This window comes from Streptomyces sp. NPDC054956, assembly GCF_053609185.1.
Genome location: NZ_JBSGXB010000028.1, coordinates 1 through 41,939 on the forward strand (window position 1 = coordinate 1; position 41,939 = coordinate 41,939).

Genomic DNA, 41,939 nt, shown 5'->3' on the forward strand with positions numbered 1-41,939 from the left:
GATCCCCGGATCCCCGGATCCCCGGGACCCCGAGACCCCGCGCCCCGGCCGGTGGCCGCCCGGCGGGCGGTCAGTTGCCCGCCACGTCCTTGACCGCCACCGGGACCGGGGTCGAGCCGGAGATCAGCTCCAGGGTGAGGCCGGCCGTCGCGGGCGTCTCGATCAGCTCGGCGAGCACCGCCGCCACGTCGTCGCGCGGGACCGGCCCGCGGCCCGTCCGGGCCTCCAGCCGGACCAGGCCCGTCCCCGCGTCGTCGAGGAGCGAGCCGGGGCGCAGCACCGTCCACTCCAGGCCCAGGCGGGTGCGGACGTGCTCGTCGGCCTCGCCCTTGGCGCGGAGGTAGGCGTCGAAGACCTCGTCGCCCTCGTGGCGCGGGTCCGCGCCCATCGAAGAGACCATCAGGAAGCGGCGTACGCGGGCCCGTTCCGCCGCGTCCGCGAAGAGCACCGCCGCGCCCCGGTCCACCGTGTCCTTGCGCCCGGCGCCGCTGCCGGGACCCGCGCCCGCCGCGAACACCGCGACGTCCGCGCCCTGCAGGATGCCCGCCACGTGCTCGACCGAAGCCGACTCCAGGTCGCACAGCACCGGTTCGGCGCCCGACTCCCTGAGGTCGTCGCCCTGTGCCGGATCGCGGATGATGCCCGCGACCTCGTACCCGCGCGCGGCGAGCAGGCGCTCCAGCCGCAGCGCGATCTGACCGTGTCCACCCGCGATGACGATGCGCATGTCCCGACCGTACGACGACCCGGGCGCCCGCGCCCGCGAACGCACGGCGAACTCTCAGGTGCCGGGCTCCGTACGGCCCTGCCGGGGCAGGTCCAGGGCCACGGCGACGGCGGAGTCGCAGTACTCCCGTACGGCACTCGTACGGGCTACCACCCGCCCGCGGTGGATCACGATCCGGCTGTACGCCAGGGACAGCACGCTCGCGATCCGGTCCCCGCGCACGGCGAGGAGCTCCGCCGGGAAGCCGGCCTCCACCCGCACCTCCGGCAGCCCCATCGCCTCGCGGGCGGCGGCGCTGACCGAGTGGTAGGCCTCGGTGGCGCGGAGCCCGCCCTGGGAGGCCAGGAGGTACGCGGCTTCGAGCGGGTCGCCGCGTCCGACGGGATTGCCCGCGTCCCGCAGGGCCCCGCTGCCGGCGGCGACGCGGACCCCGGCGGCGCGCAGCAGCCGTACGGGGGCGGTGCGCAGTCCGCGGCGCTCCAGGGCGGCGCAGTCGCCCTGGGGGAGGCAGGTCACCCGTACGCCCGCCGCCGCCAGCTGGTCGGCGGCCCGGTGGGCCGCGTCCAGCGGGAGCCGGGACAGTCCGCCGCAGGGGCCGATGGAGACGCCCGGGCGCAGTCCGCCGGCCATGGCCGCGAGCCGGGACAGGCGGGCGGGGTCGTCGCCGTCGGTGTGCAGGTCGACGGGGCAGCCGTGCTCGGCGGCGAGTTCCAGTACGGCTTCGAGGAAGCCCGTCGGGTCGGGGTCGAGGTCGGGGCAGCCGCCGATGACGGAGGCGCCCATCTTCACGGCGTCGCGCAGCATGGCGAGCCCGTCCGCGCCGGCCACCCCGGTCAGCAGCCGGGGGACGGCGACGGTGGTCAGGTCGGTGAGCCCGCGCAGGGAGCGGCGGGCCTGGAGCACGGCCTCCAGGGGGCCGAGGCCGTGCACGTCGCCGATCCGCACGTGGGACCGGACGGCGGTGGCGCCGTGGCCGAGCTGGAGCAGGGCGGCCTCGGTGGCCCGGCGCTGCACCTCGTCGGGGGTGTAGGAGACGGGCCCCTCGCTGTCGGCGGTCAGTGCGGTGTCCCCGTGGGAGTGGGGCTCGGCGGGGGCGGGGAGCAGGAGGTAGCCGCCGAGGTCGACGCGCGAGGCCGCGGGGGCGGGCAGGCTGCCGGCCGTGCCGACGGCCTGGATCCGACCGCTGCCGAGGCGGACGTCGACGGTGCGGCCGTCGGTGAGGCGGGCGCCGGTCAGGAGGAGGGTGGCGGACTCGGCCGCCGCCGGGCCGGGGTTCCCGGGGGCCCCGCCGGGGGTGCTCCCGGGGCCGTGGGAGCGGCCGTGGGGGTGGCCGTGGCCCTGTGACTGCCCGTCGCCGGCCGGGCGGTTGCGCGGGGAGTGGGACGGCGGCTGCGGCTGGCTGTCGGACATCGCGCTCCTGCGGTGGCTCGGGCGGTTCCTGGGCCGTGGCCGCGGCCCGCGGCCCAAGATCACGCAGCGTGCTCAGAGCCTAGGGGGCAGGGATGCTCGCTTCGGGGAAGAGGGCAATAGTCGTACCGGTGCGTCTGGAGGGACCGGGGTGTGACACCGGACACCTTCCGGGGTGAAAACCGCCCCGAGAGCCGTTCCGGGATGATCGGGAAAGGCGGCGGCCTCGCTCCGAGCCCAGGCCCCGCAAAGGATTTGGGCGATCGGCGGACGACCGTGTAATGTCTTCCTCGCTCGCCCCAATAGCTCAGTCGGTAGAGCGTCTCCATGGTAAGGAGAAGGTCTGCGGTTCGATTCCGCATTGGGGCTCTGGTGAGAGAGGTTCCCCACCCTCGGGTGGGGAACGGATCTCATCAAAGCGGCGTAGCTCAGTCGGTAGAGCAAGCGGCTCATAATCGCTGTGTCACCGGTTCAAGTCCGGTCGCCGCTACACACAGTAGCCGATTGCGGGGTCGGTCTCCCGGTCGGCTACTCTTGTATGCGTTCATCCGTCCCAATTTCCGTCAAGGAGCACTCACGTGGCTGCCACCGACGTCCGCCCGAAGATCACGCTGGCCTGCGTGGAGTGCAAGGAGCGGAACTACATCACCAAGAAGAACCGGCGTAACAACCCGGACCGTCTTGAGATGAAGAAGCACTGCCCGCGTTGCAACTCGCACACCGCGCACCGCGAGACCCGCTAACAACTGGCGAAGTCTCGTACAACAGGCACCGTCATGAGGTCGTCCCCGTCATTGGGGGGCGGCCTTGTGTCGTTTCATCAGATCGTTTCAACAGGGAGGTAGGGAGTCATGGCGCTCGACCAGTCCTTCGTGGGGCGGAGCTACCCGCCCACCGATCCGTACGAGGTCGGCCGGGAGAAGATCCGCGAATTCGCGGTAGCGGTGGGTGACGCCAATCCCGTCTACACCGACCCGGACGTCGCCAAGGCTTTCGGTCACCTCGATGTGATCGCCCCGCCGACCTTCGTGTTCGCCATCACTTTCGCGGCGGCCGGCCAGGTCGTCGAGGACCCGCAGCTGGGGCTGGACTACAGCCGCGTCGTCCACGGCGATCAGAAGTTCGCCTACTCGCGCCCCGTGCGGGCCGGTGACCGGCTGACGGTGACCTCGACCATCGAGGCCGTGAAGTCGCTCGCGGGCAACGACATCATCGACATCCGCGGCGAGGTCCACGACGAGACCGGCGAGCACGTGGTGACGGCGTGGACGAAGCTCGTCTCGCGGGCGCCGGAGCCGGCGGCCGAGCCCGTTGCCGCCGCCGAGCCCGCGTCCGCTGCCGCTCCCGCACCCGAGGAGGCCTGAGATGGCTGCCCAGATTCAGTACGACGCGGTCGAGGTCGGCACCGAGCTGCCGGCGGCGTCCTTCCCCGTGACGCGGGCGACGCTGGTCCGGTACGCGGGTGCGTCGGGCGACTTCAACCCGATCCACTGGAACGAGAAGTTCGCCACCGAGGTCGGGCTGCCGGACGTGATCGCGCACGGCATGTTCACCATGGCCGAGGCGGTCCGCGTGGTCACCGACTGGGTCGGCGACCCGGGTGCCGTCGTGGAGTACGGCGTGCGGTTCACGAAGCCGGTCGTCGTCCCCAACGACGACACGGGCGCGCTGATCGAGGTCACGGCGAAGGTCGCGGCGAAGCTCGACGACAACCGCGTACGGGTCGACCTGACGGCGATGAGCGCCGGGCAGAAGGTGCTGGGGATGTCGCGCGCGGTGGTCGTCCTCGCGTAGTACGTGCCTGTGGTCCTGCGGTCCTGCGGTCCTGCGGTCCTGTGGTCCCGTGGCCCGCGGTGCGTGGAGCGTACGGCGTGGGACGCGGCCGCAGTGCGTGATCCGCGACCCGCAGTGCGCGCTCCCGTTGCTGCCGAAGGCTCTGGCCGGTGGATGAATCCGCTGGTCAGAGCCTTTTTGGTGTCCGTGTCCACCAAACGGTTGCGAAGTTAGTGATTGAGCACTAACTTTGAGGGCATGGCAAGGATGAGTGCGGAAGAGCGGCGCGAGAGCGTCATTCGGGCGGCGATGAGCGAGTTCGCCCGGGGCGGGTACTACGGGACCTCCACCGAGGCGATCGCCAAGCGCGTCGGGGTGTCGCAGCCGTACCTGTTCCGGCTCTTCCCGAACAAGCAGGCGATCTTCCTCGCCGCCGCCGCCCGCTGCATGGAGGACATCCGGCTCGTCTTCGAGGAGGCCGTCAAGGGCCACCACGGCGAGGATGCCGTCCAGGTGATGGGGGTGGCGTACATGCAGCTGATCGCCGAGCAGCCCGACAAACTGCAGATGCAGCTCCAGACGTACGTGACCGTCGCCGCCGCCGAAGCCGCCGGGGAACCGGAATTCGGGGAGATGGTGCGGGCCGCGTGGATGGAGCTGTGGGACACCGTCCACGTGCCGCTCGGTGCGGACGTGGGCGAGACGACCACGTTCCTCGCCTACGGAATGCTGATCAACACCCTGTCCGCCATGGGTTTCCCGGCCGGGCACCGGGTCTGGGAGGGGTGCTACCCCTCCGTCCACCCGAAGCCGCAGCCCAAGTCCGAGGTCGAGCCCAAGGTGGCGCCCAGGGCGGAGTCCGAGGCGGAGTCCGGGGCCGAGCCCAAGGCCTAGCCCGCGCTCGGCGCGAGTCGCACTCCGGGCCCCGGCCCGGGTGGCGAGCGGAGTACCCGGCACCGCCCGGGAAGCGCCGGCCCCGACAGGGGCCCGGCGGGTCCGGGGGGTCGAGTGGTCGGCAGGCCCGGTGCTTGCGCACGATCCGATCAGGGCCGAGTTCTGTCCGTGAAAGTTAGTGATCAATAACTAGTTTTGGGGGAGCAGTGCAAGACACCAAGCTTCGCGGGCCCGCGATCTGGGCCCTGGTCATCACCGGGGCCGCCAGCTTCATGGCCGCGCTCGACAACCTCGTCGTCACCACCGCGCTCCCCTCCATCCGGGAGGACCTCGGAGGGAAGCTCGAGGACCTGGAATGGACGGTGAACGCGTACACGCTCACCTTCGCCGTCCTGCTCATGTTCGGCGCGGCCCTCGGCGACCGGTTCGGACGCCGGCGGCTCTTCATCGCGGGGCTCGGCGTCTTCACCGCCGCCTCGGCTGCGGCGGCCCTGTCGCCCGGCATCGAGGCGCTCATCGCGGCCCGGGCCGTCCAGGGAGTCGGCGCGGCGATCATGATGCCGCTCTCGCTCACCCTGCTGACCGTCGCCGTTCCCGCCGCCCGCCGCGGCATGGCCCTCGGCATCTACGGAGCCCTCACCGGCCTCGCCGTCGCCAGTGGACCGCTCATCGGCGGCAGCCTGACCGAGCACATCTCCTGGCAGTGGATCTTCTGGCTGAACGTGCCCATCGGGCTCGCCCTGATCCCGCTCGCCCGGCTGCGCCTCGCCGAGTCCACCGCCCCGAAGTCCAAGCTCGACGTCCGGGGAACGCTGCTCATCAGCGGCGGGCTCTTCGGGATCGTCTACGGCCTGGTCAACGCCAATGCCGACGGCTGGACCAGCACCCCCGTCCTGACGGCGCTGATCGCCGGAGTCGTGCTGGTGGGCGGCTTCATCCACCACGGGTTCCGCAACGACAATCCCGTACTGCCCATGCGGCTCTTCCGTGACCGGGGCTTCTTCGGCATCAACATGGCCAGCCTGCTGATGTTCGCCGGGATGTTCGGCTCGATCTTCCTGCTGAGCCAGTTCTTCCAGGGCGTCCTCGGCTACTCGCCCACCGAAGCCGGGCTGCGGATGCTCCCCTGGACCGGCATGCCCATGATCGCCGCGCCGATCGCCGGCATCCTCTCCGACCGGATCGGCAGCCGCCCCGTCGTCGTCGCCGGGCTGGCGCTCCAGGCCCTCGGCCTCGCCTGGTTCGCCACGATCCTGGGTACGGACGTGGCCTACGCGGACCAGCTGCCCCCGCTGATCATCAGCGGCATCGGCATGGGGCTCTTCTTCGCCCCCGCCTCCAACGCCCTCATGTCCACCGTCGCCCGTGCCGACCAGGGCAAGGCCTCCGGTGCCAACAGCGCCCTGCGCGAAGTCGGCGGAGCCCTCGGCATCGCCGTCCTCGCCTCCGTCTTCTCCTCCCGTGGCGGCTACGAGTCCGCGCAGTCCTTCACCGACGGCACCATCCCCGCCACCTGGATCGGAGCCGTGGTCGTCGCCGTCGCGGCCGCCCTGGCCCTGCTCCTCCCCGGCCGGGCGAAGGAGAAGGCCCAGGCCGCCGAGGCCTCGGAGTACGGGCAGGACCCGGCGCGGGAGCAGGCGGACCCGGCGGTGGCCCTGACCGTCGCCCCCGTCCCCGCCCTGGAGAAGACGGCCGCCACCCGCTAGGGTCCGGCCGGCCTGCCGGGGGCCGCGCGGGGCGCGGCCCCCGGAACCGCAGCGGGAGAACAGCACGAAGATCCGTACGACTCGTCGCCGAGGAGCAGCCCGTCATGCCCGACATCCCCTGGTCCACGCCCACGCAGGCCGGCCCCGACGCCGAGGTCTACGTCATGGCCTCCCGGTTCGAGACCGAGAGCCTCGCCGGAGCCCTGAAGTTCTTCCTGAAGGCCCCGGGCATCGTCCGCCAGATCCGCAAGGCCCCCGGCGCGCACGGGGTCGCCCTGCGGGCCCGGGTCTTCAGCCGGACCTTCCTGACCCTGTCCGCCTGGGAGGACCGGGACGCGCTCTACCGCTTCGCGCGCAGCGAGCCGCACCGCTCCAGCTCGCGGGCCGCCGCCGGGTACATGAAGGAGTCCGGGTTCACCTTCTGGACCGTCCCGGCGAGCGAGCTCCCCATCGGCTGGGCCGAGGCGGAGCGCCGCCTGGCCGAGCAGAAGACGGGTTACTGAGCACCGGCGCACATGCTCACGGCACGACCACGGTCCGTGGCCCCGCCTGGTTGGGGGGACACGGACCGTACTCTTGTCCACGTGCAGGAACTCCACGACGCCCCCCTCGCCCCGCTGACCACCTTCCGGCTCGGCGGGCCCGCCGCCCGCCTGGTCACCGCGACCACCGACGCCGAGGTGATCGCCACCGTGCGCGCCGCGGACGAGAGCGGCACCCCGCTCCTGGTCATCGGCGGCGGCAGCAACCTGGTCATCGGCGACCAGGGCTTCGACGGCACCGCACTGCGCATCGCGACCACCGGATTCACCCTCGACGGGACCCGCCTGGAGCTCGCCGCCGGGGAGAACTGGAGCGACGCCGTGGCCCGCGCGGTCGATGCCGGGCTCGCCGGCATCGAATGCCTCGCCGGGATCCCGGGGTCGGCCGGCGCCACGCCGATCCAGAACGTCGGGGCGTACGGCCAGGAGGTCTGCGACACGATCACCGAGGTCGTCGCCTACGACCGCACGCGCGGCGAGACGGTCACCCTGTCGGCCGCCGAGTGCGCGTTCTCGTACCGCGACAGCCTCTTCAAGCACCAGCCCGAGCGGTACGTCGTCCTGCGCGTCCGCTTCGCCCTGGAGGACGCCGGCGGCCTGTCCGCGCCGGTCAAGTACCCCGAGACGGCCCGCGCCCTCGGCGTGGAGGCCGGCGACCGGGTCCCGGCGGCCCAGGCCCGCGAGACCGTCCTGCGGCTGCGCGCCGGCAAGGGCATGGTCCTCGACCCCGCCGACCACGACACCTGGTCGGCCGGCTCCTTCTTCCACAACCCGATCCTGAGCGACGAGGCCTACGCCGCCTTCCTCGCCCGCGCCCAGGACCGCCTCGGCCCCGACGCCACCCCGCCCGCCTACCCCGCCGGCGAGGGCCGTACGAAGACCAGCGCGGCCTGGCTGATCGACAAGGCCGGCTTCGCCAAGGGCTACGGCGACGGCCCCGCCCGCATCTCCACCAAGCACACGCTCGCCCTCACCAACCGCGGCGAGGCCACCACCGAAGACCTCCTCGCCCTCGCCCGCGAGGTCGTCGCGGGGGTCCACGCGGCCTTCGGCGTCACCCTCGTCAACGAGCCGGTGACGGTCGGCGTCAGCATCTGAGGAGTCCCGGCCCGCCCATGCTCTGTCCCCTGCACGGGGCCGGTACGGATCCCACCCGGCTGGTGGGACGCACGATCAGGAGGGTCGTCGCGTCCTGGCACATCAGCGACGGCGAACGATCCGAGGCGCCCCTCGACGTCTGGCTCCTCGACAGCGACGGGGAGTCCACCCGGATCACCACCGGGTCCGACGCCTGCCTCATCGTGGAATCCGTCTCGCCGCACGAGCCCTACGACATGGGGGAGTGGGGCCGCATCGAGGTCGGCGAGGACCTCGGGGACCACCCCTTCCTGCGCCACCTCGGCGAGACCGTCGAATCGGTCGCCGAGTACGCGCTGCCCGCGCAGGGCCGCACCCACCTGGAGATCGGCTTCCCGGACGGCGCGCGGGTGCGCGCCGACTGCCACGAGGGCGACCTGCGGCTCACGCGCTGACGGGCAGACCCGTCACCGGGCCCCTACGAGGCGATCCAGTGGTCGATCCCGGCCAGCAGCTTGTCCTGTACGTCGCCGGGCGCAGCGCTGCCCCGCACCGACTGGCGGGCCAGCTCGGCGAGCTCCTGGTCCGTGAAGCCGTGGTCGCGGCGGGCGATCTCGTACTGGGCCGCGAGCCGGGACCCGAACAGCAGCGGGTCGTCCGCGCCGAGGGCCATGGGGACCCCGGCCTCGAAGAGGGTGCGCAGCGGGACGTCCTCGGGGCGCTCGTAGACCCCGAGGGCGACGTTGGAAGCCGGGCAGACCTCGCAGGTGATCTGCCGGTCGGCGAGCCGCTGGAGCAGCCGGGGATCCTCGGCTGCCCGTACGCCGTGCCCGATCCGGGCGGCGTGCAGATCGTCGAGGCAGTCGCGGACGGAGGAGGGGCCGGTGAGCTCGCCGCCGTGCGGGGCCGCGAGCAGGCCGCCCTCGCGGGCGATGGCGAAGGCCCGGTCGAAGTCGCGGGCCATGCCGCGGCGCTCGTCGTTGGAGAGGCCGAAGCCGACGACCCCGCGGTCGGCGTAGCGGACGGCGAGCCGGGCCAGGGTGCGGGCGTCGAGGGGATGCTTCATGCGGTTGGCGGCGATGAGGACGCGCATGCCGAGGCCGGTCTCGCGGGAGGCGGCGTCGACCGCGTCGAGGATGATCTCGACGGCCGGGATCATCCCGCCGAGGAGGGGGGCGTAGGAGGTGGGATCCACCTGGATCTCCAGCCAGCCGCTGCCGTCCCGTACGTCCTCCTCCGCGGCCTCGCGGACCAGGCGCTGGATGTCCTCGGGCTCGCGCAGGCAGGAGCGGGCGGCGTCGTAGAGCCGCTGGAAGCGGAACCAGCCGCGCTCGTCGGTGGCACGGAGCTTCGGCGGCTCGCCGGCGGTCAGCGCGTCCGGCAGCCGGACGCCGTACTTGTCGGCCAGCTCCAGCAGGGTCGACGGCCGCATCGAGCCGGTGAAGTGCAGGTGGAGGTGGGCTTTCGGCAGAAGCGTGAGATCGCGTACGTGCTCCATCCGGTGATCCTGCCGCACTTGTCCCCCGATCGGCAGCCCGATTCCCTGAACGGGAGCTTGCCCGAACAGAAATTCTGGGTACCGGGCGCCTGGGCTGTGGGTGTGCCGGGAACGGCCGAGCGGCGGCTCCCCCGTGGGGAACCGCCGCTCGGACCGGGCTGCGAACCGCCGGAGGCCTAGGCCTTGGCCTCCGCCAGGAGCTTCTGGATGCGGGAGACGCCCTCGACCAGGTCCTCGTCGCCCAGGGCGTAGGAGAGGCGCAGGTAGCCGGGGGTGCCGAAGGCCTCGCCGGGCACGACCGCGACCTCGGCCTCGTCCAGGATCAGGGCCGCGAGCTCGACGGAGGTCTGCGGACGCTTGCCGCGGATCTCCTTGCCGAGGACGTCCTTGACCGCCGGGTACACGTAGAACGCACCCTCGGGGGTCGGGCAGAACACGCCGTCGATCTCGTTCAGCATCCGCACCATCGTCTGGCGGCGGCGGTCGAAGGCGGTGCGCATCTCGTGCACGGCCTCCAGGTTGCCGGAGACGGCGGCCAGCGCCGCGACCTGGGCCACGTTGGAGACGTTGGAGGTGGCGTGCGACTGCAGGTTGGTCGCGGCCTTGACGACGTCCTTCGGGCCGACGATCCAGCCCACCCGCCAGCCGGTCATCGCGTACGTCTTGGCGACGCCGTTGACGATGATGCACTTGTCGGCCAGCTCGGGAACGATCGCCGGGAGCGAGACGAACTTCGCGTCGCCGTAGACCAGGTGCTCGTAGATCTCGTCGGTCAGGACCCACAGGCCCTTCTCGACGGCCCAGCGGCCGATCGCCTCGGCGTCGGCCTCGGAGTAGACGGCGCCGGTCGGGTTCGACGGGGAGACGAAGAGGACGACCTTCGTGCGCTCGGTGCGGGCCGCTTCGAGCTGCTCGACGGAGACGCGGTAACCGGTGGTCTCGTCGGCGACGACCTCGACCGGGACGCCGCCCGCGAGACGGATCGACTCCGGGTAGGTGGTCCAGTACGGAGCCGGGACGATGACCTCGTCACCCGGGTCCAGGATCGCCGCGAACGCCTCGTAGATCGCCTGCTTGCCGCCGTTGGTCACCAGCACCTGGGACGCGTCGACCTCGTAGCCGGAGTCGCGCAGCGTCTTCGCGGCGATGGCGGCCTTCAGCTCGGGCAGACCGCCGGCCGGGGTGTAGCGGTGGTACTTCGGGTTGCGGCAGGCCTCGACCGCGGCGTCGACGATGTAGTCCGGGGTCGGGAAGTCGGGCTCACCGGCTCCGAAACCGATCACCGGACGCCCGGCGGCCTTGAGGGCCTTGGCCTTGGCGTCGACGGCGAGGGTGGCGGACTCGGAGATGGCACCGATGCGGGCGGACACGCGACGCTCGGCGGAAGGCGTTTCAGAGGTCATGCGGCCAATCGTCCCAGACGCCAAAGAAGCGCCGCACGCCGTTTCAATTACCGGACGCGGCGTCTCCGGATGGCGCTGTTCGACGTCAGGGCCCGGACCACGTACACTCAACCGTCGTTGGCCCTCGTCGGCCGCTGCAGAACGTGAGCACACCGTGCACCCGTCTGTATGCGGTAGGTTGGGGCACGCAAAGGGTCGTAGCTCAATTGGTAGAGCACTGGTCTCCAAAACCAGCGGTTGGGGGTTCGAGTCCCTCCGGCCCTGCTCCACACTCCTTCTTCGGACGTGTGTGCGCAGGTACGTACTTAGATGCAGTGCCGTGCGGCGCAACCGGGCGCGGCTACGGCCACGACCCGGATTCAGGTGAGAGACGTGACGGACGCCCTGGGCTCCATCGACATGCCTGACGCCGAGGACGACACTCGCGAGAAGAAGGCCCGCAAGGGCGGCAAGCGCGGCAAGAAGGGCCCTCTGGGCCGGCTCGCGCTGTTCTACCGCCAGATCGTCGCGGAACTCCGCAAGGTTGTATGGCCCACTCGCAACCAGCTCACGACGTACACCACTGTGGTGATTGTCTTCGTCGTCATCATGATCGGTCTGGTGACCGTGATTGACTATGGGTTCCAGGAAGCCATCAAGTTCGTCTTCGGCTGATCCCCGCGGAGGGCGGCGCCTTGATGGGTGCCGCCCGTTTTCGCATGTTCGACCACCTTTTGTATCCAGGAAGAAGCAGCCACCGTGTCTGACCCGAACCTGAACGCGAGCCCCGACTCCGTCGAGTCCGTCGAGGACGCGCTCGACATCGTCGAGGCTGCAGACGCTGTGGAGCCCGACGAAGCCGAGCTCGCCGACGCCGAGGCGGGCATCGCCGCCGAGGAGGCAGCGCTGCACGTCGAGGGCGAGGTCGACGCCGAGGCCGAGGACGACGCCGAGGTCGAGCCCGCGGACGACTCCGACGAGGACGTCGACGTGGAGGCCGAAGAGGCTTCCGACGAGGACGAGACCGACGAGGACGAGGACGACGCCGCCCTGGCCGAGGCCGACGCGGAGGCCGTCGACGCCGCCGACGCCGAGCCCGCCGAGCCGGTCGACCCCATCCAGGCCCTGCGCGACGAGCTGCGCCTCCTGCCCGGCGAGTGGTACGTCATCCACACCTACGCCGGCTACGAGAAGCGCGTGAAGGCCAACCTGGAGCAGCGCGCCGTCTCGCTGAACGTCGAGGACTTCATCTACCAGGCCGAGGTGCCCGAGGAAGAGATCGTCCAGATCAAGAACGGCGAGCGCAAGAACGTCCGGCAGAACAAGCTGCCCGGTTACGTTCTCGTCCGCATGGATCTGACGAACGAGTCCTGGGGCGTCGTCCGCAACACGCCTGGTGTCACCGGCTTCGTGGGCAACGCGTACGACCCGTACCCGCTGACCCTGGACGAGATCGTCAAGATGCTCGCCCCGGAGGCTCAGGAGAAGGCCGCCAAGCTTGCCGCGGAAGAGGCCGGCCTGCCCGCGCCCTCCGTCAAGCGCACCATCGAGGTCCTGGACTTCGAGGTCGGCGACTCGGTCACCGTCACCGACGGCCCGTTCGCGACGCTGCAGGCGACCATCAACGAGATCAACCCGGACTCGAAGAAGGTCAAGGGTCTCGTCGAGATCTTCGGCCGCGAGACCCCGGTCGAGCTGAGCTTCGACCAGATCCAGAAGAACTGATCCACAGCCTTCTGGCACACGCTTCCGGACAGGTCAGATTGCCCGCTTGCGGGCGGTCTGACCTGCTCGGTTTTTAGCCCCGCGCCGATACCCGTTATCGTGGTGCGGTATGCCTCCATCCGGATGACCGGATTGGCGGCGCGAAACTCTCACTAGGACCCGGAGAGAGCAATGCCTCCCAAGAAGAAGAAGGTCACGGGGCTTATCAAGCTCCAGATCAAGGCCGGTGCGGCCAACCCGGCTCCGCCGGTCGGCCCCGCGCTCGGTCAGCACGGCGTCAACATCATGGAGTTCTGCAAGGCCTACAACGCCGCGACCGAGTCGCAGCGTGGCATGGTCGTGCCGGTGGAGATCACGGTCTACGAAGACCGCTCCTTCACCTTCATCACCAAGACGCCGCCGGCCGCGCGCCTCATCCTGAAGAGCGCGGGCGTGGAGAAGGGCTCTGGCGAGCCGCACAAGACCAAGGTCGCGAAGCTTACGCGTGACCAGGTCCGCGAGATCGCCACGATCAAGCTCCCCGACCTGAACGCCAACGACCTGGACGCGGCCGAGCAGATCATCCGCGGCACCGCCCGTTCCATGGGCATCACGGTCGAAGGCTGATTCAGCCACCCCCAGCACCATCAGTGGTAGGGCCAAGCGCTGGTCCGCACCACGACTCCACGCCTGATCACAACACAGGAGCAGAAGTGAAGCGCAGCAAGACTCTCCGCGCTGCGGACGCCAAGGTCGACCGGGAGAAGCTGTACGCCCCGCTCGAGGCCGTCCGTCTCGCCAAGGAGACCTCCGCGACCAAGTTCGACGGCACCGTCGAGGTCGCCTTCCGCCTGGGTGTAGACCCGCGCAAGGCCGACCAGATGGTCCGTGGCACCGTGAACCTCCCGCACGGCACCGGCAAGACCGCCCGGGTCCTGGTCTTCGCGACCGGTGACCGTGCTGCGGCCGCGGAAGCCGCCGGCGCCGACATTGTCGGCGACGACGAGCTCATCAACGAGATCGCCAAGGGCAACCGCCTCAACGAGTTCGACGCCGTTGTCGCCACGCCGGACCTCATGGGCAAGGTCGGCCGCCTCGGCCGCGTGCTCGGTCCCCGTGGCCTGATGCCGAACCCGAAGACCGGCACCGTCACCATGGACGTCGCGAAGGCTGTCACCGAGATCAAGGGTGGCAAGATCGAGTTCCGTGTCGACAAGCACTCGAACCTGCACTTCATCATCGGCAAGGTCTCCTTCTCCGATGACAAGCTGGTCGAGAACTACGGCGCGGCCCTCGACGAGATCCTTCGTCTGAAGCCGTCCGCCGCGAAGGGCCGCTACATCAAGAAGGCCGCCCTGAGCACCACCATGGGCCCCGGCATCCAGCTGGACCCGAACCGCACCCGCAACCTCCTCGTCGAGGAAGACCCGGCCGCGGTCTGATCGGACTGAGCCTCCGGGCTCCGGCCCCCAGGGCCCGCCGTAACGGTCTGAACGGGCCCTCCGCCCCCCTCAGGGGAGCGGAGGGCCCGTTTCCGTATCCGGGGCCACCGGATCCGCCCCGGGCCTCCAGGGGCCCGTGGAGCGGATTTGCTTGACATCGGGTGGTTCGCGTACGCTTCCGGAGAAGCCAAAGACCGCTGGTCGTTGCCGTGCCTGCAAGGGTGCGGTGGCCGAAGGATCCGCTAGCTGCGGACGTCCTGCGCAGGTGACCTTGGAAAGTTCCCGGAATTCGTTCCGGTTGAGCTACGCCCTGGCGCCTGCGCCGGGGCGTTTCGTATTTATGCCCCTTCTGAGCGGTCCTCATCACCCGGAAGGAGGCCGACGCACTATGCCGACGCCCAACAAGGCTGCCGCGGTAGCCGAGCTCAAGGACGCGTTCCAGAGCTCGAACGCCGCCGTGCTGACCGAGTACCGGGGTCTCACCGTCGCGCAGCTCAAGACGCTGCGTCGTTCCCTCGGTGAGAACGCCCAGTACGCCGTGGTGAAGAACACGCTGACCAAGATTGCGGCCAACCAGGCCGGGATCACCGCGCTGGACGAGCACTTCGCTGGTCCGACCGCGGTCGCCTTCATCACCGGTGACCCGGTGGAGTCGGCGAAGAGCCTGCGTGACTTCGCCAAGGAAAACCCCAACCTGATCATCAAGGCGGGTGTCCTTGATGGTAAGGCGCTCTCCGCCGATGACATCAAGAAGCTTGCGGACCTCGAGTCCCGCGAGGTTCTGCTCAGCAAGCTGGCCGGCGCGTTCAAGGGCAAGCAGTCTCAGGCTGCCTCGCTCTTCCAGGCGCTGCCGTCGAAGTTCGTCCGCACTGCGGAAGCGCTTCGCGTCAAGCTCGCCGAGCAGGGCGGTGCCGAGTAATTCGGCTCGCGCATTGATCCGCGCCGCCTAGTGCGCGGGTCGCAGCGGGCCGTTACGCCCGCCTCTCTATACATCCGGCACCTGCCGAATTAGTGGAAGGATCGCCCATCATGGCGAAGCTCTCTCAGGACGACCTCCTCGCCCAGTTCGAGGAGATGACCCTCATCGAGCTCTCCGAGTTCGTGAAGGCGTTCGAGGACAAGTTCGACGTCACCGCCGCCGCGGCCGTCGCCGTTGCCGGCCCCGCCGCCGGTGGCCCGGTTGCCGACGTCGCCGAGGAGCAGGACGAGTTCGACGTCATCCTCGATGGCGCCGGTGACAAGAAGATCCAGGTCATCAAGGTCGTGCGCGAGCTCACCTCCCTGGGCCTCAAGGAGGCCAAGGACCTCGTCGACGGCGCTCCGAAGCCGATCCTCGAGAAGGTCGCCAAGGAGGCCGCTGACAAGGCTGCCGAGTCCCTCAAGGCTGCCGGCGCGTCTGTGACCGTCAAGTAACACCTCTGGGGCCTCTCTGAGGCCTCAACCAAGGGCGATCACCCGTAAGGGTGGTCGCCCTTTGGCGTACCCAGAGTGCCTGACTTGCCCCTGTCTCGTTGGGGAGTAGGGTGATCTTCGTTGCTCCGCAGCGGGGTCCCAGGGTGATCCGCACGGAGCAGGGGGCCTTGACGAACGGGACGCGGCGCGCAATTCTCAGATCCGTCGTGAGATCGGCCGTTCGATCCGGGATCCGAGGCATGGATCGGGTCGGTATCGGGCATGGATCGACTACGAAGAGGGCAGTACTGTTACGCGCTCTGTGTGCGGAGCCGAAGCGTTGGACGCAGTGTTCAAACGACATGGGGAAGGCCTGTTGCCGGTTTCCGGAAACCTGGTCTGGACATCAGTGAGCCAAGTGGCTACACTGACCCTTTGCGCTGCCTGTTAGCTGCCCCCTGCCCGTCGCCAGGGGCATGCCCACGCATGAGCACACTTGATTGATCGTCCTGACCTGGTCTTTTTGGCCGGATCGGGGTCGCTTGTCTTCTGTGTCAGCTGGGACCGGTACGCGCGTAGTGAGTCCGAGCCCTCGGAAGGACCCCCTCTTGGCCGCCTCGCGCAACGCCTCGACCAATACGAACAACGGTGCCAGCACCGCCCCGCTGCGCATCTCCTTTGCAAAGATCAAGGAGCCCCTCGAGGTTCCGAACCTCCTGGCGCTGCAGACCGAGAGCTTTGACTGGCTGCTCGGCAACGCCGCCTGGAAGTCTCGCGTCGAGTCGGCGCTTGAGAGCGGACAGGACGTTCCCACCAAGTCCGGTCTGGAAGAGATCTTCGAGGAGATCTCGCCGATCGAGGACTTCTCCGGGTCGATGTCGCTGACGTTCCGCGACCACCGTTTCGAGCCGGCGAAGAACTCGGTCGACGAGTGCAAGGAGCGCGACTTCACGTTCGCGGCGCCGCTCTTCGTCACCGCCGAGTTCACGAACAACGAGACCGGAGAGATCAAGTCTCAGACGGTCTTCATGGGCGACTTCCCGCTCATGACCAACAAGGGCACCTTCGTCATCAACGGCACCGAGCGTGTCGTCGTGTCGCAGCTGGTCCGTTCCCCTGGTGTCTACTTCGACTCCTCGATCGACAAGACGTCCGACAAGGACATCTTCTCCGCCAAGATCATCCCGTCCCGGGGTGCCTGGCTGGAGATGGAGATCGACAAGCGCGACATGGTCGGTGTCCGCATCGACCGCAAGCGCAAGCAGTCCGTCACCGTCCTCCTGAAGGCTCTCGGCTGGACCACCGAGCAGATCCTCGAGGAGTTCGGCGAGTACGAGTCCATGCGCGCCACCCTGGAGAAGGACCACACACAGGGCCAGGACGACGCGCTGCTCGACATCTACCGCAAGCTGCGTCCGGGCGAACCGCCGACCCGCGAGGCCGCTCAGACGCTGCTCGAGAACCTCTACTTCAACCCGAAGCGCTACGACCTCGCGAAGGTCGGCCGCTACAAGGTGAACAAGAAGCTCGGCGCGGACGAGCCGCTGGACGCCGGCGTGCTCACCACCGACGACGTCATCGCGACCATCAAGTACCTGGTCAAGCTGCACGCCGGTGAGACCGAGACGACCGGCGAGTCCGGTCGTTCGATCGTCGTCGAGACCGACGACATCGACCACTTCGGCAACCGTCGTCTGCGCAACGTCGGCGAGCTCATCCAGAACCAGGTCCGCACGGGTCTGGCTCGTATGGAGCGCGTCGTCCGCGAGCGGATGACGACCCAGGACGTCGAGGCGATCACGCCGCAGACCCTGATCAACATCCGGCCGGTCGTCGCCTCCATCAAGGAGTTCTTCGGCACCAGCCAGCTGTCGCAGTTCATGGACCAGAACAACCCGCTGTCGGGTCTCACCCACAAGCGCCGTCTGTCGGCGCTTGGTCCCGGTGGTCTGTCCCGTGAGCGGGCCGGCTTCGAGGTCCGAGACGTTCACCCGTCGCACTACGGCCGCATGTGCCCGATCGAGACCCCTGAAGGCCCGAACATCGGTCTGATCGGCTCGCTCGCGTCCTACGGTCGCGTCAACGCGTTCGGTTTCGTCGAGACCCCGTACCGCAAGGTCATCGACGGTGTCGTCACCGACGACGTCGACTACCTGACGGCCGACGAGGAAGACCGCTTCGTCATCGCCCAGGCCAACGCCGGCCTGAACGACGAGATGCGCTTCACCGAGAACCGCGTGCTGGTCCGCCGTCGTGGCGGCGAGATCGACTACATCGCCGGCGACGACGTCGACTACATGGACGTCTCCCCGCGCCAGATGGTGTCCGTCGCGACCGCGATGATCCCCTTCCTCGAGCACGACGACGCCAACCGTGCCCTCATGGGCGCGAACATGATGCGCCAGGCCGTTCCGCTCATCAAGGCGGAGGCGCCGCTCGTCGGCACCGGCATGGAGTACCGCTGTGCGGTCGACGCCGGTGACTCGATCAAGGCGGAGAAGGACGGTGTCGTCCAGGAGGTCTCGGCCGACTACATCACCGTCGCCAACGACGACGGCACGTACACCACGTACCGCGTCGCCAAGTTCTCCCGCTCGAACCAGGGCACCTCGGTCAACCAGAAGGTCATCGTCAACGAGGGTGACCGCATCATCGAGGCGCAGGTGCTCGCCGACGGTCCGGCGACCGAAGAGGGCGAAATGGCCCTCGGCAAGAACCTGCTCGTCGCGTTCATGCCCTGGGAAGGCCACAACTACGAGGACGCGATCATCCTGTCGCAGCGCCTCGTGCAGGACGACGTCCTCTCCTCGATCCACATCGAGGAGCACGAGGTCGACGCCCGTGACACCAAGCTGGGCCCCGAGGAGATCACCCGGGACATCCCGAACGTCTCCGAGGAGGTCCTGGCGGACCTCGACGAGCGCGGCATCATCCGCATCGGTGCGGACGTCGTCGCCGGCGACATCCTGGTCGGCAAGGTCACGCCCAAGGGTGAGACCGAGCTGACCCCGGAGGAGCGCCTGCTCCGCGCGATCTTCGGTGAGAAGGCCCGCGAGGTGCGTGACACCTCGCTCAAGGTCCCTCACGGTGAGATCGGCAAGGTCATCGGTGTCCGCGTCTTCGACCGCGAGGAGGGCGACGAGCTTCCTCCGGGCGTGAACCAGCTGGTCCGCGTCTACGTCGCCCAGAAGCGCAAGATCACCGACGGTGACAAGCTCGCCGGCCGCCACGGCAACAAGGGTGTCATCTCCAAGATCCTTCCGATCGAGGACATGCCCTTCCTTGAGGACGGCACGCCGGTCGACATCATCCTGAACCCGCTGGGTGTCCCGTCCCGAATGAACCCGGGACAGGTCCTGGAGATCCACCTCGGCTGGCTCGCCAGCCGCGGCTGGGACGTCTCCGGCCTCGCGGAGGAGTGGGCCGAGCGACTGAAGGCCATCGGCGCCGACCGCGTCGAGCCCGGCACCAACGTCGCCACCCCCGTGTTCGACGGTGCCCGCGAGGACGAACTCGCTGGCCTGTTCGAGCACACCATCCCGAACCGCGACGGTGACCGCCTGGTCCTCCCGTCCGGCAAGGCGCGTCTGTTCGACGGCCGCTCCGGCGAGCCGTTCCCGGAGCCGGTCTCGGTCGGCTACATGTACATCCTCAAGCTCCACCACCTGGTCGACGACAAGCTCCACGCTCGGTCGACCGGTCCGTACTCGATGATCACGCAGCAGCCGCTGGGTGGTAAGGCGCAGTTCGGTGGCCAGCGCTTCGGTGAGATGGAGGTGTGGGCGCTCGAGGCTTATGGCGCCGCTTACGCCCTCCAGGAGCTCCTGACCATCAAGTCCGATGACGTCACCGGTCGCGTGAAGGTCTACGAGGCCATCGTCAAGGGCGAGAACATCCCCGAGCCGGGCATTCCCGAGTCCTTCAAGGTGCTCATCAAGGAAATGCAGTCGCTCTGCCTCAACGTGGAGGTGCTGTCCTCGGACGGCATGTCCATCGAGATGCGCGACACCGACGAGGACGTCTTCCGCGCGGCGGAGGAGCTCGGTATCGACCTGTCCCGGCGTGAGCCGAGCAGCGTCGAAGAGGTCTGACGGGCCTGACGGGGGGCTCGCTCAAGAGCCCCCCGTCATCCCCGGGACCGTTCAGACCATGATTGAGACTCGACCCCGAAAGAGGGATTGACGCACAGTGCTCGACGTCAACTTCTTCGACGAGCTGCGGATCGGCCTTGCCACCGCGGACGACATCCGAACCTGGTCGCACGGCGAGGTCAAGAAGCCGGAGACCATCAACTACCGCACCCTCAAGCCCGAGAAGGACGGACTCTTCTGCGAGAAGATCTTCGGTCCTACCCGGGACTGGGAGTGCTACTGCGGCAAGTACAAGCGTGTCCGCTTCAAGGGCATCATCTGTGAGCGTTGTGGCGTCGAAGTCACGCGCGCCAAGGTGCGCCGCGAGCGGATGGGCCACATCGAGCTTGCCGCTCCCGTCACCCACATCTGGTACTTCAAGGGCGTCCCGTCGCGACTGGGCTACCTGCTGGACCTCGCGCCGAAGGACCTCGAGAAGGTCATCTACTTCGCCGCGTACATGATCACGTTCGTGGACGACGAGCGCCGCACCCGCGACCTCCCGTCCCTGGAGGCGCACGTCTCCGTCGAGCGCCAGCAGATCGAGAACCGCCGCGACGCGGACCTCGAAGGCCGTGCCAAGAAGCTCGAGACCGACCTGGCCGAGCTCGAGGCCGAGGGCGCGAAGGCCGACGTACGCCGCAAGGTGCGCGAAGGTGCCGAGCGCGAGATGAAGCAGCTCCGTGACCGCGCCCAGCGCGAGATCGACCGCCTCGACGAGGTGTGGGCCCGCTTCAAGAACCTCAAGGTCCAGGACCTCGAGGGCGACGAGCTGCTCTACCGCGAGCTGCGCGACCGCTTCGGTACGTACTTCGACGGCTGCATGGGCGCCGCGGCGCTCCAGAAGCGTCTGGAGTCCTTCGACCTCGACGAGGAGGCCGAGCGCCTCCGCGAGATCATCCGTACCGGCAAGGGCCAGAAGAAGACCCGTGCGCTCAAGCGCCTCAAGGTCGTCTCCGCGTTCCTGCAGACCAGCAACAAGCCCAAGGGCATGGTTCTGGACTGCGTGCCGGTGATCCCGCCGGACCTTCGTCCGATGGTGCAGCTGGACGGTGGCCGCTTCGCGACCTCCGACCTGAACGACCTGTACCGCCGCGTGATCAACCGCAACAACCGTCTGAAGCGCCTTCTCGACCTCGGTGCCCCCGAGATCATCGTGAACAACGAGAAGCGCATGCTCCAGGAGGCCGTCGACGCCCTCTTCGACAACGGTCGTCGTGGTCGTCCGGTGACCGGTCCCGGTAACCGTCCGCTGAAGTCCCTGAGCGACATGCTCAAGGGCAAGCAGGGTCGATTCCGTCAGAACCTCCTCGGCAAGCGCGTGGACTACTCCGCGCGTTCCGTGATCGTCGTCGGTCCGCAGCTGAAGCTGCACCAGTGTGGTCTGCCCAAGGCCATGGCGCTGGAGCTCTTCAAGCCGTTCGTGATGAAGCGCCTGGTCGACCTGAACCACGCGCAGAACATCAAGTCGGCGAAGCGCATGGTCGAGCGCGGCCGCACGGTCGTCTACGACGTGCTCGAAGAGGTCATCGCCGAGCACCCGGTTCTCCTGAACCGTGCGCCCACGCTGCACCGCCTCGGCATCCAGGCCTTCGAGCCCCAGCTGGTCGAAGGCAAGGCCATCCAGATCCACCCGCTCGTCTGCACCGCGTTCAACGCGGACTTCGACGGTGACCAGATGGCCGTGCACCTGCCGCTTTCGGCAGAGGCGCAGGCCGAGGCCCGCATCCTGATGCTGTCCTCGAACAACATCCTGAAGCCGGCAGACGGTCGTCCCGTCACCATGCCGACCCAGGACATGGTGCTGGGTCTGTTCTTCCTCACCACCGACGGCGAGCTCCGTGACGTCAAGGGCGAGGGCCGCGCGTTCGGCTCGACCGCCGAGGCGACCATGGCGTTCGACAACGGTGAGCTGGCTCTCCAGTCGGCCGTCGACATCCGCTTCCCGGTGGGCACCATCCCGCCGCGCGGCTGGGTGGCCCCGGTCGCCGAAGAGGGCGAGCAGGAGTTCCAGCCGGGCGACAGCTTCCGTCTGCGCACCACCCTGGGCCGCGCGCTCTTCAACGAGCTGCTGCCCGAGGACTACCCGTTCGTCGACTACTCGGTGGGCAAGAAGCAGCTCTCCGAGATCGTCAACGACCTGGCGGAGCGCTACCCCAAGGTCATCGTGGCGGCGACGCTCGACAACCTGAAGGCGGCCGGCTTCCACTGGGCGACCCGTTCGGGCGTCACCGTGGCCATCTCCGACGTCGTCGTGCCCGAGGCCAAGAAGGCCATCGTCGCGGGCTACGAGGCGATGGACGAGAAAGTCCAGAAGCAGTACGAGCGCGGTCTGATCACCAAGGACGAGCGCACGCAGGAGCTCATCGCGATCTGGACCAAGGCGACCAACGAGGTTGCCGAGGCGATGAACGCGAACTTCCCCAAGACGAACCCCATCTTCATGATGGTTGACTCGGGTGCCCGAGGAAACATGATGCAGATGCGACAGATCGCCGGTATGCGTGGTCTGGTGTCGAACGCGAAGAACGAGACCATCCCGCGTCCGATCAAGGCGTCCTTCCGTGAGGGCCTCACCGTTCTGGAGTACTTCATCTCCACGCACGGTGCCCGTAAGGGTCTGGCGGACACCGCCCTGCGTACCGCCGACTCGGGTTACCTCACCCGTCGTCTGGTGGACGTCTCGCAGGACGTCATCATCCGCGAGGAGGACTGCGGCACCGAGCGCGGTCTGAAGCTGAAGATCGCCGTTCGCGGCGAGGACGGCGCGCTGCGCAAGGCCGACGACGTCGAGACCTCGATCTACGCCCGCATGCTGGCCGAGGACGTCGTCATCGACGGCAAGGTCATCGCGCCGGCCAACGTCGACCTCGGTGACGTCCTGATCGACGCCCTGGTCGCCAACGGCGTCGAGGAGGTCAAGACCCGCTCGGTCCTGACCTGTGAGTCCGCGGTCGGCACCTGTGCCTTCTGCTACGGACGCTCGCTCGCCACCGGCAAGCTGGTCGACATCGGTGAGGCGGTCGGCATCATCGCCGCCCAGTCCATCGGTGAGCCCGGTACCCAGCTGACGATGCGTACCTTCCACACCGGTGGTGTGGCCGGTGACGACATCACGCAGGGTCTGCCGCGTGTCGTCGAGCTCTTCGAGGCCCGTACCCCGAAGGGTGTCGCCCCGATCTCCGAGGCCGCCGGTCGCGTGCGGATCGAGGAGACCGAGAAGACGAAGAAGATCGTCATCACGCCCGACGACGGCAGCGAGGAGACGGCCTTCCCGATCTCCAAGCGCGCCAAGGTCATCGTCGGCGAGGGCGACCACGTCGAGGTTGGCCAGAAGCTGACCATGGGTGCCACCAACCCGCACGACGTGCTGCGCATCCTCGGCCAGCGTGCGGTCCAGGTCCACCTGGTCGGCGAAGTCCAGAAGGTCTACAACTCGCAGGGCGTGTCGATCCACGACAAGCACATCGAGATCATCATCCGGCAGATGCTGCGCCGCGTGACGATCATCGAGTCCGGCGACGCGGAGCTCCTGCCGGGCGAGCTGGTCGAGCGGTCGAAGTTCGAGACCGAGAACCGTCGTGTGGTCACCGAGGGCGGTCACCCCGCCTCCGGCCGTCCGCAGCTGATGGGTATCACCAAGGCCTCGCTCGCGACCGAGTCCTGGCTGTCGGCGGCGTCCTTCCAGGAGACGACCAGGGTTCTGACGGACGCGGCGATCAACGCCAAGTCCGACTCCCTGATCGGCCTCAAGGAGAACGTCATCATCGGTAAGCTCATCCCGGCCGGTACGGGCCTCGCCCGCTACCGCAACATCCGGGTCGAGCCGACCGAGGAAGCCAAGGCCGCGATGTACTCGGCCGTCGGCTACGACGACATCGACTACTCGCCCTTCGGCACCGGCTCCGGCCAGGCTGTCCCGCTGGAGGACTACGACTACGGCCCGTACAACGGCTGAGTCCAGTAGGTAGTACGAAGAAGCCCCCCGCCGCTCCGAGAGGAGAGGCGGGGGGCTTCTTCGTTCCCACTGGGGACGCGGGGTTCGGCCGCGGCCCGGTGCGGGGGAGGTCAGGTGCGGCGGCGGCGCACCCCGGCCACCGTGCCCGCGGCCAGGAGCATCAGGCCGAGTGCGCCGGCCGACAGACCCGCGTGGAAACCCCTGGGCGTGAAGGTGCAGGAGACCTTCGTGGTGCCCGGCTTCAGGGCCACCGATACGAGACCGTGGAAGTCCTGCACGGGAGCCGTGCACTGCCAGCCGGGGACGTTCGTCATGGCGAAGACCGCGGTGCCGGTGGAGCCCTTCGGGAGGGTGGCCGCGATGGTGTGGCCGCCCGCGGCGACGTCCGTGGCGCCCGTGGCGGTGAGGCGGGCGACGGCCTTGGTGAGCGCGGCCCGGTCCAGGCAGCCGAAGGGGTGCTCGCCGGCGGTGGCGTTCTGCGTACTGGTCCTCACGGTCACGTCGAGCCGGCCGGAGGCGGGGACCTCGCCGATGCCCTGGACGCCCGTCATGCGGTCGTACAGGGGCCTGTCGGTGCCGCCGGAGGAGAGGGTGCCGTAGAGGGCGGGGGAGTACCAGAAGGCCGTGGAGCCGGGGGTGCAGCGAGCGGAGTAGGTCTGCTCCTCGGCGCTGCCGCCGCGGGTGACCTGCGGGACCTCGTAGACGGTGGCGCCGAGTACGTCCTCCTGGTGGGCGTAGACGCTGTCGGCCGGGTTGGGGGAGGTGTGGTCGCCGGTGCGGACGGTGACCAGCGGCGGGGCCGGGAACTTCGAGCCGGTCCAGGTGTCCGGGGCGGACCCGGGCCCGACCCGCGCGCCGATCGCGAAGATCGCGTCGAGGACGGGGTTGTCGACGCCGAAGATGGTCCGGCCGTCGTTCTTGTAGCCGTAGCCGAGCGGTTCGAGTGCCTTGAAGGTGACCTCGGGCAGGTAGCTGCTGTAGTACTGCGGGCCCTCCGCGCGGAGGGCGAGCGCGTCGTTGTACGTCTGCGGCGAACCCGAGTCCGTCCGGTATGCGGGCCAGCCGTCCACGGAGCGGACCGCCTCGAAGTGGCGGGTGATCGAATCGCTGGAGGTGACGGCCGGCGTCGCCCAGCGCTCGCGCGAGCGGCGGGCGTCGGCGTTGGCCGCGGCGGCCGTGGACTCGGCGAAGACGACCCCGACCATCAGGACGGCGGCCACGGGGACCAGTACGCGGCGCTTCTCGCCGAGCGCCAGCAGGACCAGGGCGAGAAGTGACACCGAGCCGCCGCCGAGCACCGCGGCCCAGGTCGTGCCGCCGAAGTCGTCGGTGTGCCGGAGCACGAAGGTGGCGGCGACCAGCAGGCCGGCGGTCAGCGCCAGGTGCAGCGGGCGCGGCCGGTTGGCCAGCGACAGCCAGGCGATCACCACGACCATCCCGCTGAAGACGAAGGCCTCGCGGTAGGGGTTGCCGTTGGGCACCGCCAGCCCGTGCCACACGTACTGGGTGGGCGGGAACTGGAAGGAGAGGACGACGAGGAGCGTCGCGGCCGCCCACACCAGGCGGGTCCTGCGCGCGACGGCCGTGTTGAGGAGGAAGGACCCGGCCAGGATCAGGCCGAGGGAGGCCACGTACAGCCGGGGACGGCCGCCCCACAGGTAGGTGCCGGGGAGCATGCCCGTCAGGAAGAGCTCGATCCGCACCGGATCGAACGCGGCCGCCCTGGTGGGCTGCGCGGCCCCGCTGGAGAGGAACGACGGCAGGAGGAGCGGGAGCGTGAGCAGGATGCCCGTCGCGGCGGCCGTCCCGGCCCGCCACACGGCGCGCAGCCGCTGCGCGCCGGTCATGTCGAGGACGACCAGGCGGACGGCGAGCAGGACGCAGGCGGCCATCGTCGCCATCATCGCGGTGTAGAAGTTCCCGAACCAGGCGAGCGCGACGAGCAGCGCCACCCCGGGCCAGCGGCGCTGCTCCAGGCACCACTCGACGGCGATGCCGAGGAGCGGGAGGGCCACCAGGCCCCACAGCCACATGGGGATGTACGAGGCGTCGCTGAGGGCCCAGCCGCAGAGGCCGTACACGGCTCCGAGCACGCCCCGCTGCCACCACGGGCCGGGGTGCAGCTTGCCGAGGTACACGGTCATCACGGCGGCGGCGGCGCCCATCGTGACCGGGGTGACGGCGAAGACCGCGAGGTCCACGTTGGCGCGGGGGACGAGGACGGCCAGCCAGGAGAAGGGGTTGCCGAGGTACGTGTAGTAGTCCGACAGGAACTGCTGGCCGAAGCCGCCGCGCCAGGTGAACAGGACGTCACCGGCCGCCTGACCGTGCACCAGGTCCCACAACGCCCGGTGGAAGGGCACGTACTGGTTGGCCTGGTCGTTGATGGCGCGGCCGGTGTCGCCGAAGGGGAAGGTGCCCCGGGCGACCCAAGAGGCGCAGAAGGCACCGGAGGTGAGGAGGAAGGCGAGGAGCGGGCCGTACGCGCGGGCGGCGCGGTGGGGGACCGGGCGGTCCTGACCGGGGGGCGGACTGCTTCGCTTCGCGGGCTCCACGGCCACGGTCCCCAATGCCTTGCTCCCCTGCTGGTCTGCCGCTGTTGCTGTTGTCGCGCACGGAGGTTGGTCGGTCCCCGGATCGTCAGTCTAGGTCGGTGAGGAGGGGGGATGCCCGGGGGCCGGGGGTGGGTTGGGCCCGTCGGGCACGGGGCGGTGCCGGGTGGTGACCTGGCGGGCCGTCATGGCGGTGGCGGGGGTGGCGGGTGGGTGGGTGGTCCGCTCAAGGGTGTTCAGATGGAATTCGGGGTCCGGGAGTTGACGGGTTCTCCGGTCGGGCCGGTCGGTCCGGTCGGTCCGGTCGGTCCGGTCGTCGGGCAGGGGCTGCCATCGAGGTTGACGCTCTCGAGCCGTGGAAGTGGGCGTTGCCGTCGGTGTCGTTGAGCGGACCGGGCGACGGCCGCGGGGGCGGGATGTCGGCGTCGTCGTCGGCGTCGCCGGGACCGGCGGGGAGATGTGGCCCTGGCCTGCCAGGTGTGATGTGCCGGTCTGTCCGGTCTTGTCGATGACGGTGTGGCAGGGCTGGCCGGGTGGCTTGGCGCAGCCGTCGCGGTCGGCGCGACGCGCTGTGCGTACCGCTGCTGACGGTGTGGCGGATCGCTGTGCCGTTCGGCGGGTACCGGGCGCGGTGTGGTGCTCGGGCTACGGGTCGGGTGCACCGCCGCTGCTGGGGCTCCGCCCCAGGCCCCGCGCCTCAAACGCCGGCGGGGCTGGATGGGGCGGGCTGGATGGGCCGGGCTGGATGGGCCGGGCCGGGCTCGCGGTGAGGACGCCGGCACGTCGACTCCGCCGACCGCGCGTCCCTACCAGCTCCGCCAGTTCCGCCGGCCGCGCGTCCCCGCCAGCCGCGTGGGCCTGTGGGTCTGTGGGCCGCGTGGCACTGTTTGCCCCACGGCCCTGTCGACCCCACGGCCAGGCAGGCCCGCCGCCCCCGCGGCCTCGCCGCCCCCGCGGCCCCGTTGGCCCATGGGGGTGTCGGTACAGCCCCGCCAGTCCGGGTGGATGTGCCGCCGTGGTCATGTGGGTACTGGGGTGGCGTCGGGCTGGGCCCCACGGTGCCGGGGCAGCGTCGCCGGGGCTCTGTGGACGGCGGGCGGTGGCGTTGCCAGGGCTCTGCGGGCCCTCGGGTCGTGGCGCAGCCGTGGGGGAACGGGGTAAGGGGGGCGCGGGGCCGGGCCCGCCCGGTCCGTGATGCCTGTGTGCGTGCGCCGGCGGTCCGGGGAGGAGTCGGACGTCTTCGCCTGGCTGCCGAGTGACCGGGCCTCGGCTGCTGCTCCTCCGGGTTCTGTCCGGACGGGTCCGCCCCACCACGGGTCGGCGCGCTCCGGGTGGGTGGCGGTACGGATCAGAGCGACCAGGGGTGAGGGCGGCGCCGGGGGTCCGGTCGGTCCCGTACGACGTAGAGGACCGCGCGGTGCGGGGTGTGCGCGCTTTGGGGCCGTCCTGCGTGGGGCGCTACTAGCGGGTGTCGGGCCCGTCCGCCAGGTCCCGCGGACTGGCGGCGTCCGCAATCTCGACGGATAGGGGAGCGGGGCGGCCCACCACGGCGGCGGGCTCCTCGTGGACCAACAGGGCGGGAGGTCCGCTGCCGGGCCGGCCGCAGGAGCGGCGCGTCCTTTGTGGGCAGGCGGCTGTGGCGCGCCCCCTCCACGGCGGGCTTGGTTGTGGTGCCGCGCTGTGGGGACGTGCGTCGCCGTTGCGCGGGGTCTGGGGCGGAGCCGGGGGCTCGGTACCTCCCAGCGGTCCCTGCGCGGAGCCGGGTCCTCGCAGGCCCGGGGCGTTGGCGGGCTCCTCCGCCGAGCCCGGTCCTCGCAGGCCTGCGGTGCATGCGGGCTCTTCCGCCGAGCCGGGCCACGCAGGTCGGCGGGGCGGTGTTGGTTCCGGGGGCTGTGAAGGCGGTCGCCGGGGGTGGGGGTGGGCCCCGGGCGGGGTGCTGTGGGGGTCGGTGCCTAGCACACCTGCGCCACATGCGCACATCGGAGGGGGTGCGGGTGGGGTTCGGCCTTGGGGCTGCTGGCCTGCGGGTCCTTCGGTGGTGTGGGGTCGGGGCTTTTGTTTTGACCGGAGTGGATGCGGTAGGTACGCTCAGACCTTGTGCCTGGGGTGTGCCTGGGCTCCTGTGCGTGTCCATCAACCGCACTTGAGCCGTATCGGCCACTGCGATTCATGCGTTTCCACGCTTGCGTGGAGGTCCGCCGGATCCGACACACCCGACCGCGTGGGTCGGCAAATGTTCCAGGTTAGCTTCACTACACGGCACACAGAAACCGGAGAAGTAGTGCCTACGATCCAGCAGCTGGTCCGTAAGGGCCGGCAGGACAAGGTCGAGAAGACAAAGACCCCCGCGCTTGAGGCCTCGCCCCAGCGTCGCGGTGTCTGCACGCGTGTGTTCACGACCACCCCGAAGAAGCCGAACTCGGCGCTCCGTAAGGTCGCGCGTGTGCGTCTGACCTCCGGCATCGAGGTCACCGCTTACATTCCGGGTGAGGGACACAACCTGCAGGAGCACTCGATCGTGCTCGTGCGTGGTGGCCGTGTGAAGGACCTGCCGGGTGTTCGTTACAAGATCATCCGCGGTGCGCTTGACACCCAGGCTGTCAAGAACCGCAAGCAGGCCCGCAGCCGCTACGGCGCCAAGAAGGAGAAGTAGAAATGCCTCGTAAGGGCCCCGCCCCGAAGCGCCCGGTCATCATCGACCCGGTCTACGCATCTCCCCTGGTGACGTCGCTCATCAACAAGATCCTCCTGAACGGCAAGCGCTCCACCGCCGAGCGCATCGTTTACGGCGCCATGGAAGGCCTCCGCGAGAAGACCGGCAACGACCCGGTCATCACGCTGAAGCGCGCGCTGGAGAACGTCAAGCCGTCCCTCGAGGTCAAGTCCCGCCGTGTCGGTGGCGCGACCTACCAGGTCCCCGTCGAGGTCAAGCCGGGTCGTCAGTCGACCCTGGCGCTCCGCTGGCTCGTGGGTTACTCCCGCGCCCGTCGTGAGAAGACCATGACCGAGCGCCTCATGAACGAGCTGCTCGACGCCTCGAACGGTCTTGGCGCTGCCGTCAAGAAGCGTGAGGACACGCACAAGATGGCCGAGTCCAACAAGGCCTTCGCGCACTACCGCTGGTAGTCCCAACCCACATCGAGACCGAGAGAAGACTGAGCCGATATGGCTACCACTTCGCTTGACCTGGCCAAGGTGCGCAACATCGGCATCATGGCCCACATCGACGCGGGCAAGACGACCACCACCGAGCGCATCCTGTTCTACACCGGTGTGTCTTACAAGATCGGTGAAGTCCACGACGGCGCTGCCACGATGGACTGGATGGAGCAGGAGCAGGAGCGCGGCATCACGATCACGTCCGCCGCGACGACCTGCCACTGGCCGCTCGAGGACGTCGACCACACCATCAACATCATCGACACCCCGGGTCACGTTGACTTCACGGTCGAGGTGGAGCGTTCGCTCCGCGTCCTCGACGGTGCCGTCACCGTGTTCGACGGTGTCGCCGGTGTGGAGCCGCAGTCCGAGACCGTTTGGCGTCAGGCGGACCGCTACGGCGTCCCGCGCATCTGCTTCGTCAACAAGCTCGACCGCACCGGTGCCGAGTTCTTCCGCTGTGTCGACATGATCACGGACCGCCTCGGCGCCACCCCGATCGTGATGCAGCTGCCGATCGGCGCCGAGATGGACTTCCAGGGCGTCGTCGACCTGGTCCGCATGAAGGCCCTTGTCTGGTCCGCCGAGGCCTCCAAGGGCGAGATGTACGACGTCGTCGACATCCCCGCCTCGCACACCGAGCTCGCCGAGGAATGGCGCGCGAAGATGGTCGAGGCCGTCGCGGAGAACGACGACCAGCTGATGGAGCTCTTCCTCGAGGGCGTCGAGCCCACCGAGGAGCAGCTCTACGCGGCCGTGCGTCGTATCACCATCGCGTCGGGCAAGGGTGGCGGCACCACCGTCACCCCCGTGTTCTGCGGTACCGCGTTCAAGAACAAGGGCGTCCAGCCCCTGCTCGACGCGGTCGTGCGCTACCTCCCCTCGCCCCTGGACGTGGAGGCCATCGAAGGCCACGACGTCAAGGACGCCGAGGTCGTCGTCAAGCGCAAGCCGTCGGACGCCGAGCCGCTGTCGGCCCTCGCGTTCAAGATCGCGAGCGACCCGCACCTCGGTAAGCTCACCTTCGTCCGGATCTACTCCGGTCGCCTGGAGGCCGGCACCGCGGTGCTGAACTCCGTCAAGGGCAAGAAGGAGCGCATCGGCAAGATCTACCGCATGCACGCGAACAAGCGTGAGGAGATCGACTCGGTGGGCGCGGGCGACATCGTCGCCGTCATGGGCCTCAAGCAGACCACCACTGGTGAGACGCTGTGTGACGAGAAGAACCCGGTCATCCTGGAGTCCATGGACTTCCCGGCCCCGGTTATTCAGGTCGCCATCGAGCCCAAGTCCAAGGGTGACCAGGAGAAGCTGGGTGTTGCCATCCAGCGTCTCGCGGAGGAGGACCCCTCCTTCCAGGTTCACTCGGACGAGGAGACCGGCCAGACCATCATCGGTGGTATGGGCGAGCTTCACCTCGACATCCTCGTCGACCGCATGCGTCGCGAGTTCAAGGTCGAGGCGAACGTCGGCAAGCCGCAGGTCGCGTACCGCGAGACGATCCGTACGGCCGTCGAGCGTCACGACTACACCCACAAGAAGCAGACCGGTGGTACCGGTCAGTTCGCGAAGGTGCAGATCGCGATCGAGCCCATCGAGGGCGGCGAAGCGGCGTACGAGTTCGTGAACAAGGTCACCGGTGGTCGTATCCCGCGGGAGTACATCCCGTCGGTCGACGCCGGTGCGCAGGAAGCCATGAAGTTCGGCATCCTCGCCGGCTACGAGATGACTGGCGTCCGCGTCATTCTTCTCGACGGTGGCTACCACGAGGTCGACTCCTCCGAACTCGCGTTCAAGATCGCCGGTTCGCAGGCCTTCAAGGAGGCCGCGCGCAAGGCGTCCCCCGTACTGCTCGAGCCCATGATGGCCGTTGAGGTCACCACGCCCGAGGAGTCCATGGGTGATGTCATCGGTGACATCAACTCTCGCCGTGGCCAGATTCAGGCCATGGAGGAGCGTCACGGTGCTCGCATCGTGAAGGGCCTCGTGCCGCTTTCGGAGATGTTCGGCTACGTCGGAGACCTCCGCAGCAAGACCTCGGGTCGCGCCAGCTACTCGATGCAGTTCGACTCCTACGCCGAGGTTCCCCGGAACGTCGCTGAGGAGATCATCGCGAAGGCCAAGGGCGAGTAACTCTTCCGAGTACACGCTTTAGGCTTGTCACCGGAGCCTCTGGGGCAACAGGAGCAACCCTCCTCGTTGCCCCGGGGGAACCGGCTATCCAGCAAAGATCACCTGGCGCCGATGAGTAAGGCGTACAGAACCACTCTCCAGGAGGACCCCCGTGGCGAAGGCGAAGTTCGAGCGGACTAAGCCGCACGTCAACATCGGCACCATCGGTCACATTGACCACGGTAAGACGACCCTCACGGCCGCCATTACCAAGGTGCTGCACGACGCGTACCCGGACCTGAACGAGGCCTCGGCCTTCGACCAGATCGACAAGGCTCCTGAGGAGCGCCAGCGCGGTATCACCATCTCCATCGCGCACGTCGAGTACCAGACCGAGGCGCGTCACTACGCCCACGTCGACTGCCCCGGTCACGCGGACTACATCAAGAACATGATCACCGGTGCCGCGCAGATGGACGGCGCGATCCTCGTGGTCGCCGCCACCGACGGCCCGATGCCGCAGACCAAGGAGCACGTGCTCCTGGCCCGCCAGGTCGGCGTCCCCTACATCGTCGTCGCCCTGAACAAGGCCGACATGGTGGACGACGAGGAGATCCTGGAGCTCGTCGAGCTCGAGGTTCGTGAGCTCCTCTCCGACTACGAGTTCCCGGGCGACGACCTTCCGGTCGTCCGCGTCTCGGCGCTCAAGGCGCTCGAGGGCGACAAGGAGTGGGGCGAGAAGCTTCTCGGCCTCATGTCCGCTGTCGACGAGGCCATCCCGACCCCGCCGCGTGACACCGACCTGCCGTTCCTGATGCCCGTCGAGGACGTCTTCACGATCACCGGTCGTGGCACCGTCGTCACCGGTCGTATCGAGCGTGGTGTCCTGAAGGTCAACGAGACCGTCGACATCATCGGTATCAAGGAGACCAAGACCACCACCACGGTCACCGGTATCGAGATGTTCCGCAAGCTGCTCGACGAGGGCCAGGCGGGCGAGAACGTCGGTCTGCTCCTCCGTGGCATCAAGCGCGAGGACGTCGAGCGCGGCCAGGTCATCATCAAGCCCGGTTCGGTCACGCCGCACACCGAGTTCGAGGCCCAGGCCTACATCCTGTCGAAGGACGAGGGTGGCCGTCACACCCCCTTCTTCAACAACTACCGTCCGCAGTTCTACTTCCGTACCACGGACGTCACGGGTGTCGTCACCCTGCCGGCCGGCACGGAGATGGTCATGCCGGGCGACAACACCGAGATGACGGTCGCGCTGATCCAGCCGGTCGCCATGGAGGAGGGCCTGAAGTTCGCCATCCGTGAGGGTGGTCGTACCGTGGGCGCCGGCCAGGTCACCAAGATCACGAAGTAATTCGTGTTCTGACCTGGTAGCTCGTTCGATCGAGCACCATGTTTGACAGAGGGGCCCCTTCCCCGTCGTTCACGCGACGGGGGAGGGGCCCTTCGTCGTGGGTACGCGCCCCAAGTCCTGGTGCGGGCACGCGAAGAGGGCCGCACCCGTGGGGGTGCGGCCCTCTCCTGTACGGCGCTTCGCGCGCGGCGGTTACTTCACCCGCAGGGACTCCGTGAACTCGACGCAGGCGGCGTGCTCCGGCAGCAGGCCCGACGCGATGGCGTCGGCCAGCGACGGGGCGGCCTCGTCACGGGCGGACAGCAGCGGGACGTCCGCCGGCCAGTCGATGCCCAGGTCCGGGTCGAGCGGGTGCACCGAGTGCTCACCGGTCGGGTTGTACGTCTCCGAGCAGAGGTAGGACAGCGTGGCGTCGTCGGTCAGCGCGCAGAAGCCGTGGCCCATGCCCTCGGGGATGTAGACCGCGCGGCGGTCCACGTCGTCCAGCCGGACGCCTTCCCAGCGGCCGAAGGTCGGGGAGCCGACCCGCAGGTCCACGATGACGTCGAGGACGGCGCCGCGCACGCAGGTCACGTACTTGGCCTGGCCGCGCGGCACGTCGGCGAAGTGGATGCCGCGCACCACACCGCGCTGGGAGACCGACATGTTCGCCTGCGCCAGGTTCAGCGGGTGCCCGACGACCTCGGAGAGACGGTCGAAGCGGTACCACTCCATGAACATGCCGCGGGGGTCGCCGTGCTGCTGAGGGGTTATCTCGAAGACGCCCTCGATGGAGAGTTCGCGGAACTTCACCGGGAGGCCTCCTCTTCGAGCAGGCCGATCAGGTAGTCCCCGTAACCGCTCTTGGTGAGGGGCTCGGCCAGCGCACGCAGCTGCGCGGAGTCGATGAGACCCGCACGCCAGGCGGCTTCCTCGATGCAGCCGATCTTGAAGCCCTGTCGCTCCTCGATCACGCGCACGAACTCCGAGGCCTGCACCATCGAGACGAAGGTGCCGGTGTCCAGCCAGGCGGTACCGCGGTCGAGGATGGTGACATTCAGCTCACCGGCCTGGAGGTACGCGTCGTTGACGGCGGTGATCTCCAGCTCGCCCCGGGCGCTGGGCTTGAGGTTGCGGGCGATCTCCACGACCTGGTTGTCGTAGAAGTACAGACCCGGCACCGCGTAGCGGGACTTGGGCTTGGCCGGCTTCTCCTCGATGGAGATGGCCTGGCCGTTCTCGTCGAACTCGACCACGCCGTACGCCGTCGGGTCCGCCACCGGGTACGCGAAGACCCGGCCGCCCTTGGAGCCGGTGTGTTCGGCCAGGCGCGTGCCGAGGCCGCTGCCGTGGAAGATGTTGTCGCCGAGGATCAGGGCGACGGAGTCGTCCCCGATGAAGTCGGCGCCGAGCACGAAGGCCTGGGCGATGCCCTCGGGGCGCTCCTGGACGGCGTACTCCAGCCGGATGCCGAACTGCGAGCCGTCGCCGAGCAGCCGCTCGAACTGGTCGCGGTCGTCCGGGGTGGTGATGACGAGGATCTCGCTGATCCCGGCCATGACCAGCGTCGAGAGCGGGTAGTAGATCATCGGCTTGTCGAAGACGGGCAGCAGCTGCTTCGACACTGCCCGCGTCAGCGGCCAGAGTCGTGATCCGGTGCCGCCGGCCAAGAGAATTCCACGCATGGGCCCAACCCTATGCGAGAGCGCCGGAGGTGCGAGTTCCGGCCCGGTAACGGTGTGGGCGGGCGGCCGTGGCGGGGTGGGTGGACGGCTAGACTGTTTGTATTATGCGCATCCTTGTGACCGGCGGCGCCGGCTTCATCGGTTCAGAATTCGTCCGCCAGCAGCTCGGTTCGGACCCCTCGGCTCAGATCACCGTCTTCGACAAGCTGACGTATTCGGGCGTCGAAGCCAACCTCGCCCCGGTCGCGGACCACCCCGGTTACGCCTTCGTCAAGGGCGACATCTGCGACGCCGAGGCCGTCGACCAGGTGATGGCCGGCCACGACGTCGTCGTGCACTTCGCGGCCGAGTCCCACGTGGACCGCTCGATCGCCGGCGCGGGCCCCTTCGTGATGACCAACGTCGTGGGCACCCAGGTCCTCCTGGACGCCGCCCGCAAGCACGGCGTCGGCCGCTTCGTCCACATCTCCACCGACGAGGTGTACGGCTCGATCACCGAGGGCTCCTGGACCGAGGAGTGGCCGCTGGTGCCCAACTCCCCGTACTCCGCCTCGAAGGCCTCCTCCGACCTGCTCGCGCTGGCCTACGCCCGCACGCACGGCATGGACGTCGTCGTCACGCGCTGCTCCAACAACTACGGGCACTACCAGTTCCCGGAGAAGGTCATCCCGCTGTTCGTCTCCAACCTGATGGACGGCAAGAAGGTCCCGCTGTACGGCGACGGCGGCAACGTCCGCGACTGGCTGCACGTCTCCGACCACTGCCGCGGCATCGACCTGGCGATGCGCAAGGGCCGCGCCGGCGAGGTCTACAACATCGGCGGCGGCGTCGAGCTCACCAACAAGGAGCTCACCGGCGTACTGCTCGAGGCCGCCGGCCTCGGCTGGGACATGGTCGAGCGCGTCGAGGACCGCAAGGGCCACGACCTGCGCTACTCCATCGACATCAGCAAGATCGGCTCCGAGCTGGGCTACGCCCCGCAGGTCACCTTCGAGGAAGGCATCGCGGCGACCATCGCCTGGTACCGCGAGAACCGCGCCTGGTGGGAGCCGCTGAAGGCCAAGGCAGCGCTGCAGAAGTGACCGCCGCCGAAGCAGTCGACAGCACGGCCGGCTCGCGCTGGCTCGTCACCGGCGCCGCCGGGATGCTCGGCCAGGACGTCCTGGCCGTCCTCAAGGACGCCGGGATCGAGGCCGCCGGTCTCGGCCGGGCCGACCTCGACATCACCGACCCGGCATCCGTCCGGGCCGCCGTCGAGGGCGCGGCCGTGGTCGTGAACTGCGCCGCCTGGACCGACGTGGACGGCGCCGAGAGCGCCGAAGAGGCCGCCACGGCCGTCAACGGCACCGGGGTGCGCGTCCTGGCCGAGGCCTGCGCCGCGGCCGGTGCCCGGCTGTTGCACGTCTCCACCGACTACGTGCTGCCCGGCGACGCCACGGAGCCGTACGCCGAGGACGCCGCCACCGGTCCGGTGAACGCGTACGGCCGCTCCAAGCTGGTCGGCGAGCAGGCCGTGGCCGAGCTGCTGCCGCAGGACGGCTACGTGGTCCGCACCGCCTGGCTGTACGGCGAGCACGGCCCGAACTTCGTCGCCACCATGCTCAAGCTGGCCGCCCAGCGGGACACCCTGGACGTGGTCGACGACCAGCACGGCCAGCCCACCTGGTCCTACGCGCTGGCACGCCGCCTGGTCGAGCTCGGCCTGGCCGCGCTGGACGGCCGCGCCCCCGGCGGGGTCTACCACGGCACCGCGAGCGGCCGGACCACCTGGTTCGGGCTGGCCCGCGAGACCTACCGGCTGAGCGGCCTGGACCCCGAGCGGATCCGGCCGACCGACTCCACCGCCTTCGTACGCCCCGCCGTCCGCCCGTCGTTCAGTGTCCTTCGTCACGACCGCTGGTCGGCGGCCGGTCTGGAGCCGCTGGCCGACTGGCGGGTGCAGCTCGCCGAGGCGATCACCCGGCCCGCCTTCGCCGACCTGCGGGGACTCCCCTCGCAGGGCTGAGCGGGCGGGCCGATCGCCTTCATACGATCGTCATCCGACAGGGCCCGGACCGAGTTCTCCCAGGTCCTGTCGGCGTCATCAGGTGCCATATGCTTGTCCCATAAAAGACGTTGGCCCCTTCGCGCGAAAGGCGCCGTCCGCTGTGCAACTCTCCGTTCTGACCTCCATCACCGGTCTTCTGGTGCTGGGGTACATCCTCGAACTGCTGCGCCGCCAGCAATTGCGGGAGAAGTACGCGACGATATGGCTCGCCATCGGGCTGCTGGTCGCTCCGCTCGGGTTCGTACCCGACCTGCTGGACCCGGTCGCCAAGGCCCTCGGCGTCGCGTCGGGCGTGAGCCTGGTGCTGTTCGTCGGGTTCGTGCTGGTCCTGCTGGTGAGCCTGCACCTCAGCTGGGAGACCAGCCGACTGGAGGCGGAGACCCGCATCCTCGCGGAGGACGTCGCGCTGATCCGCGCGCATCTGGTCCAGCAGGGCGGTTACCCCAGCACGTCGCCGCGCACGGAGGACTCCGGCGCCACTGAGGCACAGGTGAACTCGTGAACGACGGTCGTCGCGTTCTGATCATTCTTCCGGCTTGGAACGAGGAGGAGGGCCTGCCCTCCATCCTGCGTGAGATCCAGAAGCAACTGCCCGACGTCGACACCCTCGTGGTCGACGACGGCTCGGCGGACTCCACCGCCGAGGTGGCCCGGGCCGCCGGGTCGGCCGTCGCCCAGCTGCCGTTCAACCTCGGTGTCGGCGGCGCGATGCGCCTCGGCTACCGCTACGCGCAGCAGCACGGCTACGACGTGGCGATCCAGGTGGACGCGGACGGCCAGCACGACCCGGCGTACGTGCCGGCGCTGCTGGAGCGGCTCGCCGTCGGCGACGCCGACCTGGTGATCGGCGCCCGGTTCGCGGGCGACGGCGACTACCAGGTGCGAGGTCCGCGCAAGTGGGCGATGTCGCTGCTGTCCGTGGTGCTCTCGCGCATCACCCGGACCAAGCTCACCGACACCACCTCGGGCTTCCGCGCCTGCAACCGGCCGCTCATAGAATTCTTCGCCCGCTGGTACCCGGTCGAGTACCTCGGCGACACCATCGAGTCCATGGTGGGCGCGGCCCGCTCCGGTTTCACCGTCCGTCAGATACCCGTGGCCATGCGGGAACGGACCACCGGCCGCCCGAGCGCCTCGCCGATCAAGGCGATGGTCTACCTCACCCGGGCCGGCCTGGTGCTGCTGCTCGCGATGATCCGCCGGATGCCCGCGGAGCTGAAGGCGTTCACGCCCGGCTCCCCGGCGTACGTCGCGCACCAGAAGCGCACGGCCGAGCTGGTCGACCGCGAGCTGACCAAGGCCTAGGCGGAGAACGATGTCGCGTTTCGAGATCCTGTTGCCGTACTACGGCGACGTCGCGCTGATGCAGGACGCGGTCCGCAGCGTCCTGGCGCAGGACGGCGACGACTGGCGGCTCACCGTCGTCGACGACGGCCGTGAGCCGGGAGTCCCCGAGTGGTTCGAGGAACTGGCCGACCCCCGGGTCCGCTACTTCCGCAACGAACGCAACCTCGGGGTGACCGGGAACTTCAACCGCTGCGTCGAGCTCGCCGAGTACGAGTACCTGGTGCTCATGGGTTGCGACGACCTCATGCACCCGAACTACCTCCAGGTGGTGCGGGCCGCGGCCGACCGCGAGCCGGCCGCCGCGATGATCCAGCCGGGCGTCCTGGTGATCGGCACCGACGGCCGGGAGTACGACACCCTGGTCGACCGGACCAAGCGCAAGCTGTACTCCCCGAAGGGCCCGGGCCAGGCCCTGCTCGGCGGCGAGGAGCTGGCGATCAGCCTGCTGCGCGGCAACTGGCTGTACTTCCCGTCGATCTGCTGGCGCACCGAGGCGGTCAAGCGCTTCGGCTTCCGCGCCGACCTGGGTGTGATCCAGGACCTCGCCCTGGTCGTGGACCTGCTGGTGGCGGGGGAGACCCTGGCCACCACGCCGGAGGTCTGCTTCAGCTACCGCCGGCACGCCGGCAGCGAGTCCTCCGCCAAGGCCTACACCGGCCACCGCTTCGAGGAGGCCAAGCGCTTCTTCGTGGAGACCGCCGACCGCATGGACCGGCACGGCTGGCCGCGCGCCGCCAAGGTCTCCCGGCTGCACCTCTCCTCCCGGCTGCACGCGATCACGCTGCTGCCCGGAGCCGTCAAGCACGCCGGCCGACCGGGTGTCAGCGCCATGCTCCGCCACGCCACGCGCTGAGCGTGCGGCCGTCGAAAGCTCCTGGATGAACCCGATCACGAAACTGCTCAAGGCTCTGCCCCCCGGGACCACCATGGTCGCGGGGGGCACCGCCGTGCTGGGCGCCGCCTCCTACATCCACCTCGCGGTGGCCGGGCACAGCCTCTCCAAGGACCAGCTCGCCGGCGTCTCGGTGCTGTGGACCCTGGTGATGTCCCTGGGCATCGGTCTGTTCTTCCCCGTCGAGCAGGAGCTCACCCGGATCGTCGCCGCCCGCGCGGTGCGCGGTGAGGGCGCGGCGCCGGTGCTGCGGAAGGCGGGGCTGCTGACCGTGGGCATCCTCGCCGCGGTACTCGCCCTGCTCACCGCCTTCGCCCGGCCGATCGCCGACCGGCTGTTCCACGGCGACCTCCAGCTGGTCGCCGCACTCGGCGCCGCCTTCGTCGGCATGGCCCTGTGCTACGTCACCCGGGGCATCCTGGCCGGGGCCGGGCGGTTCACCGCGTACGGCTCCCAGCTCGCGGTCGACGGCGGCCTGCGGATCGTGCTGGCCTTCGTCTGCGCCGCCGCCGGACTGCACTCCGCACTGGCCTTCGGCCTGATCCTCGTCGTGGCGCCCCTCATCGCCCTGCTGACGACGCTCGCCCCGACCCTGCGCGCAGCGAAGCCGGGCAGCGCCATCCCGGCGCGGGAGGTGGTGCGCGGTCTCGGGCCGCTGATCGCCGCGACCCTGCTGGCCCAGGTCGTGGTCAACGCGGCGGTGATGAGCACCCAGCTCCTCGAACCGAGTCGCACCGAACTGATCGGCGGCTTGCTCAGCGCCCTGGTGCTGGCCAGGGTGCCGCTGTTCGTCTTCGGCTCGCTGCAGGCCTCGCTGCTCTCCGGCCTGTCCACCGCCGTGGCCGCCGGCGACCAGCAGGCCTTCGCCCGGATGCTCCGCAAGACCTGCCTGGTGGTGCTCGGCCTCGGGGCCGTCGGCGGGGTGCCCGCCGTCCTGATCGGGCCCTGGCTGATCGAGTTCCTGTTCGGCGCCGCGCCCGGACAGCTCGGCCACACCGACTTCCTGTGGTTCTCCGTCGGGACGACCTGCTACATGCTGGCGATGGTGCTCGGCCAGGCCCAGATGGTGCTGCACAAGCACCGCGCGCAGCTCGGCTGCTGGGTGTTCGGCACCGTCGTCCTGCTCTGCATCACGCTGCTCCCCGGCGACATCGCCGTGCGGGTGGGCCTCGCCTACGCGATCGGCTCGCTCGCCACCGCCGCCTCGATGCTCCTCACCCTGCGGGGCGCCGTACCGCGCCGCCCGGCCGAACCCGTACCCAACGGGCACCTCACGGAAGTGTGACCTGTCATGACGCGACTGGCCCCCATGTCCCCGACCGATCCGGAAGCGGACCGGTCGGCCGGGGAATCCCCGGGGGACGGCCGTTCCCCGGCAGGGTGGTGGCACGCCCGGTGGGTGGTGCCCTCGGGGCTGGCCGTCGGATACGTGCTGAACGTTCTGTTCCGGCTGTCCATGGTCACCCGGCAGAACTACCCGACGGTCAGCCCGGACGAGCAGATGTACCTGGTCATGGCCAGGATCATGGCCGGCCGCCCGACCACCGAGATCCCCGGTAACCAGGTCATCCCCGGCGGCTACTCGCTGCTGATCTCGCCCGCCCTGCGGATCACCCAGGACCCGGTGTACGCCTATCACCTGATCATGGGCATCAACGCCCTGATCAGCTGCCTGGTGCTGACGGTCTCGTACTGGGCGCTGCGCCGGCTGCACGTCTCGCGGCCGGTCTCGTACGTCGTCGCCCTCGCCGCGGTGCTGCTGCCGCCGGTCGTCTTCTACTCGCAGTTCGCGATGGCCGACACCCCGCTGCCCGTCCTGGTACTGCTCTGGCTGATCGGCGTGCACGGCCTCTTCTCCGAGGGCGACAAGCGCCGCCGGATCCGGTTCGGCCTGCTGGCCGGCTTCGCCGCCGGCTACTGCCTGCTCACCCACGACCGCGGCGGCGTGATCATCGCGCTGACCGCCGTGGTGCTGCTGGTGGCGCTGGTCTTCAACTGGGCGCCCCGGATCGCCAGCACGCTGGCGCTGGCGACGGTGGCCGTCCTGTTCGTCGGCAAGCAGCTGATGACCGCCTGGCTGATGTCCCGGATCGACGGTGCCCATCCGAGCGACGTCGGCAACGTCGTCTTGCAGACCCTCGAGAACACCCGCCTGTGGCGTCGCACCATCATGCGGGTGATCGGCCACCTCTGGTACTTCATGACCAGCACCTGGGGCCTGGGCGCGCTTGCCCTGGTGGTCTGCGTGTGCGCGGTGTTCGGCAAGCGCTTCACCCTGGCCAACCGCGTGGTGGCCTTCCTGATGGTCGCGTTGCTGGGCGGCATCGCCCTGGCGGCGGCCGCCGGCCTGCCCGCCGACCGGCGGATCGACACCATCACGTACGCCCGCTACCTGTCCCCGCTGGCCGTGGTGTACGTGCTGGTCGCGGTGGCGGTGCTGTACCACGTCCGAGGCTGGAAGAAGATCGTCGCGCTCGGCGCGGCCGCGAGCGGCGTGACGCTGGCGCTCACGGCGATGATGCTCCACATGGCCGGCAAGGAGTTCCACAAGTCCTGGTTCATCCTGTGGGGCCTGCCCGACGCGACCTTCCTCTCCAGCCGCTGGTCGGAGGACTGGGGCGGCTTCCACGCGGGCCGCACCACCGCCGTCGCCCTGATCGCCTTCGCCGTCCTGCTGCTGCTGCGCCTGCTGGGCGGTGACCGCCGGGCCGTGCTCGCCACCGGCGCCGCCGGGGTGGCGCTGGCGCTGTTCGCCGGCTGGGGGACCGCGACCATCACCGACCACGTCACCAAGCCCTGGACCAAGGGGCGCTACAGCGACGGCACCGGATTCATCGAGGACGCCGGCATCCGGCCCGGCGACCGTCTGGTGATGGACAAGGGCGCCAAGTGGGAGATCCGGACGACCCTCGCCTTCGAGGTGCTCGACGGCCGGGTCTGGACCCGCGCCCTGCTCACGAAGGACGCCCCGCCGGCCGATGCCGACGTCGCCCTGCTGCCCCTCCACGACAAGACGGCCCCCGCCGCCGACAGCTGGCGCAACGCCCCGGCCGGCTGGCACGTGGACCGGGACGTGCGCAAGGACGAGTACGTGATCTGGCGCCGCGGCTGAGCGCCCAGCGCTGAGCGCGTGAGTGGCTGGGCGCCGCCGGCGCCCAGGAAGACCCC

Annotated in this window: 34 protein-coding genes and 3 tRNA genes; 30 read left to right on the forward strand and 7 right to left on the reverse strand. The window is 69.4% G+C overall.

Features of this window, described 5'->3' with window-relative positions:
* Window positions 1–70: 70 nt before the first annotated feature.
* Window positions 71–727, reverse strand: a complete 657-nt coding sequence (locus tag ACWGDE_RS08105; RefSeq protein WP_453388162.1) for an SDR family oxidoreductase — start codon at window positions 725–727, stop codon at window positions 71–73.
* Window positions 728–781: 54 nt separating this feature from the next.
* Window positions 782–2,137, reverse strand: a complete 1,356-nt coding sequence (locus tag ACWGDE_RS08110; RefSeq protein WP_453388163.1) for an amidohydrolase family protein — start codon at window positions 2,135–2,137, stop codon at window positions 782–784.
* 293 nt (window positions 2,138–2,430) lie between these two features.
* Between ACWGDE_RS08110 and ACWGDE_RS08115 the strand changes: the two genes are divergently transcribed.
* The 10 genes from ACWGDE_RS08115 to ACWGDE_RS08160 all read left to right on the forward strand — a co-directional run bounded on the left by ACWGDE_RS08115 (window position 2,431) and on the right by ACWGDE_RS08160 (window position 8,581).
* Window positions 2,431–2,503: transfer RNA gene (locus ACWGDE_RS08115), tRNA-Thr, on the forward strand.
* Window positions 2,504–2,551: 48 nt separating this feature from the next.
* Window positions 2,552–2,624, forward strand: a tRNA-Met gene (locus ACWGDE_RS08120).
* An 88-nt stretch (window positions 2,625–2,712) separates the two neighbouring features.
* Window positions 2,713–2,877 carry a 50S ribosomal protein L33 gene (gene rpmG / locus ACWGDE_RS08125; RefSeq protein ID WP_003956487.1) on the forward strand — a complete coding sequence of 55 codons (165 nt, stop codon included), beginning with the start codon at window positions 2,713–2,715 and terminating at the stop codon, window positions 2,875–2,877.
* Between the two features lie 108 nt (window positions 2,878–2,985).
* Window positions 2,986–3,498 (forward strand): FAS1-like dehydratase domain-containing protein, encoded by a 513-nt coding sequence (locus ACWGDE_RS08130; RefSeq protein ID WP_453388164.1) that lies wholly within the window; start codon window positions 2,986–2,988, stop codon window positions 3,496–3,498.
* 1 nt (window position 3,499) lies between these two features.
* Window positions 3,500–3,928, forward strand: a complete 429-nt coding sequence (locus ACWGDE_RS08135) for a MaoC family dehydratase (protein ID WP_453388165.1) — start codon at window positions 3,500–3,502, stop codon at window positions 3,926–3,928.
* Window positions 3,929–4,165: 237 nt separating this feature from the next.
* The gene (locus ACWGDE_RS08140; protein ID WP_453388166.1) at window positions 4,166–4,801 is read left to right on the forward strand and encodes a TetR/AcrR family transcriptional regulator; all 636 of its coding nucleotides are present in this window, start codon (window positions 4,166–4,168) and stop codon (window positions 4,799–4,801) included.
* A 206-nt stretch (window positions 4,802–5,007) separates the two neighbouring features.
* Complete coding sequence (locus ACWGDE_RS08145) at window positions 5,008–6,507, forward strand: DHA2 family efflux MFS transporter permease subunit (protein WP_453388167.1); 1,500 nt, start codon at window positions 5,008–5,010, stop codon at window positions 6,505–6,507.
* 104 nt (window positions 6,508–6,611) lie between these two features.
* The gene (locus ACWGDE_RS08150) at window positions 6,612–7,010 is read left to right on the forward strand and encodes a DUF3291 domain-containing protein (protein WP_453388168.1); all 399 of its coding nucleotides are present in this window, start codon (window positions 6,612–6,614) and stop codon (window positions 7,008–7,010) included.
* A gap of 81 nt (window positions 7,011–7,091) precedes the next feature.
* The gene (locus ACWGDE_RS08155) at window positions 7,092–8,147 is read left to right on the forward strand and encodes a UDP-N-acetylmuramate dehydrogenase (RefSeq protein WP_453388169.1); all 1,056 of its coding nucleotides are present in this window, start codon (window positions 7,092–7,094) and stop codon (window positions 8,145–8,147) included.
* A gap of 17 nt (window positions 8,148–8,164) precedes the next feature.
* Entirely contained in the window at window positions 8,165–8,581 is a 417-nt protein-coding gene (locus tag ACWGDE_RS08160) for a hypothetical protein (RefSeq protein WP_453388170.1), read from the forward strand.
* 23 nt (window positions 8,582–8,604) lie between these two features.
* Here the strand turns inward: ACWGDE_RS08160 and ACWGDE_RS08165 are convergent, their stop codons facing one another.
* Complete coding sequence (locus ACWGDE_RS08165; RefSeq protein ID WP_453388171.1) at window positions 8,605–9,624, reverse strand: adenosine deaminase; 1,020 nt, start codon at window positions 9,622–9,624, stop codon at window positions 8,605–8,607.
* 176 nt (window positions 9,625–9,800) lie between these two features.
* Entirely contained in the window at window positions 9,801–11,027 is a 1,227-nt protein-coding gene (locus ACWGDE_RS08170; RefSeq protein WP_453388172.1) for a pyridoxal phosphate-dependent aminotransferase, read from the reverse strand.
* A 191-nt stretch (window positions 11,028–11,218) separates the two neighbouring features.
* On the opposite strand from ACWGDE_RS08170, the gene ACWGDE_RS08175 reads away from it, so the two are divergent.
* From ACWGDE_RS08175 to ACWGDE_RS08215, 9 genes are all read left to right on the forward strand, one after another.
* Window positions 11,219–11,291 (forward strand) — tRNA-Trp (locus tag ACWGDE_RS08175).
* Window positions 11,292–11,399: 108 nt separating this feature from the next.
* Window positions 11,400–11,681: a preprotein translocase subunit SecE gene (gene secE / locus ACWGDE_RS08180; RefSeq protein ID WP_030298162.1), complete on the forward strand. Its 282-nt coding sequence runs from the start codon at window positions 11,400–11,402 to the stop codon at window positions 11,679–11,681.
* 84 nt (window positions 11,682–11,765) lie between these two features.
* The gene (gene nusG, locus ACWGDE_RS08185) at window positions 11,766–12,731 is read left to right on the forward strand and encodes a transcription termination/antitermination protein NusG (protein WP_453388173.1); all 966 of its coding nucleotides are present in this window, start codon (window positions 11,766–11,768) and stop codon (window positions 12,729–12,731) included.
* Between the two features lie 171 nt (window positions 12,732–12,902).
* Complete coding sequence (rplK, locus tag ACWGDE_RS08190; RefSeq protein WP_382749955.1) at window positions 12,903–13,337, forward strand: 50S ribosomal protein L11; 435 nt, start codon at window positions 12,903–12,905, stop codon at window positions 13,335–13,337.
* Window positions 13,338–13,423: 86 nt separating this feature from the next.
* Window positions 13,424–14,152: a 50S ribosomal protein L1 gene (rplA, locus tag ACWGDE_RS08195; RefSeq protein ID WP_073912938.1), complete on the forward strand. Its 729-nt coding sequence runs from the start codon at window positions 13,424–13,426 to the stop codon at window positions 14,150–14,152.
* A gap of 388 nt (window positions 14,153–14,540) precedes the next feature.
* Window positions 14,541–15,071, forward strand: coding sequence for a 50S ribosomal protein L10 (gene rplJ / locus ACWGDE_RS08200; RefSeq protein ID WP_453388174.1), 531 nt, complete (start codon window positions 14,541–14,543; stop codon window positions 15,069–15,071).
* A 110-nt stretch (window positions 15,072–15,181) separates the two neighbouring features.
* Window positions 15,182–15,565, forward strand: a complete 384-nt coding sequence (gene rplL / locus ACWGDE_RS08205) for a 50S ribosomal protein L7/L12 (protein WP_453388175.1) — start codon at window positions 15,182–15,184, stop codon at window positions 15,563–15,565.
* Between the two features lie 587 nt (window positions 15,566–16,152).
* Entirely contained in the window at window positions 16,153–19,635 is a 3,483-nt protein-coding gene (rpoB, locus tag ACWGDE_RS08210; RefSeq protein ID WP_453388176.1) for a DNA-directed RNA polymerase subunit beta, read from the forward strand.
* Window positions 19,636–19,732: 97 nt separating this feature from the next.
* The gene (locus ACWGDE_RS08215) at window positions 19,733–23,632 is read left to right on the forward strand and encodes a DNA-directed RNA polymerase subunit beta' (protein WP_453388177.1); all 3,900 of its coding nucleotides are present in this window, start codon (window positions 19,733–19,735) and stop codon (window positions 23,630–23,632) included.
* Between the two features lie 110 nt (window positions 23,633–23,742).
* Here ACWGDE_RS08215 and ACWGDE_RS08220 read toward each other — a convergent pair whose 3' ends face one another.
* On the reverse strand, window positions 23,743–26,193 hold the full coding sequence (locus tag ACWGDE_RS08220) for a YfhO family protein (RefSeq protein ID WP_453388188.1): 2,451 nt from the start codon (window positions 26,191–26,193) through the stop codon (window positions 23,743–23,745).
* 2,272 nt (window positions 26,194–28,465) lie between these two features.
* Between ACWGDE_RS08220 and rpsL the strand changes: the two genes are divergently transcribed.
* From rpsL to tuf, 4 genes are all read left to right on the forward strand, one after another.
* Complete coding sequence (rpsL, locus tag ACWGDE_RS08225; protein WP_007265893.1) at window positions 28,466–28,837, forward strand: 30S ribosomal protein S12; 372 nt, start codon at window positions 28,466–28,468, stop codon at window positions 28,835–28,837.
* A gap of 2 nt (window positions 28,838–28,839) precedes the next feature.
* Window positions 28,840–29,310, forward strand: coding sequence for a 30S ribosomal protein S7 (gene rpsG, locus ACWGDE_RS08230; RefSeq protein ID WP_007265894.1), 471 nt, complete (start codon window positions 28,840–28,842; stop codon window positions 29,308–29,310).
* Between the two features lie 39 nt (window positions 29,311–29,349).
* The gene (gene fusA / locus ACWGDE_RS08235; protein WP_453388178.1) at window positions 29,350–31,476 is read left to right on the forward strand and encodes an elongation factor G; all 2,127 of its coding nucleotides are present in this window, start codon (window positions 29,350–29,352) and stop codon (window positions 31,474–31,476) included.
* Between the two features lie 151 nt (window positions 31,477–31,627).
* A complete protein-coding gene (gene tuf / locus ACWGDE_RS08240; protein ID WP_363180120.1) occupies window positions 31,628–32,821 on the forward strand; it encodes an elongation factor Tu in 1,194 nt (397 codons plus the stop codon).
* Between the two features lie 192 nt (window positions 32,822–33,013).
* Here tuf and rfbC read toward each other — a convergent pair whose 3' ends face one another.
* A complete protein-coding gene (gene rfbC / locus ACWGDE_RS08245) occupies window positions 33,014–33,613 on the reverse strand; it encodes a dTDP-4-dehydrorhamnose 3,5-epimerase (RefSeq protein ID WP_453388179.1) in 600 nt (199 codons plus the stop codon).
* Entirely contained in the window at window positions 33,610–34,485 is an 876-nt protein-coding gene (gene rfbA, locus ACWGDE_RS08250) for a glucose-1-phosphate thymidylyltransferase RfbA (RefSeq protein ID WP_453388180.1), read from the reverse strand. Before rfbA ends, rfbC begins: the two co-directional genes overlap by 4 nt.
* A 104-nt stretch (window positions 34,486–34,589) precedes the next feature.
* On the opposite strand from rfbA, the gene rfbB reads away from it, so the two are divergent.
* From rfbB to ACWGDE_RS08285, 7 genes are all read left to right on the forward strand, one after another.
* Entirely contained in the window at window positions 34,590–35,567 is a 978-nt protein-coding gene (gene rfbB / locus ACWGDE_RS08255; RefSeq protein ID WP_453388181.1) for a dTDP-glucose 4,6-dehydratase, read from the forward strand.
* The gene (gene rfbD, locus ACWGDE_RS08260; RefSeq protein WP_453388182.1) at window positions 35,564–36,490 is read left to right on the forward strand and encodes a dTDP-4-dehydrorhamnose reductase; all 927 of its coding nucleotides are present in this window, start codon (window positions 35,564–35,566) and stop codon (window positions 36,488–36,490) included. Before rfbB ends, rfbD begins: the two co-directional genes overlap by 4 nt.
* 142 nt (window positions 36,491–36,632) lie before the next feature.
* Window positions 36,633–37,034: a DUF2304 family protein gene (locus ACWGDE_RS08265; RefSeq protein WP_453388183.1), complete on the forward strand. Its 402-nt coding sequence runs from the start codon at window positions 36,633–36,635 to the stop codon at window positions 37,032–37,034.
* Window positions 37,031–37,837 carry a glycosyltransferase family 2 protein gene (locus ACWGDE_RS08270; RefSeq protein ID WP_453388184.1) on the forward strand — a complete coding sequence of 269 codons (807 nt, stop codon included), beginning with the start codon at window positions 37,031–37,033 and terminating at the stop codon, window positions 37,835–37,837. Before ACWGDE_RS08265 ends, ACWGDE_RS08270 begins: the two co-directional genes overlap by 4 nt.
* A gap of 10 nt (window positions 37,838–37,847) precedes the next feature.
* Window positions 37,848–38,732 (forward strand): glycosyltransferase family 2 protein, encoded by an 885-nt coding sequence (locus ACWGDE_RS08275; RefSeq protein ID WP_453388185.1) that lies wholly within the window; start codon window positions 37,848–37,850, stop codon window positions 38,730–38,732.
* Window positions 38,733–38,757: 25 nt separating this feature from the next.
* The gene (locus ACWGDE_RS08280; RefSeq protein ID WP_453388186.1) at window positions 38,758–40,056 is read left to right on the forward strand and encodes a lipopolysaccharide biosynthesis protein; all 1,299 of its coding nucleotides are present in this window, start codon (window positions 38,758–38,760) and stop codon (window positions 40,054–40,056) included.
* Window positions 40,057–40,062: 6 nt separating this feature from the next.
* Window positions 40,063–41,883 carry a hypothetical protein gene (locus ACWGDE_RS08285; RefSeq protein ID WP_453388187.1) on the forward strand — a complete coding sequence of 607 codons (1,821 nt, stop codon included), beginning with the start codon at window positions 40,063–40,065 and terminating at the stop codon, window positions 41,881–41,883.
* The last annotated feature ends 56 nt before the right edge of the window (window positions 41,884–41,939 follow it).

Coding starts and splice junctions, on each gene's coding strand:
- ACWGDE_RS08105 (WP_453388162.1), bottom strand. CDS start 727: ATGCGCATCGTCATCGCGGGTGGACACGGTCAGATCGCGCTGCGGCTG.
- ACWGDE_RS08110 (WP_453388163.1), bottom strand. CDS start 2,137: ATGTCCGACAGCCAGCCGCAGCCGCCGTCCCACTCCCCGCGCAACCGC.
- ACWGDE_RS08130 (WP_453388164.1), top strand. CDS start 2,986: ATGGCGCTCGACCAGTCCTTCGTGGGGCGGAGCTACCCGCCCACCGAT.
- ACWGDE_RS08135 (WP_453388165.1), top strand. CDS start 3,500: ATGGCTGCCCAGATTCAGTACGACGCGGTCGAGGTCGGCACCGAGCTG.
- ACWGDE_RS08140 (WP_453388166.1), top strand. CDS start 4,166: ATGGCAAGGATGAGTGCGGAAGAGCGGCGCGAGAGCGTCATTCGGGCG.
- ACWGDE_RS08150 (WP_453388168.1), top strand. CDS start 6,612: ATGCCCGACATCCCCTGGTCCACGCCCACGCAGGCCGGCCCCGACGCC.
- ACWGDE_RS08160 (WP_453388170.1), top strand. CDS start 8,165: ATGCTCTGTCCCCTGCACGGGGCCGGTACGGATCCCACCCGGCTGGTG.
- ACWGDE_RS08165 (WP_453388171.1), bottom strand. CDS start 9,624: ATGGAGCACGTACGCGATCTCACGCTTCTGCCGAAAGCCCACCTCCAC.
- ACWGDE_RS08170 (WP_453388172.1), bottom strand. CDS start 11,027: ATGACCTCTGAAACGCCTTCCGCCGAGCGTCGCGTGTCCGCCCGCATC.
- rplK (WP_382749955.1), top strand. CDS start 12,903: ATGCCTCCCAAGAAGAAGAAGGTCACGGGGCTTATCAAGCTCCAGATC.
- rplJ (WP_453388174.1), top strand. CDS start 14,541: ATGCCGACGCCCAACAAGGCTGCCGCGGTAGCCGAGCTCAAGGACGCG.
- rplL (WP_453388175.1), top strand. CDS start 15,182: ATGGCGAAGCTCTCTCAGGACGACCTCCTCGCCCAGTTCGAGGAGATG.
- rpsG (WP_007265894.1), top strand. CDS start 28,840: ATGCCTCGTAAGGGCCCCGCCCCGAAGCGCCCGGTCATCATCGACCCG.
- fusA (WP_453388178.1), top strand. CDS start 29,350: ATGGCTACCACTTCGCTTGACCTGGCCAAGGTGCGCAACATCGGCATC.
- rfbA (WP_453388180.1), bottom strand. CDS start 34,485: ATGCGTGGAATTCTCTTGGCCGGCGGCACCGGATCACGACTCTGGCCG.
- rfbB (WP_453388181.1), top strand. CDS start 34,590: ATGCGCATCCTTGTGACCGGCGGCGCCGGCTTCATCGGTTCAGAATTC.
- ACWGDE_RS08275 (WP_453388185.1), top strand. CDS start 37,848: ATGTCGCGTTTCGAGATCCTGTTGCCGTACTACGGCGACGTCGCGCTG.
- ACWGDE_RS08280 (WP_453388186.1), top strand. CDS start 38,758: ATGAACCCGATCACGAAACTGCTCAAGGCTCTGCCCCCCGGGACCACC.
- ACWGDE_RS08285 (WP_453388187.1), top strand. CDS start 40,063: ATGACGCGACTGGCCCCCATGTCCCCGACCGATCCGGAAGCGGACCGG.